The following is a 44,186-nucleotide window of genomic DNA, read 5'->3' as shown; positions in this document are numbered from 1 at the left end:
GTAAGTGGTATCGCCTACAGTTTGGGGTTTAACTATCCGCATTATTTCAATCGTTTGTTTAAAAGCAAAACAGGAATGACACCTCAAGAATATAGGAAATTAAATTAAGCCAGCGTATACTCAATTGGTAAAAAGACAGTTGGAGGCTGGCGCGCAAAGAAATTTATTTCAGGGAATACTTTTACCGATAGATTAAGCTAAAAAACAAGTTCAATAAGGATTCCACTAATTGTCCAAATGCTGCATGCAAGCCCAAATAACAAGCAGTACAATACAATATCGATTTCCTTTCTCAGCTTGATCCGAAAGACGGCAACAAACATCAGCGGGCAGGTTGCCATAAAGATGAAAATAATGGTCGCCAGCGTCTCAAAGATATCAGGCCTGTAATCTATGAGCAATATGTTTAATCCCAGATAGGATAGCCAGACAAAAATTGGGGAAATCAGGCACAATAGCCATTTCCAGCCCGTTTTGAGCGCAAGTTGGTTAGGAGAGGTCTCGCGGTAATTCCGCCGTAATACGAGGATAATGCCGGCCATGCAAAGTGCCAGCATTCCGATTTTGATGTAGATATTCCTGATGCTGTCTGCCCGGGTGTTGATGCCGCTTGAGGAAAGGAGCTTACCATCCCGGAACTGCTCAACTTTGATTCGCTCCCCATTCACAATGGTCTGCTTAATCACCGTATTGCTGCTATCTTTTAAGGTCCAAACAGAGTCTTCAATGCCCATCTTATAGAATCCTTCAATAACCATCCTACCGTTTTTTGTCCGGGTGAATCTGCCGTCCAGTCGCCCGCCCTTAAACCTTAAAGCATCGCTGCCCTGTGGGGTCTCTATGGTCAGGGCAGTGATTTTTCCCGGTGGCATCAGGCTCGTACTGTCAACTATCTGCCCCCGCGCATGGATATCAAGATCATTTAGAGAATTGTTCTTGTTATAATCGTCGTCCATAACAGGCCGGCTGACGTACGTATGGTTGACCTTAACAACGAGCAACGAATCTTTTCTGTAAAATTCAAATTCATCATAAAGCTTCACGTCCGGAGTTACAGAAGATCGTAAAAGCACATACTGGGGATGGTCAAAAGATTGGAGATATGGCCTCTGGCTGGTGGCGCAGAAGGAGAAAATGGTAACGATGGCGATAAACGCAGTGGCCAGCCGCGGCAATAGAGAGTTACTGATTACTATCTGTTTTCTACCTTTGACATGCAACCAGCCCACTAGCAACACCGGTAAGGCCAGCAAATCGGTAGGGTCAACAGTCCGCTGGAGGAGAAAGAAGGTATTCACCAATTCAATCAATCCGGAAGCATATTCACTTTTCCAGAAAACGAACAGTATGCCGCTTAGGATAAAGATCCAGGATTTAAATTTGGGAAAGAGTGCCGACCAAAAAACAGGAAAAATGAACAGTCCACAAAAATCAGACAGCTTACCGGTAAGCACATTATGAAAAGTAGCTTTCAGCAGGAAGTCGTTGAGAATCAAGAGTACAAGGCAAAAGATGAAGATCGGCGATAGGAGATTTTTTAAACGGTCATACATACTTACTGAAGTTGGTATATTTGTTAATACGAATTACACCGTTTGGTAACCTATAAACGGCAAATTTATCCACCTATAATTTTATCCTCACGTCAACATTCAAGTAGCCTTTTTTTGCTTAAAAACGACAACAATTACCAAACATATAAAAATCGTTATTAGTAGAGATAACAGAATTGTAGATATAAATTCTTTATCATATTTATTAGTATCGGGAACGCCGTCTCCGTAAAGTTCATCGTTGTTATAAAAAGAATAAATGGCACATGCTCTTATAAGAAAGATTACCTCTAGAAATGTTATTAGCCCAATGGCTATTTTAGTTTTTTTATTCATTATTCCCATGAATACTTTGGCTCAATTTGAGATGACCTTTTTGTAATTCTCTAAAGAATCAATCCGTTAAGCGTGTTTCAAAATAAATTATGTATCTCCATTTAAATTTTATGAAAAGTTCGCCCATTTCCGCTGCACTTTTCTTTCAGGTTATTCATGTAGGCAAACCTAAAATACCGAAAATTACTTAGTCCAGATGTACTTGGTAGGACGGATACTGCCATAGTCTAATGTATCTAAAATTTTTTGTCAGGTATTCCAACGATACCAATTTAATATATTTTAAACTCAGTCTCGCCTTGCGGAATATAGAATAGATGTTTTAGTTCAAAAAGTCCTTTTCCGTAGCCGGATTTCATATTACAGATCAGCGCATTGTCCCCTCTGGTTTTCGGGTCAGAACCATCTGCATAAAGTGCAACCAATCTTCCGTCCGCAAAGAAACGCATTTGATATTTTTCAACAGGTAGCATTTCGAAGTCGCTTTTGAATAGTATTTCCCCTGCCTCGTTCCAGGCGGCTTTTACTTTTTCAGGTGAAGCGTACTCTGCCACCATCTGATTTTTTAATTTATCAAATAAAAGGCGGGCAACTTTATCTTTGTCTTTACCCTGGTAAATATTGCGGACCTTATTATATTCATTCACCAATTTTTCTTCCAGCTTTTTCTGATCTATTTTACGCAAATCCTGTGCTTTTTCAAATGGAAGTTGACTGGTATACGGAACTTCTACATTAATCTCAAAGCTACCTTCATAAAACGCCTTTCCTACACCCGCAAATGTATGTTTAGTATAATTCTCTGTTACCTTTATTTCATTTTTTGGAATGCGGTATTCCATATAGGTTATGTCATCTGCATTCTTATCTTTCTGATCATAGGAACTTAATATCAATTTTAGATCTGTATTCTCTGGAAGCACTTCTGAGCCAGCAGGATAGATTTTAAAGCTAATCTTTTGTTTACCAGTTTTAAAAATGGCATCATTTATTGGAAATGCAGAACCGGTTTGATCCTCTTCATATTCTTTGAATGAGGGCATATCATTGACCAGGATTTCGAAATAGCACCTTTGATTGTTATAGGTAAAAGTATATTGTTTTTCGGAAGGGTAATGTTTAATGTGTTTTGTAATCTCTTCGACTATATTGTTTGCATTGATGTTCTTGTTCTGCGCCATCTCATCTTTGACCTGAGAGCATGCCGTCAAACTTGTAATAACTGCTAAACTTAAAAGCATTTTTTTCATATCTTGATATGATTTAAATAATTCCCCTTAAAAGGGTTCAAGTGAAATTAAAAGATGTATACTTTGTGGTTATGGCGTGTTTTCCTTCGGAAAAAACTTTCGGAAGATAATTTAAAAATCTGTGGGAATGAAATAAAATAAACATTACCGACAGATCCTAAATGCGCAGAAGCCGCTTAATTGATAGATATTATAGAAAAACGAATGAGTAAACTCAAAAAAAAGCAACTCCTTTTCGAAGAAACGTTTGCTTCAATGCAATGGTCATTTTAGGATTGTTATTTGTTTCAGGCTGTAATTCAGGCAGCCATGATAATCGGAAGGTCAGTCCAGTCGATAAGGCTGAGAACAGGGAAGATTCCAGCCTGCAAAAGGTTTAAAATTTACCCGACACCACAAAAAGCAGCACGTATGTTCCGCCTGAAATCAGCGAGGAAGCCATGCAAAGAGCTGTGATTTCAAAACGTGACAGTATTTTTCAGGTGTACAGCAATATCCGCGCTGACTATCGGATCATAGGGTACGAATCTCCTGATACCAATGCCAGAAAGATGGTTTTGTTTTCTGTTTTCACTTCAGATGTTGAAGACAATCCTTTTAAATGTCCTTACGGATCTTATTATGATTCTGCGCAGCGGGACGGACTGGTCATTAAATATAAAGAGGAGCATGGATCTTTTATCCAGGCGGACATCAGTGGGAACGGGAAGAAACCTGCGACCGTTTATTTCGAGAAGAAATGGGTGGAGTTTGATAAATAAATGGAACCTTTATTCAAAGCATCTTGGGTGTGATGAACCGCGCTGCGATACGCATGATTAAGTTATTTTTAGCCGGAATTGATTATAATCGGATCATAAAACCGAACCATGTTAGTTCATATGTGCCTGTTATTGATCAACCTTAGTTTTTAAGTTGGGCTGAAGTACCCGGCGTCTACAATAAACATTTTTACGATAGAAACGTTTATATTCGCATAACTATAACCGTTCAGTAGGATGCCTAAGACTATCTCTTTTACCTGTGAATCTTTTAAAAATTGCGAACCGACAAGTCTGTGGTCATCGAATCATTGGTTGTTTCACCTGTTAAGTGGAATGCTCTGTTTACTGATCGTTTCTTGTAGTGGCGATCCTAAACAATCCTCTAAGGCGGTAGCACAAAAAGGAAGTAGGCCGGAGCAGGTTATCCAAAACCCAAAACCGCAGATTTTGAGGGTTTCAGGAAACAAAGCAATAAGGGATACTGCCATAGAAGTGCTGGATCAAAAAGAGATCCGCTTTAACGGCAGATTAAAACGCTTTTTTTCTTTTAGTGAATTCCGGTCAGTGCTGGGCGAACCGGACAGTACCAAACTATTGAGCGAGGAAGAACCTTGCACTAACATTTTTCAGGAAGCCGATGGTTCAATCGATCCTGAAGCCCAATATTTATATAAAAATGGATCGCGCTTTGAGTGTTCCCGGGGCAAGGTAGCTATCGATGAGATAAAGTTCAGCTACGGCGATTTCATTGTTTTTCACAACATAACCCTCAACAAGCACACCACATTGGTTGAACTCACAAGGTTGTTTCCAAATGCGACTGAACACATCGGTACTATGCATGTAGCTGGTGAAGGCGTGCTACAGGTAATACAGTTAAGAGAGGATAAGGGTAATATTTCTGACGGCCACGTAAACATTTTCATCAAGAATGGAAAATTATATTCGCTGCACTGGTGGTTCCCATGTTAGTAATAAAGCGGGGTAAGGTGATGGTAGAATATCATATCCGATTTACATGATGCTGCTACTTATTGGAATCAGACAGGACGTATTTAGGTGCGGAGTTCAAAGAGGCTCGAAAATGGATGCTTGACAGTAATTATGTATTTGAATATTTTAGCACAAATAGAAGCAAGGGGCAATTTTGGGGAAATCTGCTACTGATTTACCTGATGCACCAAAAAAAATGTATAAAATAAAATAAAATCATGGCGGCATTAGAGCAAGATTTATTTCAGCATGTTATTAGCTTAGGGAAGCAAGCTGTAGATAGTTTGAAGGCAGGAAATATGGATGATTTTTACAGATTGTCAGAAGAGGCATGGCGAAAATTCCCTGAACCTCGAAGTTCCTGGAACCAGGAGTATAATTTTTGCAAAATGTGTTTTAAGCATTGTATGAACAATAAAAACTATACGATAGCGAAGGTTTGGTTGAATAGAATGATTGAAAATAATAATCATCTGCATCTTTCGGAGTATGAGGTACAACATAATCAAGCACGTTACTTCTTTGAAACTGGAAACTATGGTGACGCGTATGAAAAGTGGCAGTATGTCACAAAAGATGCAGGATTTAGATATTTTGAAAATGAAGATCCTAAATATCTGGATTTCTACAAAAACCCAGATAAATTTATTCACTAAGTAATGGAAGAAATACCTAACCATATTTATCAGGAAATCATCAGCAAGCTTGATCAGGGTGATGTTTTATTTGAAAGCTCTGATTTTAAGCAAGCAATAACTTTATATGATTTAGCACTTGAAAAGATTCCCGAACCAAAAGAAGAATGGCAAATCAGTGTAAACGTTTTTGTTGCGTTGGGAGATGCGTATCATAAAAGTAATGATTTTGGTATCGCTGATTACTATTACAATAAAGCTTTACAAAGTGAGTCGGCACTTGAAAATACTTATGTTTGGTATGTTTTAGGAAGAAATTATTTTGTGATGGGACATTCTGAAAAATCAAAAGAATGTTTCATAAGTGCATATATGTTGGGAGGGAAAGAAATATTTAAAGTCGATGATTATAAATATCTGGAATTAATAGAAAATATAGTTTCATTATAATAATCTTCTGAATAAACATCAAAAATTTGTTGATTTTTTTTGTAAGCTTTCTCTTAATTTTTCTGATCTTTTTTTAGTAAAATCATCCCTGAAGGATAGTTCGCAAAGAAAAGAAATAAAAAAGCCACCCAGTTATGAGCAGCTTAATCGGCATTTGCGGTTGCCTAAAATATCCCCAGTGCACTACCTTTCATTCATGCATTTGCCTCCACGGACGGGCGACCTTCTTTCATTGAATTAACCGGGGTTATTGCTGTATTTCCTTTAAAGTTATTGCCTTCATCAAATTAGGCCTCATTTCATTTATCCAATCATATAATTTTTGCCTCACGTCATCTGAAACATCAAAAGATTTAACTTGACCAATCATTTCTTCCAGTTTCGTTTCAGCATCAAATAACTTAAACTGAAGCCTTGCAGTTGATTCGACCTGATCGACAAATTTTTTGTTCATATCACAATAATCTTGATGCTTTTAAAATTTCTGGAAGGATTGATCCATTTTTCATGCTTTAAAGATATTAAAATGATTTCTTTTTTAACTTCTTACATGTCGTTCTTTTTAGTTGCAACAGGCACTCATTTTATATCCAGGTTTGAAATTGATTGAACCTTTCTTTTTCCCAGGGTAAATTCAAAAAAATGCTTTTTGCCGTCTATTTGGAACGTCGTAGGTGATGACCAAGGCTTAACAATAAACCTTTCTGTGATAGAAAAGTTTTATATTAGCATACTCTGCGGTAGGAGCTGGTCAATTGGTCAATGGTGTTGCCGATAATGTTGTTAATATAAATGGTAAAACCGTAGCTATTGAAGCAAAATTTGTGGAAGATTGGAACAAAACTTTGAGAAATCCCCTTGATACAAAGCCTTGGGCAATTACAGAGCAAAACAAAATGCTTAAAAAATATAATGCATCTGACGAAGTAATACATCTTATAAATAGCCAGGATTTAGCTTGCCTTTATTCACAAGTTTTTAGTCAAAATGGCATCAGTAATGTAAAATTCGAAATAACACCTTAAATTATGAAAGTAGAGAAAGTATATCTTCCTGGAAAAGAAGAATTTGAATTTAGAGAATATAGATATATTCGCATTAGAAGCAATATGGGAGGAATTGATAAAGATAATTTTGTCAGTGCAATAACAGATGCTAATAAACCATTGATTCCTAAAAGCGGAGGTGTTATAAATGAAAATTTTATCATCATTACCCCTGATGAAAAACGATTTTATGGATTATCATATTCAAAAGATATAATTGGATGGAGACAGCAGATTGAAACAGGAGCAGCTTTGTTCAGTGTGGAAAGTGCAGAAATAAAAAACGGGGAACATTTTGTAATCAGTAATGGAGAAAATTATGAATTAAAAGATTGTCAATTTGAGCGATATAACTATTATGACGATATGGGGAATATCGTAAAATCGAACACTCCTGTAGAAAGCAGTGAAATTCTTTAAAAACATGCGCTCACATTTTTAGTTCTTCTTCCGCGATTCCTGTCCAAATGGATAAATTTTCAGTGATATCAGGTCCATTGCAACATCATTACCCATATTAGCCTTGTGTACTAGCCGGCAAAATAGCGGAAGAAACCCTATGGATTAATCTCCCGCTTATTAACGCTCTCAACATAAAAGTAAATAAAATTTACCATCAATGATCTCATTTTTTATTTAATAATCTGCATCTGTTAATGTCTCACAAAAAATAGCATTTCACCTATGGCATCCCATAAGGCCGGGCTTTCCCCTGTATCTCCTTTGCAGGAGGATGCCGTTGCAATCCCTGATGCAATAAATACTGGATGGTGGTGAACTAATTGGTTCTGATTATATGACGGGTTGAGTATGCCTTTGTTTACTTTAGCGACCTTTCTCTTCAAAACATACCTGACTGGTGTTGGTATTCCCACAAATAATTTTACCCTCAAATCTATATTCAAGAAGCCTTTTCTTGATTAAAAATGAAAAAACTTACCAAACATAGAAAAATCGTTATGAGTAGCGATAGTATAAGTGTTAACATAAATTCTTTATCATATTTATTAGTGGCGGGACGCCGTCTCCGTAAAGTTCATCGTTGTTATAAAATGAATAAATGGCACATGCTCTGATAAGAGAGATTACTTCTTAAAATATGATCAGCCCAATTATTATTCTAGTTCTTTTATTCATTATTCCCATAAAATACTTTGGATCAAATTCCCTCATAATTTTCAATCTTCAAGGGTTTCTGACCCGAGGAAATTAATTTATTCAATTTTTAAAAAACGCTGATGGTTCCAGTAACCCAAATGTGACCATTCTGATGCCGTTGGAATTCTAATTAAGTACAATTCTATTTCCTGAGCTGGGTCATCAGTCCAATCCTTAACCTGAACCTTGATTTGGTAATTTCCTAATCCAGTTAATTGAATATCGGCAACATTGCACGAACTATACCTGTCATTTGCCCAGTCCTCTAATGCTATCAAAAAGTCATCATGATTAGTTACAATAAACAGATGCTTTAACGACCTTCCGTTAAAATATTCATCCGGTCCTTCTTCATCATTAAGAAGATATAATCCTTGATCTATTTTCATTATTCAATGTTTGTTTTTATCTAAAGATATACCATGGAAATCACATATCGCACTATTACTATAGTTCATTGATCATTTCGGGATTTACGATAAAAGATTTGATGAAGTGCTCTAATGAATCCGCGATTAGTGAATCCATATAATAAATCTTATTCTTGCCATTTTCATCAGCTTTATCAATGGCGAGATATACACCTTCATTTATTTCAAAAAATAACAATTTTTCGCCGTTATACAAATCATCGTAAACTTCCAAATCAGGGTCATTCTCAAATTCATCCTGTTTCAAATTTATTTGATAAAGCGATGTTGTATCCATCAATCTATTAACTTCCCCCAGAGATTTGTGAAAAAAGCCATAACCAATCTGTAAATAGAAATCTTTTAGTTCTGATGGTAATTCATATCCAAACTCGTCTTCTGCTTTTTTTATTTCATATTTTGAAAGAGGATAGAAAACATGCTCTAAGTCGTTGTTTTGGGAGTCTTCCTGGCCCCTATAATCATCTAAAAATAAAAAATCACTCATATCCCTAATTTACAAAATTTATTTAAACAAATCTCTTGAGGGTGCACCCTTTCCATGAATGCGATATGGACGTTCATCCGGGAACTTTGGAGGATATATATATATTCCACAAGTCACCATCCCCGCTGTAATTATTTCAACCACATGATAGGCATCATAATAATCTCCTTTCCTATAGCTTGAAGTTATTCCAACCTATGGACAGGCAGATCGATGAGTTAAAATTTAAAATCTTGATGATGCTATGGGAATTGGAGTGAAAAAGTTTTTCAAAGAAATGAATAAAAAGGCAGCCAAGGTACTGCGGCCACCCACTACACTCTTCCAATCAAAAGGGACGGCATAAACGGTTTCCTCCCCATAAATGGGTCCCCTCCAGTTATTCCGTTTCCTTTTGCTTTTACGCTTTGACCGCAGTTATTGTCTGCTTTCTTTTTTTCCATTTTTTCTTTTGAAAAAATTTACGGGAAGGGGGGCTGGAAAGGGAGAAAAGCAAAAGTAACAGATTGTAAAACCTTTAAAAACCAAAATTATGAACATTATCGGAAGACTGACAAGGGATGCGGAAGTACGCACCATAGCAGAAGACAGACAAGTCGTGAATTTCTCAGTGGCTACCAACGACAGTTACAAAAACAAACAAGGCGAACGAATCGAACAGACCACCTATTTCGACTGTGCGTACTGGATCAGCACCAAAGTAGCGAAGGTACTCACCAAAGGTACTTTGGTAGGACTTGCAGGGAGAGCCTATGCAAGAGCGTGGCAAGGAAGTGACGGGGAAGCCCATGCAGGATTGAATTTCCACACCTCGGAAATCAAAATCTACGGAGGCGGTAAGAAATCAACTGCTGAAGAACCTGCGACAAACGCAAAAGACAGCAAATCTTCAAAGCAGGGAGGAGATGACGACCTGCCATTCTAAGCATTGAACTACTCTACTCTATCAAATTCAACAAATCAAATTTCAACAACAATTTAAAATTCAATATAATGGCACATAACCTTAATTTCAACAACAGGACAGGAAAATATTCATTTTTCAGCGTACAGCAAAAAGCTTGGCACAACTTAGGGCAGATCGTGGAAGACTACCCGACCTCGGAAGAAGCCATCAAACACGCAGGTTTAGACTACGAAGTTCTCAAAAAACCTGTATTTATAGAGGGTGAAGGCTTATCAATGGGTGAAAATGGTGAAATCATCGAAGGCAGTAATATGATGATACCCGACCGCTTTGGAACATACAGAAGCGACACTAATCAAGCATTTGATGTAGTGGGCAAAGACTACCAGATTGTACAGAACCGTGAAGCCTTTTCATTCTTTGATGCCATTGTAGGCGGTGGGGATGGTATTCTGTACGAGACGGCAGGAGCATTGGGAAACGGGGAACGCATATTTATTACCGCCAAACTACCCGATTATATTCGGGTGGGTAACGGGGATGATGCAACCGAAAAGTATATTTTCCTGACCACTTCCCACGATGGTACAGGAAGCATAACGGCAGCCTTTACACCCATTAGAATCGTATGTCAGAACACCCTCAATGCTTCATTGCGCAATATGAGCAATGTCGTTCGTATCCGTCACACGTCAGGAGCAAAGCAACGGTTAGAGGATGCTCATAAAGTTATGGGGCTTGCCAATCAGTTAAGCCACGAAATGGAAGGCATTTTTAACCAGTGGGCAAAAGTCAAAGTCAATGACCATGAAGTTAAAAAACTCATTCAGTTAGCCCTTTGCCCGAATAAAGAAACCCTGCAACACCTGCAAAAAGGCAACGAAGACGAAATCTCTACAGTATTCAAAAATAACGTTGATGATGCTTTTGCCTACGCCATGATCAGCGATACCCAACAGATGGAAACGACCAAAGGTACTTTGTTCGGGGCTTACAATGCAGTCACAGGGTATTATCAGAACGTCCGCAACTATAAAGACGGAGAAGCCAAACTGCAATCCATTGTCATGGGTGGAACAGCACAGATGAAGTCGCAAAAAGCATTTGAACTGTGTACAGCATTTGCCATTGACGGTGCTGAAATATTTAACCTCAATTAATTCACCACAGGCTACCACCTGAAAAGGTGGTGGCTTTTTAAAAAAAATTATTATGAAACCTTTAAATAAAATGGACAACGTGGATAGGGGCAGGCTGTTGGCAGATTTATTTCCGCTTGAACTTCCGAAAATGATCCAATATATAGAAACCGAAGCAGGGCAAATGCGCAAACAAGAGCAGTTCATCAGAACCCATTGGGCAGGAAGCCTTTGTACGGAGGATTTTTGGTTCAGTTTGGTGCAAAACACAGAGAAAAAAATCAAGAAGTGCGGGAGCAGACTTCACCGTAACCACCGTTGGTTTGCCGATCAGCTATTTGACGGCTACGATGCCCTGTTTACCCTCTACTGCCTTCAGGAGTTTGCCACGAAAACCGAATGTAGCGACCAACTGACACAGGCGATCCACCTGATTTTCGGGAATGCCCGATTGATTTTGACCACACAGGATAAAACCAAAAGCAATTGAGGTCATGAAAATAACCGATCTCAACGGAAAAAGAAATAGAGGTCACCGACCTCGAAAAAGCGATTGCACAGGCAGAGGATTTCAAAGACCGTCACCACCGCTTTCGGGAGATAGGGAGCGTCAGGCGTATTGGAGCGATTTACATCGCAAGTTATTAGACCTCAAAAGCAAAAAAGAATGAGCAAACGGTAAACGCTTTTAAAATAGCAGATCATGAACAACGACACAGATAACAAATTTACAGACTGGATTTATAACAGGTATGTAGAATCGATACGAAACGAGGATTTCACACGCATGACCCTATTTTTTGATGTCCTGAGTAAGTACATCAATACCTCCCTCACACAGCGAAGGCAGAGTAAACAGAGACGTTATGCAGATAGGCTTTTAAAAGCCATTCACAAAGCCCATAAAAGCGGAACTGCCAAAAAACTACAGTTGGCAGGAGCAGAATGGCAACAGGAGTTTGAAAAGGCAATAGCAGAGTACGAAACGATGCTCACCGACATGAATTTAAGTAAGGAAACTATACAGGAAATGGTCATTGAAAAAAGATTTAATTATGGAAACCACTAATTTTTTTAATCAGATCGCCCGAATGCAGGTCACAGGCACACTGCAAATTGCAATCAAGCAGGGCGTAGAAAACAACTGGATTGTATCGGTATTGCTTCAAAATGAAAGCTGTGGCGATAATGCAAAAAACCTGATCGTACCCTGTACCCTGAAAGGAACAGCAGAGGAACTGGATGCTGATTTTTTTGCCACCATTACCTCACCGTTGGAAATGGCATCAGGGCTCATGGTCAACATGGAAGCTTTTATGAAGCAGTTGGAGGAATCTAAAAAGCAGTCGGCTATGGAAAAGGAAAAAACCGACAGGGAGAAAAAGGAAAAAGAAGCGAAAGCGAAAAAATATACGGATGCCCTGCAAAAAGCGGAGGAACTCGAAAAGGAGGGGAAATTTAGGGAAGCGTGGACGGCAATGCCAAAAGTCGCAGAATATCCCGAGCACGCAGAAGAAATCCGTAAAAGACAGTCGGTGTATGAACGTCATTTTGCGCCAAGTCTTTTTAATGAGTAAATCAATTTTTAATCCTAAAACAACGATCATGTTATTAGCAACACATTTAGAACGGGTTTTCATACTCAAAGACAAAGGTCAGGACATTACACTCAATGACCCTGAGCCAAAATGGAGCGCAGAAGCGGTACTGAATTTTTATGCCAATACCTATCCGATACTCACAACCGCCAAAATATCCGCTCCCAAAATCAACAATGATAAAGTGGAATATCAGTTTGAGAGTGTCATGGGAACCAAAGGCTAACCTAAAACTTAAAACAATGAATTATGCAACGCAATATCCAGTCAGGAACAATCAACGTTCCCTCAGACAAAAAACAAAGGCAACTGCACCGCCAGTTATCGGAGTTCGTACAGTGGATGGAAAGACCCAAAGATGCAGGAGAGATACAGAAGGACAGGCGAAAGTCAGTACCGATCAGCAGTCTGCCAATGATTTTCTGAAAAGCCGTTTTCTGCCGAAAATCAGCGGTCAGGCAAATAGACCACCTGAAATAAAAACAGATAAAGTAGTCAGGGATTTTTATAAATCCCTGACCCAACTGGCAGGACACTACTCCATCAATCTGATGCCGACTGCTGAATTTGGCTATCCCTACAATATCGCCCTTGCTTTGTCAGACGTAAAGGCTAAACTAAAAGATCATGTAGCCAACTGGAATGCTATTCAGGTCGTACAGAAAAACACGAAAACGTACCTGATCTGTGAAGAAAGGTTCGTTACGGGTACTACGCTCTATTTTGTTCCGGTGATTCCGCTTTTTTTAATGGTGAAGGACAAACACAAAAGAAGAGCAGGAGCATTGTTATTATCCGTTTGCGCCTACCTGTATCACATGGCTGAGATTCCTTATTACAGGCAGGAATATACGACGCTCTTTTGGCAGTACGAAATGCACGCAGAATGGATTGAGCAGGAGGACGAAACGAACGAAACCTTTTCATACAGAAATGATCTTCAGCACGCAGAATGGATAGGGGATGTGATGGAGCAAAAATTAATCAACCCGAAAAACCTTGTAGTCTTTGAGCATCGTATCAGCCATTTCACAGGCAAAGATGGTTTTGAAAAAAAATGTTTGCAGGTTGCTGAAAAGGCGTATGAGCTGTACAAACACTACCCTGACGAAAAGTTTTTCAGGAACGCCAATGCGCACAACTGGCAAGATGAAGATTTTGACAATGACAGTATTCTTTCCATAGAAAAATATATTTCGTTTTCAGCCCGTAATGACGGTTGGCTTTCAGATTCCATCGTCAGCAGCCTTAATGAAGAGTTCGGTAACTATGGGGAAACAGAAGAACCGACCATCAGCAAATATTTCAACGGCAAAGCGATCACCACAGCAAGCCTGGATTTCGAGAACAAGCTCTTTGCCCTGCTTGATGACTTAGCCTATCTTTTAAACACCTATCAATTTCAAGATCATGGATAACCTGAGAGATATAACCGAGCGTTTTGGAACATTGTATTTTCCAAAATCAGCCCTTGTGTTCTATGCGAACAACGATTCAAACCGTGATTGTTATGTCGAACATTTTGATTTGGACAGAAACGGAAACCTGATCAATGCGCACCCTCTTACAGTAAGGGAAAGTAATCAATTAGCAAAATCCTTGAAAATTAATGAGGAGAAACAGTCTTTCCTCAAACCGCAAGGGATTATTGGTACAAACATCCTGCAAATTGACCCGATTCATAATGGTGTAGTAATTTGGTTTACCAAAGCAATGCGCAGGGAAATGTTCTTTGTGGAAAAACTGGAGATCCCAAACGGAAAAGCCAGTGTTCCTGCTATGCTTTGGGTAGCGAACCGAAACAAATTATATGTCTATGCCCTGAAAAACAATACAAGACCAACAGAGAGGACACTACTCTACCATGCGCCTTTCTTTAATGTATATAGTGACGGTGGCGTTTGTATGGGAACGGTGAATATCAGTATTAAAAAATCATCCACTCTCGAAGAATTTACAGAGGCGTGGGAGAACTACTTTTTTAATTCTTATTTCAGCCACCTGATGGAAAACCACAATCCTGTAAAAGGAAATTGTGTGAATCTTTGGAAAAAACTGTTGGCAACAGCAGCACTTTTTCCAAAAGACGTATTGCTTGCATCTAACCGAAAACTTAAAGATATATTAAGATGAAAACTGCAAAGAACAAAATCCATTTTACGGATAATTCCCTGATCAATGCAACTAATCCGATTGAGGTTAACCTGATCGGGGCAGGGGGAACAGGTTCAAAAGTGCTGACCGCCCTGATGGAAATGAATTACAGCCTTAATGAGTTGGGGCATGCTGGACTAGCCGTTCGGTTATGGGATGATGATATTATTTCGGATGCCAATTTAGGCAGACAGCGTTTTGCTGAATGTGAGGTAGGACTGTGCAAATCCGTTGCATTGATTAATCGGGCTAACCGTTGGTCAGGAACCAACTGGAAAGCGGAATGCAGAAAGTTTGCAAAAAGTAGTTCAGGTAAATTACCTGAACATGCCTCTGCAAACATTTATATTTCGTGTGTAGATACAGTTTCAGCACGCTTTGAGATTGCCGAGATCATACAGGAAATTTCCTATAGCAGGTTCTACCACAATCAATCAAAATACTGGATGGATTTTGGCAACAGCAAAACTACAGGGCAGGTAGTCCTGTCAACCGTAGGAGAAATTAAACAGCCAAAGTCTGAAAAATATGATACCGTAGCTCAGCTTCCATTGGTAACCGAAGAGTTTGGCGACCTGCTCAGAAAGTCGGAAACAACTGATGATACGCCAAGTTGTTCATTAGCTGAAGCTTTGGAAAAGCAGGGTTTGTTTATCAATTCCACACTGGCACAGATGGGTTGTTCTTTACTCATGGACATGTTTCGTGATGGAATGACACAGAACAGGGGGTTTTTTCTTAACCTGAAGAACTTTCATTCTCAGCCGTTGGCGGTTTGATCTGCCAAGCCCGAGAAATCGGGCGGCACAAAGACAACCACTCACGACCGTTCGTGGACGTCTTTGTGCAGAAAATCGGTGCAACACCATTCGTTAAAATTCTATCATTCCCTACTGTCATTTCTGAACCTTACCGAATACAGTTGCGTTTTTTTTTGCGGGGATATTTCTTATATCCCATTATTTTCTGGAATCTTACAGATCAAATCATCTATTGTTCAGTCTCGATTTAATTAGTAAAACTGCTTTTAAAAATTCAGGTAAGCTCACAGGCTTATTGAGAAAAATGGAGTTTTGAAGATCTATCTGTGGATGTGAAAAACGCATATCAGAACTGATAAATACCACTAAACCGATGTGCTCAACTTGGGTAGCCAAATCAATACCCGAAATATGAGGCATGTTGATATCCGTAAATATAACATCTGGTTTAAGCTCCTTAATCTCGGCTATTGCTTCTCGTGGATCGGTTGAAGTACCGATGATTGTGAATGTCTTTGTTTCCTTAATAAGATCAGAGGTGTAAGAGATGCAATATTGTTCGTCATCAACAATGTAACAGGTCATTTCAATAGTTAAATATGGGTAAAGGAATATAGTTTAAATTTAATGCCTTGACGGATTATTATATAATCTGCTTTTTCCTGATTGTTTCTATAAAATGTTGCTTATAGGTTTCACCAATTAGAATTTCTGATGAAACATTTTTGAGAATGACCCGGTTTCCATCAAGAGCAGTAATCTTGTTTATTGCAATGATGAAGGACTTTTGAACCCGGATAAAATATTGTTCTGGTAATTTTCCTTCAATCTCTTTCATGGTGTTCAGGGCAACGGTACGGATGCCGTTGTGATGAAACGCAACATAGTTTTTCATGCCCTCGATGTAATCAATATCAATGAGGTTGATTTTAATCACCTTGCCTTTAATCTGCCCTTTTACCATGAAATATTCACTTTCTACTGGATTTTTGATCCAATCTGTTTTTGACTGGCTGATTGCCTTTTGTGCTTTTGTAACCGCCTGCAAAAACCTGGTCAGGGGGATGGGTTTAATAAGGTAATCAATAACATCCAGGTCAAATCCATCCGGAGCAAATTCACGATACGCCGTTGTCAGGATAAAATGGTAATTTTCATGGCGGACGGTTTGAATGAATTCTATTCCAGATATTTCCGGCATATGGATATCCAGAAATATGAGGTCTACCTGCTGTCCGTTCAGAAAGGTAATCGCTTCAGTGGGCTTTGTAAAACTAGCGATCAGGTTAAGCCGGGCAATAGATTTGATATGATGTTGTAAAACTTCAATAGCATGTGCTTCATCGTCAACAATAATACAGTTTATCATGGTAAAGGGTATTTTGGTTTGGTATTTATTGCCTGAAATAAATTGGAATGGGTACTTATATTATGTTTTGCTGCGTTGTTATTATAGTTTTGATACAAGATCATTGCAAGTGAATAATCAGTTGCTGTTTCGTGTATAGAGAGTATACAGTCTTTTGCATAGTGATGGGTTAGCCGCTTTCTTATATTTTCCAAACCTATGCCGCTGGATAGTTCCTTGGGCCCCTTTTTCTTTTTATTATTGGTTTTCAGATGTACAAGGCCATTTTCTGCATTAATGTCCAGAATAATTCTGGCGGGGTTTGAAACGTCGCTACAATCGCCATGTTTCAATACATTCTCTACGATGGTAATCAAAATCAGGGGTATAATACGTGCATTCGCAGTACGGCCATTTACCTCAAAACTTACTTGCAATTCATGATTAAAACGGAGCTGGTTAATGTTGATCACATTCCTGATGTGTGCAATCTCTTCTTCGATCAATATGGTCTCGTCCTCCCTGTCCTGTTTTAAAGAGTAGTGCATGATCTCACTCAGCGTCATAATTCCGTCGGCCAGTTCAGAAGACAGCGGCAGCGATTTAGCGTAGAAAAAATTGAGCGTATTGTTCAGAAAATGAGGATTGATCTGGGCACGCAGAAAGGCATACTCCGCCTGATGCTTTTCTTTTTCGATAATTCGAAGCCTTTTTTGATGTTTAATGGTTTCGTTGGCGTAATAATACCCGAATGCAAAAAATGAATATTTAATATATAACCAAAGAACGGCAACTGCAAACTTCCAAACGTGAAATGTTGCGGTTGGCCCGCCATTGGCTTTTATCAAAGGCCGGATATGGTACGCCGTTACATACCAGTGTAAATATGAAAACAGGTAAACAGCAATTATCGCAATGATTAGGGGAATGATTTTTAACGGACTGACAAATTTAGCGTAAACAAAAATGCATAGGTAGAAGGTGCATACATTAGGAAACTGGCTAAAGAAAAAATCTCCAATACTAAATACATAGTCTTTCGGATTAAGGGCAAACTCAATAAGCGTACTTATCAGCATATATACTAGCCAAAAAATGACATGGAATAGTATTATTCTCTGATTTTTTTTCATGTTTTCTATTTTGTCCTGTGCGTTCTTACAAAATCGATCCAGTCTGAAACTTCCTGTGGAATTTCTATATCAGGCTTAATCCCGATGTTATCCAGCGGGTGGACAGGCAATCTTAAAGATTTACATGCCGGATAACCCAGGCGATAAAAGCCACAAGGTAATTCGGCCCTCACCACTTCCAAATAATCTATCGCCCCGGAAGAGTTAGTGCCGTAAAGCTTTACTTTGGAGCTTTGTTTTGCCTGTAAGATAAATAGTTCCGCAGCACTCGCTGTGCTCTTGTTGACGATAATAGATACATGTTTTGGATGACTTGATACTTTAGGCATTCTTATCGTATCAACTGGATATAAAGGATAAAGCTCACCAACGTGAGCTTTGAGGAGAGTGAGATTTCTCTCCAGTACTTTTTTTCTAGTGTCGGAAGCATTTGATGGGATCTTGCCATAATAATCCCGTATATTTTCTTCGGTGGCCAGCACGCTTGCCCCTTCAGTTAAAATAGGATTTGTATAGATGTACGGAATTAATTTGTCATAAACGAGTACTGAGCCCCCATAGTTATTTCTAAGGTCTATTATTAAATGATCGCGTTTGCCTAATTCCCTATCATTTTTTTTAATCAGGCTATCCATCACTTTTACATTATCTAATGATGCAAATGATGGCATCTCAAATAGACAGGTTTTATCATCCAAAATTTTAAACACAGCAGAAACGCCAGTGTTCTGGTCTTTTTGAGATGGCTGAGGAATAACTACAGCATTTTTATACCATTTTGCAGTGATATCACCATCGCCAAGTGTTAATGTATCTTTACTTTTAGTAAATGAAAGGTAATTCAAAGAATGATCAATAGCTCTGTAATACTTAAGGGAATACTTGCCATCTTTTTTGGTAATCTTTAGTTTAACCTGCCCAGATGTCCATCGAGCGCCGTCAGCTTTAATTATAAAACCAATAAAGTCATTTTTGTTTCCTTTGTCTTTTACTATACCTATCTGGTAAGCTCCGGTTTTATCTTTCCAGAAGCCCTCCAGGCTGTCCAAACTAATTTGGCTTTCTTGCAGATAAGAACTGAATGATGGTTCTGTCCAATCCGTTTTCTCGTCATTGGCATAATAACGTCTTATTTGTTCTTTACTGTAATTACTATCGTCATAACTGATTCCAAGATGCTTATCGTTGAAGAAAGAAAGCCATTTTCTAAGAATTGGCAGGCATTGATAAGAGGGAGCTGCAGAAGATTCTTGTAAGAGACTATCAGTAAATATTTCAAAGCTATTTTTGTTTGAACTATTTACTTTGTCACTGTAGCCTACATAGTTTTTTTTCACTCTTTCGATCATGAATTTTAGATTATCCCTACAATTGCAGTTTTGAGCCTTTGAAGAAAAAAAAGCGAAAACAAAAAGTAATGGAATAAAATTCCTTAAGTATTTAAGCATATTGAATTTAATCAGTTTTCAGTTTAAGAGTTAATAATGCTAGCCTGACCTTACTAGTTGCTTATCGTTTCAAGCGTCGGTTTGTTTTCGACACATCCAGGGTCAGTAGAAGGACCTCCGGGGTTTGTTATAGTACCATCCCCGCCTCTAACGTTTCGCATCTGCTCTTTTGTAAGGTTCATGATTGCCTTTTTTTTAAAGATAAATTGTACTCTTTTTACTAGTTTTTTGTTGTTCATATTGATGTAGTAAGTATGTTTTAAATTATTTAAAAATATAATTTATTAGCATAGCCTCCAAGTATAATCAACCAACCTGCTTTTTTTCAGGACGAAATAGCTGTTTGGTCGGTACATTTTTGAAATTGCAATTCACTGTTTACAGAAATAACGTATGAATAAGCTCAAATTTGGCTGAAGATCTTCCCTGATTTCAAGTAGGTTTTATGAGTCGAACACGTCTTTTAGGATTTTTTTCGAAATTTCTGCCGGATGAAGGAAGATTTATGGCTGAGATTTCCCGTTAAAAAAAGCTTTTCTTTTCAGTTTTTTTTCCTGTTCGTCAATCAACAGTAAGGATGTCGTCCACCTGAAATGGAGTTTGGTGTAATTGTGGTTTTGGTCGCTTTGATTAAAGCGAAAAAGTGAGAAACTTAGTAAAAACAAAGACGGGGGCCAGCATGGCACAGTCTACAAATATTTTACTTGGGAAGCTACTTATAAATTACCATAACAATATGTGATTGATTTAATACAATCGGGTATTACAACTTTAACATGAATCTCTTTAAAACACATAAGCAAAATCTGGAAAGTATTGTTACTGACCTTCTAAATCATTTGCATGTTAGGGTGACCAACCTGACGGCGGAGAATTGTGTACAGGAACATCCTGAGTATCCAAGTATTTTATCATTGAGTGACTGTTTAGATAAGTGGAATGTAAAAAACGACGCCTATAAAATTGACAAAACGGATTATGACCGTGATGATCTATTATTTCCTTTTACAGCGCATTTCCCGGAGCAGGGCGGAAGATTTATCCTTGTACATGGTATTGAAGGAGAGCATGTCCATTATAGCGATGAATATCAAAAACATGCTTTAATGAATGAAAATATTTTTCTTGAAAGATGGGATGGGGTTGCACTTTATGCGGAAAAAGTTGGGCAAAGCGGTGAGGTAGGTTATCTGGGACAGTATATATTTAGTCTTCTACAAAAAATGCTTTATCCTGTCACTCTTATTTTAGCACTTTCAATCCTTGGATTAACAATTATTTCTCATTCTTTTTCGGGAGGTTATCTCGCTGTATTTCTGATCAAATGTATTGGCTGCGCAATTAGCATGTTATTGCTTATCCAAAGTGTAAACCCTAAAAATTCCCTTGTACAAAACCTATGTAGCCTAGGTGGTAAGGGCGGTTGTGACACCATCTTAAAATCAAAGCACGCACAATTGTCTACCTGGTTGAGCTGGAGTGAGATCGGGTTGTATTATTTTATGGGCTCGTTTCTACTATTGCTGATATATCCTTCTTCAATCGGTTTACTGTCTTGGCTGAATGCGCTCGCGTTACCTTATACCATCTGGTCACTAAGCTACCAGTTTTTGAAAAAGCAGTGGTGTATTTTATGTTCTCTTATCCAAATTGTGCTTTGGGCTGAATTCCTGATGAATGTGAGTTTTCATTCTTTTGGTAAAACATTTGACTTAGCGCTCTTATATATGCTGCCCATTTCTTTTTTGACGCCCATTGTCGTATGGTCATTGTTGAAAAATTCATTTAAACGTGCAGTGCAGCCCTTCAAGCAACAATTGAATAAGTTTAAATATAATACTTCCCTATTCCGACAGGTTTTAACCAGCCAGCCAAGATATGCAGTCAGTGATGAGCTTTTTCCTATTTTATTGGGAAATCCAGCCGCTTCAACAGTAATTACTATGGTCAGCAATCCATACTGTGATCCATGTGCTAAAGCACACACCCTTATAGAAGACTTATTGAAAACTAAAAAGGACATACTGGTAAAAGTTCTTTTTTCAACACCCGACAGAGATGATGATTTTCGCACAAAAGCGGCGCGGCATTTATCGGCACTGACCTTATCAGAAAATAAGGAGCTTGCTGCGCAGGCATTAGCACACTGGTATACAAATAAAGAAACCTACGAAAACTGGTGTGTTAAATATCCTATAGCAAAAAATGATAACTATCATAATATAACGAAAATACAGAAAGAATGGTGTGAAATGGCTGATATTACTTTTACGCCAACCATTCTCATAAACGGTTATAAGCTGCCGAGTGTATATAGTCCTGAAGATTTAAGATATCTTCTGAACTGAAGTATCCGGTGGAGATATATCTCAGAGAAGCTGAACGAAATTTTTGCGCAAAAAAGGGCAGCCGGTTGCAACGAAGCTGTCCGAAAACGAATGCCGGCGTTTACCGGCATCGCTTAAGTTACTCCTGCGTGAAGGACGACAAAAAATATTTACAACAATTAGACCTTTAAAAATGAAAAAAGTAAAGTTACTCAGCAAAGCTGAGATGAAAAATGTAACCGGTGGGAATGTATGTTCAACAGGTAATTGGGCCAGTTATGATATCTGCTATAATTGCAGCATTGCGTATGGTCTTTCAGTAGAGCATGCAGCGAATTCCTGCTCGCGTTATCAACAGACAACTTAAATTAAAAGTAAAATAACAGGTCACGCGACCTGTTATTTTACTTACCTTAATCAATAATTTTAAAGTAATATGAAATATACTAAAACCTTATTCTTGTTGCTCTTGCCTATTGTGACCTGTGGCCAAGCGATGAACTATCAAATCAAGACAAGCGTCGGTACTAATGTTAAAGCTAAGTATGCCTATTTAGCGATGCCCAAAAATCTGAGCTCCACCCAGGATACGGGAAAGTTCCTGATTGTCCCGATCAACGATGGGATCGCCGAATTCAAGGGCACAGTCGACTTAGGAGATGATATTTTAAAGACTGCGTATATTTTTGTTGACGATAGGGCTAACATTACAATGCCTGAAACAATTTCCAAGGTAAAAGAAGGTATCTGGTCTGCTAAGGCAAGGCATATTGTTGTGGAAGATTTGACAATGGAAATAAAAAATAAGGATTCTTTGGCATCAGCGGGTATCACAAAAGGTGGCAAGCTGACCAAAGAAATGGAAGAATACTATCAGATGTTGGATAATGATCAAGAGATTGGATTTTTTAAAAAATATCCTGATTCACCAATGAGTCTTCTTCAATTGCATTATGTTGTAATGATGTACGAACTTCCACTGCGTTCCCGGCTTGAAGCTCAGGGTAGAGATCCCCGGGTATATTATCAATTGCTGTCCGAGCGGCTAAGGTCAACCAAGCAGGGCGTTGCATTAAAGAAAAGAATGGACCTTCTTTTTGTAAAATAAGTAATTAGCATGCGATTATTAACGTTATGTTTCCTGATCTGTTTTCAATCACAGTTTTTATATGCTCAGCCAAGTAATCAAGGTTCTTTGAGCGTTACGGCAGATTTAAGGGATTTGCAGGACTCTGTTCAAAAGATTGCTGTTGTAATCAATTCCATTAACGGCTCGCCCACTAAATATAATACTGTCGAGATCAGCGGTGGTAAATTGTCTTTTGTCATGGCCCTGGAGGAACCGATGCTGTTCAGTTTTGTTTTTTATTGGAAAAAATCGAAGTCAACGGCGATAAGTTTTTGGACGGGACCGTCCACGCAGGAGCTCTATTTTAAAGATGGATTGCGGCCCGAAATCAGGAGCAAAACAGCTATCAACCAGCAATTTTTAGAAATGGACAGGCAGGAGCGTTCCATCAAATTCAAAAGAGATTCCTTACTCAAAAGCGTTAGCTATGAAAACAAGTCAATTGAACAGGTCGAAGGTGAAATATCCCGATTAAAAGATTCCCTTGCTACTGTTATTGAAGAAAATGTTTATAAAAAATATGCCGTTAATTATAACTCATCCCCGGTAGGATTATATGCCCTTTGGAAATACGCAATGGCGCCATTAGCCTCTCCCAGAATCAAGTCTAAGCCGGATTATATCAGGTCAATTTATCAATCACTTGGTACAGGAATAAAAAGTCTCCCTTCTGCGAAGATATTGTCTGCTAAAATAGATGAATCGAAAGCAATCGTAAAAGTACGGAAATATGTTCCCGAACTTGTCCTGCAGGACACAACGGGGCAAAACGGCATTACGCTTTCAAGCTATAAGGGGAAGTATCTATTGCTTGATTTTTGGGCAAGCTGGTGCGGGCCTTGCAGGGATGAAAACCCTGCTCTGATTAAAGCTTTCCAAAAATTTAAATCAAAAGGCTTTGATATTGTAAGCGTGACACTTGATAACGAGCCGGCAAAGGATAAGTGGCTTGAAGCAATGCATAAAGATGGTATAGATTTATGGGCAAATGTCAGTGACTTTAATGAAAAGGCTAAATCGCTTTTCGGTGTCACAGCCATTCCCTCGAATTTTCTCATAGACCCTACAGGCAAGGTCATTGCCCAGGACTTGCGTGGTGACATGCTGGAAAAGAAACTCCAGGAGCTTTTTCCTAAATGATGATCACACTTCTCTAAACCGTTTATTTTAACTGTTATTTATCTGTAAACTAACCCTATCTTGAAGTCCTTCGTCTACTACCAGCAGCCCGATCAAATGGACTGTGGCCCAACGTGTCTGCGCATGATAGCGAAGCATTATGGCAAAAACTTTAGCCTGCAAAAACTGAGAGATCTCTCTGGTATCAACCGGGCAGGTGTTTCGCTGTTAGGCATCAGTGAAGCGGCGGAGAAGATCGGCTTCAGGGCTAACGGTGCGCGTCTGGACATTGAACTTTTAAATGAAGTTGAGCTCCCGCTGATATTGCATTGGAATAAAAACCATTTTGTGGTGCTTTATAAGATAAAGAATGGCCGGTATTATGTTGCCGACCCAGGAAACGGGCTAATAACCTACTCTGAAAGTGAACTGATGCAATACTGGATTGGAAAAGCTTATGATGGCAGTCTCGATGGGCTTGGGCTAATGATTACCCCGACACCAGAGTTCTATGAACAACAGGGCGATGGTGGGAAACCATTAGACCTTTCTTATCTGCTGGGGTACCTAAAACCGCACAGATCATTAGTGGTCCAGATCTTAGTAGGTCTTGGGGTCGGGAGCCTCTTACAGTTGATCTTACCTTTTCTTACCCAGTCTGTTGTGGACATAGGAATAAATACAAGAAACCTGAATTTTATCTATATTATTCTAATCGCCCAGACAATGCTTTTCGTTGGCCGGATGAGTGTAGACTTTATCAGGTCCTGGATACTGCTGCATATAAGTACACGCGTCAATATTTCTATCTTGACGGACTTTCTTATAAAATTGATGAAATTACCAATCAGCTTCTTTGATACAAAGATGACCGGTGATATCATGCAACGCATGAACGATCAGAAGCGGATAGAATCTTTTTTGACCGGTTCCACATTAAGTGTTGTATTCTCGATGTTCAACCTGGTTATATTCAGTTTCGTACTTGCTTACTATAACATGACCATTTTCTTTATTTTTTTGGTTAGTACCATTTTATATAGTTTATGGGTTGTAGTTTTTCTTAAGAGAAGGCGTAAGCTTGACTTGAAGCGATTTGATCTCTCTGCCAAAAATCAAAGTTCAATAGTTCAACTCATCACTGGGATGCAGGAGATTAAGCTTAATAATTGTGAACAACAAAAACGCTGGGAATGGGAACATCTGCAAGCCGGCCTTTTTCGTTTTAGTATTTCCAGCCTGAAACTCGGACAGTACCAACAGGCCGGGACTTTTTTTATCAACGAAGGTAAAAACATCCTTATCACCTTCCTGGTCGCCAAGTCGGTTATCGACGGGCAATTGACGTTGGGGGCTATGATGGCAGTCCAATATATTATCGGCCAGCTTAACAGCCCTATTGAACAGATGTTGGGCTTTATACAGCAGCTACAGGATGCAAAGATTTCCCTGGAACGTTTGAATGAAGTGAGAGAACTTGCAGACGAGGAGCCGGTTGAAAAGAGTTTTGTCAAAGAGCTTCCAGATGATATGAGCTTATCGCTGCGAGATATTACATTTACCTACCCAGGAGCGGGAAACGAAGCTGTCCTTTCAAAAATTAACCTCAATATACCACAGGGTAAGACCACGGCAATAGTCGGCATGAGCGGAAGCGGTAAAACAACAATATTAAAATTATTGCTGCGTTTTTACGAACCGCAGAAAGGTGATATTAAAGTTGGTAGCGGCTACCTTAGCCAGATCAGCTTTCGTTATTGGCGCGGCATATGTGGCGTGGTAATGCAGGACGGCTTTATTTTTTCAGATACCATCGCTAAGAATATCGCTGTTGGAGATGAATATCCCGACATGGTCAAACTCAGACACGCCGTTCATATGGCGAATATTACAGATTTTATAGAAAGCCTGCCTCTTGGTCTAAACACGAAGATTGGTACCGAGGGAAACGGCATCAGCCAGGGGCAACGTCAAAGGATACTGATTGCCAGGGCAGTGTATAAAGATCCCGAATATATCTTTTTTGATGAGGCAACAAATGCTCTGGATTCCAATAATGAAAAGATAATTATGCAGAATCTGGAGAACTTTTTCAAGGGACGGACAGTCGTCGTTGTTGCGCACCGGCTGAGCACAGTTAAAAACGCCGACAATATCGTTGTGCTGGACAAGGGAATCATTATAGAACAGGGAACACATGCTGAATTGACCAGCTTGAAGGGCGAATATTATGAACTGGTGAAAAACCAATTGGAGTTAGGTGATTAATTTTTATTGTTATGCCAGAGATTAGATTACAACCGCAGGTCAATAGCGAGGAAGTTCACGAAATTATTACAGCAGTACCTTCATGGATATTGAAATGGGGAATTACATTGGTCTTTGCCATTTTGGGATCTATTATTTTACTTTCTGCATTTATTAATTATCCCGATGTTGTTAAAACGAGCCTGAAAATCAACTGCCTTAATGCCCCAAAGACAGTACTTGCTAAACAGACAGGAAAGCTGACTGCTTTGCTTGTTTCAGAAGGACATAACGTAAAATCAGGGCAAGCGTTAGCCTATTTGGAAAGTACTGCAAATGCTAAGGATGTGCTAAGGCTGAATCAAGAGTTGAAAAAAGTGCAGTTACGGATTTCAAGACGCCAATTTGAAGCAATTTTGCTGCCGGAAGGCCTAAATATCGGTGAAATGCAGGGCAGTTATCAGAACTTCTACGGGCAGTACCTGCAATATCAGGCAACCACTAAAAACGGATATTATCTTAAGCGCATGGCGTTTCTTGAAAAGGACCTGAGAGATATCAAGGCGCTGAACAGCCAGATCGTAAAGCAGCAGAAAATTCAACAGCTGGAATATAAGAACCAGGAAGAGGAGTACGGGGCCTATAAGAAATTATATAAGAATAAGGTTATTTCTCGGAGTGAATTTGCACAGCAGGAAAACAAATATTTAGCTTCCAAATACCCGCTACAGCAAAGTGAAACGGCTATCCTTAATAACTCGGGAACTTATAGCGCTAAAGAAAAAGAGCTTTTAGATTTGCGGCATACAATATCAGAAGAGCAGGCAAAATTTGTTCAGGCCTTAAACCAATGTATTACTGAGAGTGATACCTGGATAATGCAGCACATCTTATTTGCTCCTGTTGACGGCAAGGTTAGTTTTGCCGGCATTGTTCAACAAGACCAAAATATACAAGCAGGTCAAGAGATTTTTATTATCAATCCGGGCAATACAGACTTCTTCGGCGAAATACAGATTCCACAATACAATATGGGGAAAATAAAAAAAGGAGCAAGAACATTGGTCAAAATGCATAGCTATCCCTATGAACAATACGGTATCATCAAGGGAAGACTAACCTATATTTCTGATGTGGCTTTTCGTGACAGCGTATTTGTAGCAAAAGTAAGCTTTGAACATTTTGAGAATAAAGATCCGGATCGGAAGATCGTCCTGAAGAACGGCATGCAGGCCGATGCTGAAATAATTACAGAAGAAAGCTCTTTGCTGCAACGTTTTTTTAGGAACATAACGAAAATGTTGAATAATGGCTAGGTTTTCAAACTATACTAAATCTTCCTACCTGCGAGGGAGACTTAGTTTTGGACTAGCATAATCTTAGTTTGTTTTGTATTTTCTTTTACAATAGTTTTCTAATTGAAGTCAAATGCCCAAATAAAATCACAGGAACGATAAAAGTGGGCAGCCAACTAAAGGGAAAATGCAATATGGCTATATTCGGTTGATCGAAACCGAATTTTTGTACTGGCGAGGGCGCAGATAAAAAAGCATTTATAACAATATTTAGCAAAAGTCCGAGGCAAATAAAATTCCAGATCAATATTGTTCTTTTGCTAATTTTTCTTTCAGTCAGTCCGAAGTATGCAACTATGGGTGCTGTTATTCCGGCAATGATGTCGAAGTTTCGTCCATCGAACGTCATTAGTTCAGGTACTGCTTTGTTTAAGAAAAGCCAAAACAATACAACCTCCACAGGTAATCTTACTATATTTAGATAAGTTAGATTAATTAAAGGTAAACTGTCTATGAACCGCCGTCCTTTTTGCGTTGAAAACAAAACTACTATTGTAAGTATTGCAGGTAAAATCCCAAATAATAAGATAGTAGGAGGAAAGAAATCAGTATTGTAACTATAAAGATTTTGAAGTGTTAAAAATGTCTGAAGAATTAGCCAAAATATTAAGCCTATTAATATTTTAGTTGAGAGTTGTTTTACACTTTGGGAATTTGAATTCCTAATGGTCCAGTAGAATAATATAAGCGTTAAGACTGTTGTCAGTCCGAAAACAAACGGAATATATAAAGGTAGGTTTTCTAACATTTTGATTTCATGATTGCAATTTATGAAGATTTTTTATTAGTCAGCTTTTCATCAGGCAAGAAACTGTATAGACAAATTATTTGCTTAATCTTGAGTTCATTTTCCCTCCTTTCTTACATTGTCCTTATTAATATCTTCCCGCCTTTTTTTAATAAAATCCGATGGACGTATGCCATTGATCTCAAAGAAAAGGTCGGAAAAGTTATTGCGGGATGCGATACCGCATTCCTCTGCAAGCGTTTCAATTGTATAACGAAGATATTTTTTGTCGTTGTACAGCTTGTCGGTAATATAAGCAATGCGCAGTTCACTTAAATACCTGTTGAAATTAAGACCCTTATATTCATTGATTACAGCTGAGAGATAAGTCTGATTCTTTTCAAACCTTGAAGCAAGTTTATTTAATGTTAAACCACTTTCTGTAAATCCATTCCTGTCTTCAAATGCTTTCAGCTTACCTAAAAGTTCATCTACAATCTTTTGATCAATATCGGTTTTGTGATGAACTTTTAATTTTTCGGGTTCTTTTGTTTGCATCAAATCCGAAGCGGCAAGGATCTTCTGTTCTAACAGTTTGTATTGTTCCTTAATTTTACGCTCTTTACTAAACTTTATATATAAAACCAGTAACAAAAGGAGAGCAATAACCACAAGGGTTAGATTTAGCATATAGCTTCTTGAAAATTTGGTTTCTAGTTTGGCTTTTTGGTCAAGCAGTTTCCGCTGATCGTATTCTCGGTGAATTTTAGAAGACAGATATGGAAAATCTTGTGTTATAATACTATCAGCTTTTAAGAGTTGCTTGGTATAATACAGTTCCTTTAATGGATTCTTTTCAATCTGATAATGGGCAATCAGTTCTTCATAATTGTTCCTTAGTTCAGGGAGTATAAAATGATGACGCTGAAAAACGGAATCCACTTTCTGGAAATACGGCATTGCATGCTTCATTTCACCAAGAGCCATATATGATTTTCCAATATATGAGTTGCACACGGTCATCCATGCAAAATCATCTACATTTGCTATGTACTTTTTGGAACGTTGCAAAGTAGTTATTGAGCTTATATAGTCATGTTTATAAAACTCACTAATCCCTTTTTCTTTTAAAAAATATCCATATTCCTGCTGGTACTCATGATCACCAGTGGTAAGCGAAAGTCCGATCAGCGTAAGTGAATCTGCTTTTTTTTGCTGCCCCAAATTACGGTAACATATACTCATTTGGTGAAGGCTGTTATAATATCCACGCTTATTTCCATACTGCAAATTGGCATGTATATTTTTTTCAGATTCTTTCTTGAAAAAATCCCTAGTCTGTTTAAATAAGATTAGTGCTTCATCATAGTACCCGATGTAGCTTTTAACAACAGCAAGTCTGTAAACTACCTTATTGTGATAATACTTATCATCGCTTTTTTTAGAATATTCATAGGCCTTCAAAAATTCCTCCAGCGCCAGCTTGTATTTCTTGAAATTAAAATAATATACGGTACCTCGGCTTAAATGTGCCCTGCCGATGATGTTCTTATCTTTAGTTAGCTGTGCAGCAAATACGGCACTGTCTGCATATTTCAGTTTATTAGAAACTGCTGAATAAAAAATCCCATCCTGATAGCCTTCTACAAGCCGTATGTAATTTTTTTCATTTCGGGCTTTATCAATGTATTGCTTTACTATGGGTAGCGCAGTTGAATCATTTTCTGCTCGATTTTCATATTGCTTTTTAATTAAATAGTAGGAGCTGAACACCTCTTTCTGTCCAGAAAGGGGCTGTCCTAGAAATATTGCTATAATAACAAAGCAAAAATGGGATCTTAAATCCATTTAAGGTGAGCGGTTTACTATCAAATTTAAGGATTTTCAGCCGATTATAACTGTACTAGACGTGATTTATACAAAACACACAATATTGTATTTATATTATTGTGTATCAAATATTTATTGATGCACTAATTGTTAAATTGGTGCGCACTGATTGTTGAATCGGTGCATAGAACACTTTTCACATACCGTAAAGTGCTATACCTTCGATCCAACAAATTCAAATAAAACCGGCCGGGATAATTTCAAAAGTAATTAGCAATGAACAAAATTATCTCAACAACTTTAATTTTAATAGGAATTATTTCTATCCAATCATGCAGGCAACTGGATGAAGAAGAAATAATAAATGTACAAATGAAAACCGAATCCTCGAAGAGCGAGTATAGTAAAGGCGCTGACAGCACCCAGACTACTCCTCCAGCTTGGTCTCCGATCGAGCCAAAAACCGATCCACCGCCTAAAGATCGCGATCAGTGGAGACAGAGATTGTAATATATCTACCAGATGTTTCCTACCACAATTGAAATTGAAACCTATTGAGAAGCAGTAAGCGAAGCACTATCCTAACATTAAAAACTAATGAATATGCGAAATAAACAAATCATTATCGAGATAGTCGTCATATTGCTGGTGATACTGTTTTTATATACGGGGATAAGTAAGCTTGTAGATTTTAAGGGGTTTACTTCTGATCTGAACAACCAGCCTTTTCCAAATAGCTTAACACCCGTTCTTAGTTGGGCATTGCCGATCGCTGAAATTGCTATTGTGGTGGCATTATCGTTTGAGCGTAATCGATTAATTGGCTTGTATGCGGCGCTGTTATTAATGAGCTTGTTTACAATGTATAATGCTTTGGTACTACTCCACGTGTTTGATTATGTACCATGCAGTTGTGGAGGTGTGATTAGCAAGTTGACCTGGCCACAACATTTGGTTTTCAATATTTTTTTTGTAATCATAATTTTTATAGCCATAAAAAAACACAAATCTACAATAAGCTATAACATACAATAACCATGAAAACTCTTTCTGGCCAGAGAGTAAAAAGGCGAAGCCGAAAACCTTAACAAAGAGTAGGCAACAAATCCAAAAATTTTATTATCATGAAAAATTTTAAATTACTATTAGCTACAGCTGTATTGTTTGCTGTAGGGAGTGCTTTTGCATCCAGTACAAAAGCAGAAGATCTTTATGTAAGAAACAGCAATGGAACTTATCAGCTAAAAACTGGTCATTGCGAAGTACAAGATAACAGTACTTGCTCTTACAACATTATTGACCCTAATGGCCCATTGAATCAAGACAGTAATTTCACAGAAGCTGAACCTGGTGTATATGTTCCTTAAAATTATTGATGAAAGGGCAATTGAATGCCCTTTCATTTTAGTCTTCAGATATAGATCTATCTAATAGGTCAGTAAGTGCTTTTGCCGAACTTGGATTATTTGGTTCTGGTGGACTTCCAGTAATTATCTTGCCCTTCTTGTCAATAATAATTACTGTGGGGTAGGCAAATATCTTGTAATAATTGATAATACGTTTGCCATTTACTATTCCTGTGGAAAGATCTATACTATTGGTATGCGTATATTTTCCAGATTGAATACTATTCTTCCACTTAGAAATATCCTGATCTACATTTATACTAACAAAAGCTATTCGATTATTTGTTTCGTAATGTTTCGCTATTGGTCTCATTTGATCAGCCAATGTACGACAGCCACTACATCCAGTAAACCAAAAATCTATCAAAAGTACTTTTCCCTTAAAATCATTTAATTTAACAATTTTACCTGAACTATCTGGTAGTTCAAAACTATAAGCCAAATTTCCTGACTTTAAAGAATTATTGAATGATTGCAGAATACTTTTACAATAATCAGTCTTAACAAATGTTAGTGCATCTGAAACATTTATATCTGCATTTTCTTTCTCAAAATAATACCTAGTAAAATAAGCTGCGATCAATCTATCTCTTAAAATACCTCTAAAATTACTCTTCAAATAACCGTAATGATCCTTTTTGTCAAAAATCGTATCTGCTGTTCTTTTGATAATATAACTTATATAGTTGCCAGATAATGTTAAATATTGATCGGGTATTTGTTTAAAATCAGGCTTATAGCGATGTCTATAGGTATTTAACAATGAATTTTCTATTTCAGCGAAATATTGAGGTATTAATGACCGATCCTTTACTTGAGTATATGGAAAGATTAAATGACTGATATTTGAATCCTCAAGGCTTCCATAAACTTGAGCTTTAAGCAAATTGTACATAAAGCTTCCAAGTCTATTCTTATATTTTTCCAAAATCGACAAATTAGTTATATACGTCTTTGTTTCAGATTTTATTTGTGATTCAAGGTTAATGAGAAAATATTTATAATATATTGAGTCTTTTACGATAAGTCTATTTCTTATAGTGTAATTAGGTTGTTTATAAAACTGTTTCATCGTCTTTTCTGACGTCTTACTTAAATCATATTGACATTGGTATTTTATGCTCCCTTTTCCACTAAATTTTAATGAATAGCCATTGAACAAGCTAGAATCTTTCAAAATATTAATGGTAACATCATCTCCAGGTTCCGATATAAATCTTGTAATAAAATTTATATATCTAGTTCGCTTACTTGGCTTGCTTAAAGAAATATAGGCGATCTGTTCTTGATTTACCAAATCAAAATAATGGGAATGTTTGGAGCTTTGAGCAGGAATGAATTTGAAGCCAGGCAATCGATCCCAGGAATGCTCAAGATATTCAAGCAGCAAAGTATCAATAGGAGAGGTACTATCATAAACAACACTTATTCGAACACGTTGTGAATTTTTTCTGTCTATCAAGTGTGCTTTACATATAAAAGCAAATAGCAACATTGAGACTATTATGGTAATTTTTTTCATCTTGGATTTTGAATAACAGGATTAATGCTTATTTCAGATGGAGGAATTGGTAAGGTATATTTTGGATCGTTAGGAGCTAGAGTATAAATCTGTCCTAGTATTGTTCTTGATAAGGTCTTGGCAAAACGTGAATCCGAATTTAATCGACGAAGATCTTCCCACCTTAGATTACCAGTAAAAGGCAACTCTTTGCGTCTTTCATTTAAAATGATCTCAAGTGCTTCATTTTCAGAGTTTGCCGTTTGATTTATATAGGTTGTATTCCCAGAAGAGTTCTTTTTCCACCTTTTACTTAATAATAGATTAAGATCCGCCATAGCATCATTTATATGACCCGTTCTAGCCAAACATTCTGCCCTTATGAGAATCAATTCATTCAAACTTAGACCACAAAATGTTTCAGATGATCCGCAATAAGCTCCTCGAAAACTATGTGTTGCATCAGTGTTAGTTCTAAAAAAAATGGTTTTACGTAAATCATTCACATTATAACTATTATACAATTCGCTAGTAATAACCCTATTAGATATAGACCCCAAAGAATAATTTAAAGTCAAATTAAAAAATAGAATTTCGGGATTGTTATCTTTAAAAGTCGGCAACGGATAGGTTAAAGCAGTATTTAATGTGTTAAAATCTAGCAAAGTATTATTATTGTTTAGTACCAAATCTGCAAAAGATTTCGCTTTGTCATAAATCGACATATTTAAATATACTTTTGCTAGCATCATCTGTGCCGCCGGAACTGAGGGTCGTGTTTTGTATACAGGTGTTAACGGAAGAAATGACACTGCTTGAGATAGATCATCAATAATTTGTTCGTAGGTTTTCTGGACTGTAGCTCTATCATACCGTACATTTACATCAGAAGAAATGCGGAGCAATAAACCAGGATCTGATGCTGCTGTCTCTGAATTGTATGGTTTTATATAGATCTGAGCCAAGGCATAAAAGGCTACTGCTCTGTAGAATAATGCCGACCCTTTTATGTTATTGTACTGCACTTCACTTTGGGAAATTTTGTCAATATTTTTAAGGCCATCAAGAACTACATTAGCATACTCGATTGCTTTATAAGGATATATCCAATCAACACCACCACTTAGCCCACCCTCGTAAATATCAGAAGCCCATTTGTATGCATTTCTTTCTTGCAGTGTTCCCCCAGTGGTGGCAATTAGGTCACTAACATTACCATTATCAGCACTTATAATTCCTATTGCAGGAAAATTACTATTCATTACAGTGTTATTATCCAAAATTGCTTGATAATCCTGCAATGTCTTCGGTATAATATCAGCTTTATTAGATTTTACGTTCAACCATTCATCCTGCTTTTTGCATGATACAATGACAAACATTATTAGGAGGTATAAAATATATTTTTTCATTGTCTTGTCTATTTAAAATTTGCCCTCACGCCAAATGCATAAGTTATTGGGTTCGGAAACACATTGTAATTACCGCTTCTGTAATCACTAACATCAGGATCAATCCCATTTTTATTTGCTCGCCATAAAATCCCTACGTTATTGATATAGCTATAAATTTGAAGGGATGAAAATGGCATCTTCCGTAAAAGATTTTGATTTAAATCGTAGCTTAAGCCTATGTCCTGTAACCTAATATGGTCGCCTTTTTCTACCAACACTTCTGAGTTTTGATAAAATGTATTTCTATTTGTATTAACAGCAAATACCATTGAGGGTACTGTGGTTATGTTTTCGTCACCTGCTTTTTGCCAACGCAATGCATAATCGCTGTTAGCATATACGGGCAATATGGTCTCGGTGTAGTTTAAGCTTGTAGATTTTTTACGGATATAGTAATTAAATTTATACGTAACATTTGCCGATAGCGAAAAACCTTTGTAAGAAAAGGTATTGCGAAGCGCACCAAAATGCGTTGGCCTTGATGAACCGTGGTAGATCACATCATCTGGATTGTTGTTGCTTAGGATCGCAGTATAATTTTTTGATTCTATACCATTCAGATAACCTACAGGGTCGCCGCTGCTTGGGTCCAGCCCTGCAGATTTATAACTATAGACCCCAAAAATACTGTTGCCCTCTTTAATGTATAGTCCCTGTCTGGCTGGATCTGCAATATTGCTGGCGTTGCTGGTAAGGTAAGAGGTAGTATATTTCGTATCATAAGATATTACTTTGTCTTTATTATAGCTGAAAAGAAAATTTGTGTACCATTTAAAATCACCATTTAAGTTAATGCTGTTCAATATAATGTCTACTCCTTTTGTATTTACACTTGCAGCATTTCCTTTAAACGAGTTAAAACCTGTAGATGGGGCTAACAAAGCATCTTCTATCAAATCGGTTCCAAGTTTATCATAAATTTCTACCGTACCATTTAGCCTATTTTTCTTCGTTGCAAAGTCAAGCCCTAAATTTTTGTTTCTTATTTTTTCCCATCTCAATTCCGGGTTTGGGGCACTGGTTATTGTTGCTGTTTGCGCCCCCGTCAAAGAGCTTGTGCTGTAAGTTGCTGTTAAATAAGAAGAAGCATTATACACATTGCCATTATAGCCATAAGTAGCCCTTACTTTGAGATAAGGGATTAAAGGTAAATTGTAAAAAGCCTCCTTGCTAATCTCATAACCTAATCCTGCAGACCAAAGGGGTGTTATTTTATCATTTGTGTTGGCTCCAAAAATATTGGCACCGTCTTTTCTTCCGCTTAGCGTGGCTGTATATCTATCCTTAAAAGTATATGAAGCATTTGCGTAATATGATATGAAACGATTGACTGTTCCGTTTACAGTGCCATCCGGCGCAGGTACCGTTCTTGAACCTGTACCAGCAGGACTAAGTGGAAAAAACGTAGTATAGTTCAAATTTGTAACAGCCGTTCCAAAATCATCATTATAGCCATACGATAGTCGATTATAGGATGTAGTTTCTATATCTCTGAGCTCTGCACCAGTAATAGCTGAAATATTATGCTTCCCAGCGAAATTCTGGTTATAATTCAACTGTGTCCTGAAATTTTCCGCCTCCAACTTTCTATCCGTCATGCTTAAAATTCCGCCCTTTGGTACTGGATAGGTAAAAACTCCTGTAGTCGTATTTCGCTGAGAATATATGTTTATCGTATTCCTCACATTATAACTGTCAATACTTTGTAGATAACGGGTGTTCCCATTTTCGTTTTGGTATTGGTACTGAACTTCTGCACTTAAAAATGGCAGAAACTGATATCTGACCGATGTTCTTAAAAGTAGATTGTTAATTTTTGCGACATTATCAAACAGATCGCGTTCCTGTAACGGTCGCAATTTCCAATCCATGTAACCTAGTGCTTGGGCGCTTTCTAAATACGTATTATTAAAGCCGACAGGAACAGACAATGGATTGCCGTCAGCGTCAGCAAGCTTTAAATAGGGGTAAAGAGGATTATAGATATAAGCTGAACTTTGGTTGCTTTTATTGTATACAACCGCTGCACTTACCTCCAGGTTTTTTATCGGTCTGTAGGTATTCGAAGTATTTATGGTAAGCCTGTCAAAACCCGCTCCAATGTTGTTATACCTGTTTTTATCGTATCCCAAAGACAGCAAATGGGTGCTCTTTGCCGATCCTCCTCTTAAGCTTAAATTATATTGTTGGCTTAACGATTTTTGATAAAGATGTTTGGACGCTTCATCACGAACATCTATACTGCGCAAAGCATCTATCTGTTGGTTTGCTTCTGCTGTGTTCCTTGCAAGCAGGGCTACTACTGGCGATATTACTGGATAAGTAGTGGTGTTAGCTAAGTCCTGATTATAGTAATTTTGACTGTACAGATACTTTTCTATATCAATATAATCTGAAGAGTTTAAAAAATTTCTCGAATATTTGAGATTGGGGCTTTCACCAATAGTTATGTTTGTATTTAGGTCGATCTTTAAAGCTTCGTTTAACTTTCCTTTTTTAGTGGTGATTACAATAACGCCGTTACCTGATCTTGCTCCCCAGATAGAGGCAGCGGCAGCATCTTTAAGAATAGTAATGCTTTCAATATCATTAGGATTAATACTGTTGATATCGCCCTCGTACGGAAAATTATCTAGTACCACCAATGGATCAGCACTAACTTTACTATCAATAGTAACGCGTCCTCTTATATTAATCCCCAGTTTTTCATTGGTGGGCGCTATACCTACTGGCCCTGCAACTTTATTGAAAATTAAACCGCTTGTTATTCCATCCAAACGATCCAGTATATTGGTACTTATTCTGCGGTTGAGCAATGTGTTGTCTATTTGTACGAAAGAACCTGTAGCACGTTCTTTTGGTATATTTTGATAACCTGTAGATACGACTGAAATATCGTCAAGCTTCCCGCTAATTAGGTTTAATGTTACAGATATACTTTTATTGTTTTGGGCTTTTATTTCTACTGATTTATATCCAACATATGATATAACTAAGAGACTGTTGTCTGATACATTATCAATGGCAAATTTCCCTTCACTGTCTGTCATCGTAGTTTGGGTTGTTCCTTTGATGGTAACGCTTGCCCCAACTAAAGGCTGTCCATTTTCATCATTAACCACTCCGGTTATGCCTTGTTTATTTTGCTTTTCTTTACTTTTTTGCGGGAGCAGTTTTTCTGTTACCACAATCGTTTCGTCTACAATTTCATAAGAAAAGGGAATGTTGGCAAAAATCTTATCCAATGCTGGTTTAAGTTGTAAATTATTGATGCTTGCTGTTATGGGCGTGTTTTTCCCAAGCATTTTCCCTTTGTACCAAAAAAGATAACCGGTTTGTTTTTCGATCTGTTTGAAAACCTGGTACATCGGTGTAGCTTTCGCTTCGAGCGTTATGCTCTGTGCTTTGACATCATCTGCTAAGGCAACAATAACTGTAAAGAGTAACAACAATAAAATAAAATGTAGCCTCATCAGTATCTTTTTTAAATGAGTAGTTTGTTCTCTATGCGGAACAGGAGACCAATAAACTGCAGGGCTATACCCGTTGGGATAGCGGCAGTTTGATGAAAAAATCATAAGTTTGTTTTGGTTATGCAAGGCAATCGCATTTTAAGGTGGAATGGATACCTTGCTGTTAGTTGATAAATCGGTTTTAGCACTGGTTATTAACAAGACCCAATTTACCGGAGCATCCTCGAACGATGGCTCCGGTTTTTTTATGGGTATCATTAACTATTCTAATTTTTCTGAAAAAGCTACCTCATAGGCACGTACAATTAAAAGGTGAAATATTAAACAATTATTACTTCTATAGGATGATTAGGGTTGTGATATTATTTCTTTTAGTTAAGGTAGAGTATACCTTACTCAGTTCTAGTATCCGTAGAACGCTAGAAAGGTTTGCCGTTCTTTTAATACCACCACTAAATAATTCTTTGGTGGGCGTTCCCCTATATTCAACCTCAATATTGTACCAACGGCTAACCTGTCTGAGTACCTCCTGAATAGAAGCGTCTTTAAAATAGAGCTTTCCATCTTTCCAAGCCAGTGTAGTCTGCAAGTCTGCTTCTTGTACTTCAATTTTGCTACCTTCCGCAATAGATTGCTGGCCAGGTTTTAATGTTTTTTTATCTGGTTCGCTACTACGCTTAACAGTTGAAACTTCTACAACACCCTCAGCAAGTGTTGTGATCGTTTTTTCTTCATCTAAATAACTGTTTATATTGAAATGGGTACCCAATACCTTAACCCTTTGGGTGGCACTTTCTACAATAAAAGGATGCCTTTTATCTTTAGCAACTTCAAAGTAGGCTTCGCCGTCTACCCGCACTACCCGCTCATTGCTACCTCTCATATTTGCAGGGTACGTTAATGTGGTAGCGGCATTCAGCCATACTTTGGTGCCATCTAGTAGCACAATTTGGTAAGTTTCTCCTTTTGCGGTTGATAAGGTGTTAAGATTTGTATTAGAACCTGCGTTCGATCCTTTAATAGTGTAGACTACTTTCCCATCTTTTGTTTTTGAAACCTCAATACCTTTTTCAGAGGCTATAGCACCGACAGACGCATCGTTGAGCAAAATTTTCTTCCCAGTGGCAAGTGTAAGTGTTGCAGCGGTATGGCCAGGTTTTACATCTGCTATACTTTGGGTTTCATTTACTTTTTTATCAGCGTTAAGGAAATATAGGTAGGAGACACCTGCGATAATTAAAATCATTGCCGCGCCCACCATTCTTGCCCAGAGTTGCCTGGTTCTTTTAGGTCTGGATACACCAGAATACGCTATTTCCTTCCTGATATTAAGATATGCCTGATCTATGGTGTTTTGAATATTATTGCTTTTTAACTCTTGCGCGCTCGGCTCTTGCTGAAGTTCCGCTAATACAAGTTCCATGATCTGTTCCTGCTCAGGGCTATCTTTATGGAAATAAGCTAAAAGCTGTTCCACCTCTTCGGGAGAGCACTTATTGTCACGATACTTTTCAATTAGCTGCAGTGGGTCTGTATTTTCCAAAACGTATGGTCTTTTCTATTAATACGTTTGGCATGATCATTCCCCCCATCGGGATGAAAAACATTTTTAAATCGTGTGGATTTTCTCTTTTAATGGCACAATATCTTTACTTATAACAGCACACTTGAGCGATTATTTGTAAAATTGTACTATGGGACATTCTATCATCGCATTCAAAAATGATACTCCGATTGCACGTCTCCGATTCGGTGCAACAAATTATGCCATGTCAAGTTATTTGTATAAGGTTTTAAATGCTGAAGATTATAATAATGGCATGTCTGGCAATGGAAAAAGTAGGATTTATAATTATGAAAATATTTTAAATGCCAAGGCAGCTATAGCTTATTATGAGAAAGAACCCTTTGAAATGGTCAGGAATATTGAAAACGAGCAACGGGCTGAGCTTTTCTTAGGCAGTTTTTTAGGATTTGGCGATACACGTCAGGAACATTTTTCAACAAGTGAAATTTCGGAGGCAATTTCAAACATCAAAGAGTTTCTTTCTTCGATCTTAAATTCCGAACCATTTGCCGAAATCAAAATTAGTTTCGGATAATATAAAAACGCCTTCAATCTTGCATCCCCTTATCATTGCGATAGCCATTAGTTGGAACATTAAAAGTGAAAATAGTGTGTTAATGAAAAAGGAAGTCGTCAAATCGTTGCAGTCATCAATATTGTAAGTAAAGCAATGTAGGTTTTTGAAGCATGAAAATATGACCTTACACTTTGTGTAGCCTTGACCAGTTGATTGTCAACCGTGGAGGCAGAAATGCCCAAAATTTCTGCCACTTCCTTATAACTTTTTCCTTCAACCTTACATAAAGTATAGATTTTTTTGCGTTGTAGGGGCAGGGCATCAATAGCATTTTGTAGTAGCGCACTACTCTCTTTAAAATAGATACTGCTTTCAATATGCTCGTAAAGCTCGGTGCTTTGTGCAATAACTGCCGCCTGCATTTTTCTGTCGAGAGCCGCCTTGCGAAAAAAATCGCGGATAAGATTTTGAGCAATTGAAAACAGGTAGGATGAAAACGGTTTTTCAGTATCTATGTTTTCTCTTTTGTTCCATATCCTGATAAATACATCCTGTAAAATTTCCTGTGCTTCATCCTCATCTTTTACAAGTTTAACCGTATTTATGAAAATTCGCTTGCTGTACATGCGGTACAGTTGTTCAAAAGCATACTGATCTCCCTTCTGCAACCGAAGTAGCAGATCCTTTTCGTCGGTTAGGGGGAAAGATCTCATGATTTGGAAATGATATTAATTTAAAGTTAAGAATTTACTTTAATTATTTAATACGATTTAATTAAACGTTAGTTAAATCACATTGATAAAATGCTTAAATTCATATACTTAAAAACTAAAACAAATTAACCATCTAAAACTCAAAAAAATGAAACGTATTCTCTTAACTATGCTTGTTACAGTATTTACAGCAACAAGTGCCTTTTCGCAGGGCAAAATAACCATCTTTAACACAACATTAAAGGTTGATGAAATCGTCGGAGTTGATAATATAGACCACCAAAAATGGAATAGAAAACTAAAAGAGGCTTTATTGGAACACAAAGACTTTTATATTAAAACAATAGGTAGTTATCGTGATGAATATACAAGTGAGCAACCATACGGTCTATTCAACATGATTGACAAAGGCTCATATCCTTTGCTTGATAAGATCAATATGCAGTATTATGATGAACTTATTTTACCAAACCTCAAATCAGATACATCAGTAAAAGGACGTGCAGATTTTATAAAATTCTGTACTGAATGGGATAAACTGTCAGGCTTCGCAGAGCGGAAACTATTACTATTTAAGGATGAATTTATTGATATTGGGAAAATTATTCAGTCAAAGAGAATATCAATTACTTCATCAAGTTTTGACTTGGCTAAATCGGTTACCAAAAAATTTGATTCGAAAGTAACGGCTGATATCAAAGCTAACTTACAGGCTAATAATATTGATGCAAATGCAAATTTAGTCAACTACCTTAGCTCAGCGGTGACATCTCAAACGGTATATAAGGGCACGATGTTAATTGTTGCATTTGAGGATGATTATATGCATAGATTGTTTTTGGCTTTAAATGGGATCTCTGAAAGTGAAATAGGCAATGACAATTTCTCAAAGGCATTAATGGACTTTGCTGCTCCAGGCAGTGTTCGCGCTGCAACAACCGGCTTGGTAGTTTTAAAACTTGATGGAAAAATTAACAAGTCAAGGTTAACGGAAGAATCACTTAAAGCTGATTTAGCAGCAAAGTTTAAGTCTTTTGATCAAGGCAAAATCGCAGATATCGCTGCTGCTATCAGTATAGGTTTTGTTAGTAAGGTGGAAAGTAAATTCACAGCGCAGATTGATAATATCTATATTACTAATTTTTTAACTTCAAAGCTAGTTGATGACATCCAGGTAAGCTCATTGCGCAAAAAGATCGAAACACAGTTGAAATAATCTTACCTATTTTCGATCTCTGCACGGAAGAAACTTTGAATGCGTCATCAGGTTGTAAAGTCTTAGAAGTGAATAGATATTTGATCTGATGGATCAGCATTTATATTTTGAATACCCTATAGCAGTAACCATTAAAAGTTACTGCTATTTTGATTTTTACATATTAAATCCCAACTCGTCTACAATCCTTGGTAAAATACTCTCATGTGCCTGCGGATAGAGCTTTCGATTGATAAACATATCCTCTTTGATTCTTAGGTAAGTCCAGTAGGATTGAGTAGATGACATCTTTATTGCTAAGACTTAAAAAGCCTTTTATTACACTGCATCCGATCAGGAAATCATCCTTCTGATTTATAGCACTCTTTATTATCAATCTATGAAATGTAAAAGCTAAAATCGAAAAACAACATATACTATCAATTATTAAATAATTTAGATTAATTTTAATCTCTACAAACGATTTTATTCTAAAGACAACGCGAAATATCAGTAACAATATGGAAATAAGCGAAATATTTGAAAATTACATAAAAATTGAACCAAAGGTTATGTCGATTGAGAGCCTTTTCAACAATGAAGAGAGGGTTAGCAAAACGAATTATAAACCTTTTTATCAAAGAAATTATGTATGGGATGATGAGAAAGCTACTTATTTCATTGAAAGTATTTTACTTGGAACAGAAATTCCGCCACTAATTTATTTCAGAAATTCAGAAGGAACTGAAATCGTTGATGGTAGGCAACGGTATGAAACGATTTTGAGATTTAAAGAAAATGACTTTAAACTTCGAAAAAACGGTTTACAAAAACTTGAAAATATAGGGATCGCTAACAAATATTTTAAAAATCTTGACGATAAGCTCCAAGAACTTTTTTGGGATACCAAACTTAGAATCATAGAATTTAGCTTTCATTCAAAGTCTTTAATAAACGACGAATATGAAGACATAGTTAAAAAAGAAATTTTTAAACGATATAATTCTGGAATTACTCCTTTAAAACCAACTGATATAGATAAAGCAGCATATATAGAAGATGATTTAAATAGTTATTTCAAAAGAAAATTAAATAGTGATGCAGTACTATATGGAGATGTTTCTAGCTTATTATATTTTGAAAAAAGTAACATCGAAGTTATACTAAAAAAAATACGACAACTTCTTGTATTACATAACATTCCTATCAAGTATTTTTCAATAAAGAAAGATGCAATAATTGCAAAGTATTTTGATTTTTTATTTAACAGCCTAAATGAATTAGAAATTGAAAATGTTTTTGATGGTTTCGTAGCAAAGATAAACCAGCTTAAAAAACTTAGAAACTATTTAAAAGAAAGCAATACCACATACAATAGGTTGATTTTTGAGTGCGTTTATTGGGCACTATCAGTTCTGGAAGTGGAGACCGGATCAAAAATGGTTCTGAGCGATTTCGAACTTAAAAATTTGGCAAACTATATTTCCTTAAATAAGGATGCATATAAAATGGAGCGAAGTTCATTTTCAAAGGAGCTCCACCATAGGTTTCAGGTTACATCTAAATTTTTCCATGAAAAATTTCAAATTGACTTTACTGCTTATTTACAAAACAATGCCGATTTTAAACTGAAAACTCAAGAATTAGAGCCAAAAAACTCCGAAATGGCAGGATTCGAAGAGCTGAGAATCAATAAGCCTGAACCTTCTTCGATAGCAATCGATGATATTTGTCGACAGATGGAAAAACAAAGATTCTTAATCCGTCCGCCATATCAGCGAAATGAAGTAATCAATAAGAAAAAGTCATCATCAATCATCGAAAGTATTTTGATGGGTATCAAATTGCCGCCAATTTTTGTATTTAAACGAAAAGATGATATATCAGAAGTTTTGGACGGTCAACAACGTCTCTTATCAATTTTGGGATTTATCCGCAAACCTTATTTAGATGAAAATAATATTAAGCAGTATTCTGGAAAGGATGGATATTCGCTAAATCTAAAAAATGGTGTTCTAAAAACACTCAATGGAAA

Annotated in this window: 44 protein-coding genes (1 of these 44 running past the window's edge); 27 read left to right on the top strand and 17 right to left on the bottom strand. The window is 37.4% G+C overall.

Going from position 1 to position 44,186, the window contains the following annotated elements; all coding sequences use genetic code 11:
* Positions 1-9: 9 nt before the first annotated feature.
* Positions 10-108, top strand: a complete 99-nt coding sequence (locus tag BCL90_RS16810) for a helix-turn-helix domain-containing protein (RefSeq protein WP_394341710.1) — start codon at positions 10-12, stop codon at positions 106-108.
* A gap of 89 nt (positions 109-197) precedes the next feature.
* Here the strand turns inward: BCL90_RS16810 and BCL90_RS16805 are convergent, their stop codons facing one another.
* On the bottom strand, positions 198-1,553 hold the full coding sequence (locus BCL90_RS16805) for a toxin-antitoxin system YwqK family antitoxin (protein WP_121285147.1): 1,356 nt from the start codon (positions 1,551-1,553) through the stop codon (positions 198-200).
* Between the two features lie 608 nt (positions 1,554-2,161).
* Positions 2,162-3,139: a hypothetical protein gene (locus BCL90_RS16795; protein WP_121285145.1), complete on the bottom strand. Its 978-nt coding sequence runs from the start codon at positions 3,137-3,139 to the stop codon at positions 2,162-2,164.
* Between the two features lie 440 nt (positions 3,140-3,579).
* Here BCL90_RS16795 and BCL90_RS16790 point away from each other — a divergent pair, with 440 nt between their 5' ends.
* The 4 genes from BCL90_RS16790 to BCL90_RS16775 all read left to right on the top strand — a co-directional run bounded on the left by BCL90_RS16790 (position 3,580) and on the right by BCL90_RS16775 (position 5,981).
* Positions 3,580-3,900, top strand: coding sequence for a hypothetical protein (locus BCL90_RS16790; RefSeq protein ID WP_121285144.1), 321 nt, complete (start codon positions 3,580-3,582; stop codon positions 3,898-3,900).
* Between the two features lie 237 nt (positions 3,901-4,137).
* On the top strand, positions 4,138-4,875 hold the full coding sequence (locus tag BCL90_RS16785) for a hypothetical protein (RefSeq protein ID WP_134380694.1): 738 nt from the start codon (positions 4,138-4,140) through the stop codon (positions 4,873-4,875).
* Positions 4,876-5,114: 239 nt separating this feature from the next.
* Positions 5,115-5,552 (top strand): hypothetical protein, encoded by a 438-nt coding sequence (locus tag BCL90_RS16780; RefSeq protein ID WP_121285142.1) that lies wholly within the window; start codon positions 5,115-5,117, stop codon positions 5,550-5,552.
* A gap of 3 nt (positions 5,553-5,555) precedes the next feature.
* Positions 5,556-5,981, top strand: a complete 426-nt coding sequence (locus BCL90_RS16775; protein ID WP_121285141.1) for a tetratricopeptide repeat protein — start codon at positions 5,556-5,558, stop codon at positions 5,979-5,981.
* A 247-nt stretch (positions 5,982-6,228) separates the two neighbouring features.
* Here BCL90_RS16775 and BCL90_RS16770 read toward each other — a convergent pair whose 3' ends face one another.
* Positions 6,229-6,435 carry a hypothetical protein gene (locus BCL90_RS16770; protein WP_121285140.1) on the bottom strand — a complete coding sequence of 69 codons (207 nt, stop codon included), beginning with the start codon at positions 6,433-6,435 and terminating at the stop codon, positions 6,229-6,231.
* 301 nt (positions 6,436-6,736) lie between these two features.
* Between BCL90_RS16770 and BCL90_RS16765 the strand changes: the two genes are divergently transcribed.
* Complete coding sequence (locus BCL90_RS16765; protein ID WP_121285139.1) at positions 6,737-7,006, top strand: hypothetical protein; 270 nt, start codon at positions 6,737-6,739, stop codon at positions 7,004-7,006.
* A gap of 3 nt (positions 7,007-7,009) precedes the next feature.
* Positions 7,010-7,447: a hypothetical protein gene (locus BCL90_RS16760; RefSeq protein WP_121285138.1), complete on the top strand. Its 438-nt coding sequence runs from the start codon at positions 7,010-7,012 to the stop codon at positions 7,445-7,447.
* 233 nt (positions 7,448-7,680) lie between these two features.
* Here the strand turns inward: BCL90_RS16760 and BCL90_RS25435 are convergent, their stop codons facing one another.
* From BCL90_RS25435 to BCL90_RS16750, 3 genes are all read right to left on the bottom strand, one after another.
* Complete coding sequence (locus BCL90_RS25435) at positions 7,681-7,932, bottom strand: hypothetical protein (protein ID WP_134380691.1); 252 nt, start codon at positions 7,930-7,932, stop codon at positions 7,681-7,683.
* Positions 7,933-8,241: 309 nt separating this feature from the next.
* Positions 8,242-8,574 (bottom strand): hypothetical protein, encoded by a 333-nt coding sequence (locus tag BCL90_RS16755; RefSeq protein ID WP_121285137.1) that lies wholly within the window; start codon positions 8,572-8,574, stop codon positions 8,242-8,244.
* Between the two features lie 58 nt (positions 8,575-8,632).
* Positions 8,633-9,103, bottom strand: coding sequence for an SMI1/KNR4 family protein (locus tag BCL90_RS16750; protein WP_121285136.1), 471 nt, complete (start codon positions 9,101-9,103; stop codon positions 8,633-8,635).
* A gap of 532 nt (positions 9,104-9,635) precedes the next feature.
* Here BCL90_RS16750 and BCL90_RS16745 point away from each other — a divergent pair.
* The 9 genes from BCL90_RS16745 to BCL90_RS16700 all read left to right on the top strand — a co-directional run bounded on the left by BCL90_RS16745 (position 9,636) and on the right by BCL90_RS16700 (position 15,680).
* Positions 9,636-10,028 (top strand): single-stranded DNA-binding protein, encoded by a 393-nt coding sequence (locus BCL90_RS16745; RefSeq protein ID WP_121285135.1) that lies wholly within the window; start codon positions 9,636-9,638, stop codon positions 10,026-10,028.
* A gap of 68 nt (positions 10,029-10,096) precedes the next feature.
* On the top strand, positions 10,097-11,170 hold the full coding sequence (locus BCL90_RS16740) for a DUF932 domain-containing protein (protein WP_121285134.1): 1,074 nt from the start codon (positions 10,097-10,099) through the stop codon (positions 11,168-11,170).
* Positions 11,171-11,222: 52 nt separating this feature from the next.
* Positions 11,223-11,639, top strand: coding sequence for a hypothetical protein (locus BCL90_RS16735; RefSeq protein ID WP_121285133.1), 417 nt, complete (start codon positions 11,223-11,225; stop codon positions 11,637-11,639).
* Between the two features lie 213 nt (positions 11,640-11,852).
* The gene (locus tag BCL90_RS16725; protein WP_121285132.1) at positions 11,853-12,218 is read left to right on the top strand and encodes a hypothetical protein; all 366 of its coding nucleotides are present in this window, start codon (positions 11,853-11,855) and stop codon (positions 12,216-12,218) included.
* Entirely contained in the window at positions 12,205-12,726 is a 522-nt protein-coding gene (locus tag BCL90_RS16720; RefSeq protein ID WP_121285178.1) for a PRTRC system protein E, read from the top strand. Before BCL90_RS16725 ends, BCL90_RS16720 begins: the two co-directional genes overlap by 14 nt.
* Before the next feature lie 28 nt (positions 12,727-12,754).
* Positions 12,755-12,973 (top strand): PRTRC system protein C, encoded by a 219-nt coding sequence (locus BCL90_RS16715; RefSeq protein ID WP_121285177.1) that lies wholly within the window; start codon positions 12,755-12,757, stop codon positions 12,971-12,973.
* A gap of 16 nt (positions 12,974-12,989) precedes the next feature.
* Positions 12,990-14,165 carry a hypothetical protein gene (locus BCL90_RS16710; RefSeq protein WP_121285131.1) on the top strand — a complete coding sequence of 392 codons (1,176 nt, stop codon included), beginning with the start codon at positions 12,990-12,992 and terminating at the stop codon, positions 14,163-14,165.
* Positions 14,158-14,880, top strand: a complete 723-nt coding sequence (locus tag BCL90_RS16705; RefSeq protein WP_244095101.1) for a prokaryotic E2 ligase family D protein — start codon at positions 14,158-14,160, stop codon at positions 14,878-14,880. Before BCL90_RS16710 ends, BCL90_RS16705 begins: the two co-directional genes overlap by 8 nt.
* A complete protein-coding gene (locus BCL90_RS16700) occupies positions 14,877-15,680 on the top strand; it encodes a PRTRC system ThiF family protein (protein WP_121285130.1) in 804 nt (267 codons plus the stop codon). The genes BCL90_RS16705 and BCL90_RS16700 overlap by 4 nt, the downstream gene beginning before the upstream one ends.
* A 207-nt stretch (positions 15,681-15,887) precedes the next feature.
* Here the strand turns inward: BCL90_RS16700 and BCL90_RS16695 are convergent, their stop codons facing one another.
* Genes BCL90_RS16695 through BCL90_RS16680 form a run of 4 tightly spaced genes read right to left on the bottom strand, consistent with a single transcriptional unit; the run spans position 15,888 to position 19,492 of the window.
* A complete protein-coding gene (locus tag BCL90_RS16695) occupies positions 15,888-16,247 on the bottom strand; it encodes a LytR/AlgR family response regulator transcription factor (protein ID WP_121285129.1) in 360 nt (119 codons plus the stop codon).
* 58 nt (positions 16,248-16,305) lie between these two features.
* Complete coding sequence (locus BCL90_RS16690) at positions 16,306-17,031, bottom strand: LytR/AlgR family response regulator transcription factor (protein WP_121285128.1); 726 nt, start codon at positions 17,029-17,031, stop codon at positions 16,306-16,308.
* Entirely contained in the window at positions 17,028-18,143 is a 1,116-nt protein-coding gene (locus tag BCL90_RS16685; RefSeq protein WP_121285127.1) for a sensor histidine kinase, read from the bottom strand. Before BCL90_RS16685 ends, BCL90_RS16690 begins: the two co-directional genes overlap by 4 nt.
* A 5-nt stretch (positions 18,144-18,148) precedes the next feature.
* Positions 18,149-19,492, bottom strand: a complete 1,344-nt coding sequence (locus BCL90_RS16680) for a S41 family peptidase (protein ID WP_166792231.1) — start codon at positions 19,490-19,492, stop codon at positions 18,149-18,151.
* 875 nt (positions 19,493-20,367) lie between these two features.
* On the opposite strand from BCL90_RS16680, the gene BCL90_RS16670 reads away from it, so the two are divergent.
* The 5 genes from BCL90_RS16670 to BCL90_RS16650 all read left to right on the top strand — a co-directional run bounded on the left by BCL90_RS16670 (position 20,368) and on the right by BCL90_RS16650 (position 27,729).
* Complete coding sequence (locus tag BCL90_RS16670) at positions 20,368-21,939, top strand: thioredoxin domain-containing protein (protein WP_121285124.1); 1,572 nt, start codon at positions 20,368-20,370, stop codon at positions 21,937-21,939.
* 415 nt (positions 21,940-22,354) lie between these two features.
* Positions 22,355-23,026, top strand: a complete 672-nt coding sequence (locus tag BCL90_RS16665; RefSeq protein ID WP_121285123.1) for a hypothetical protein — start codon at positions 22,355-22,357, stop codon at positions 23,024-23,026.
* Between the two features lie 9 nt (positions 23,027-23,035).
* On the top strand, positions 23,036-24,187 hold the full coding sequence (locus BCL90_RS16660) for a TlpA family protein disulfide reductase (RefSeq protein WP_121285122.1): 1,152 nt from the start codon (positions 23,036-23,038) through the stop codon (positions 24,185-24,187).
* Between the two features lie 60 nt (positions 24,188-24,247).
* Positions 24,248-26,434 (top strand): peptidase domain-containing ABC transporter, encoded by a 2,187-nt coding sequence (locus BCL90_RS16655; RefSeq protein WP_208529889.1) that lies wholly within the window; start codon positions 24,248-24,250, stop codon positions 26,432-26,434.
* An 11-nt stretch (positions 26,435-26,445) separates the two neighbouring features.
* Positions 26,446-27,729, top strand: coding sequence for an HlyD family efflux transporter periplasmic adaptor subunit (locus BCL90_RS16650; protein WP_121285120.1), 1,284 nt, complete (start codon positions 26,446-26,448; stop codon positions 27,727-27,729).
* An 85-nt stretch (positions 27,730-27,814) separates the two neighbouring features.
* On the opposite strand, the gene BCL90_RS16645 is transcribed toward BCL90_RS16650, so the two are convergent.
* Positions 27,815-28,516 (bottom strand): hypothetical protein, encoded by a 702-nt coding sequence (locus BCL90_RS16645; RefSeq protein ID WP_121285119.1) that lies wholly within the window; start codon positions 28,514-28,516, stop codon positions 27,815-27,817.
* A 96-nt stretch (positions 28,517-28,612) separates the two neighbouring features.
* Positions 28,613-30,343, bottom strand: coding sequence for a helix-turn-helix domain-containing protein (locus BCL90_RS16640; RefSeq protein ID WP_121285118.1), 1,731 nt, complete (start codon positions 30,341-30,343; stop codon positions 28,613-28,615).
* 258 nt (positions 30,344-30,601) lie between these two features.
* Here BCL90_RS16640 and BCL90_RS16635 point away from each other — a divergent pair, with 258 nt between their 5' ends.
* The 3 genes from BCL90_RS16635 to BCL90_RS16625 all read left to right on the top strand — a co-directional run bounded on the left by BCL90_RS16635 (position 30,602) and on the right by BCL90_RS16625 (position 31,692).
* Positions 30,602-30,835, top strand: a complete 234-nt coding sequence (locus BCL90_RS16635) for a hypothetical protein (protein WP_121285117.1) — start codon at positions 30,602-30,604, stop codon at positions 30,833-30,835.
* A 93-nt stretch (positions 30,836-30,928) separates the two neighbouring features.
* On the top strand, positions 30,929-31,360 hold the full coding sequence (locus BCL90_RS16630; protein WP_134380688.1) for a MauE/DoxX family redox-associated membrane protein: 432 nt from the start codon (positions 30,929-30,931) through the stop codon (positions 31,358-31,360).
* Between the two features lie 89 nt (positions 31,361-31,449).
* Positions 31,450-31,692 carry a DUF6520 family protein gene (locus tag BCL90_RS16625; RefSeq protein ID WP_121285115.1) on the top strand — a complete coding sequence of 81 codons (243 nt, stop codon included), beginning with the start codon at positions 31,450-31,452 and terminating at the stop codon, positions 31,690-31,692.
* A gap of 37 nt (positions 31,693-31,729) precedes the next feature.
* Here the strand turns inward: BCL90_RS16625 and BCL90_RS16620 are convergent, their stop codons facing one another.
* The 4 genes from BCL90_RS16620 to BCL90_RS16605 form a co-directional block, all read right to left on the bottom strand.
* Complete coding sequence (locus BCL90_RS16620; RefSeq protein WP_121285114.1) at positions 31,730-33,253, bottom strand: TlpA family protein disulfide reductase; 1,524 nt, start codon at positions 33,251-33,253, stop codon at positions 31,730-31,732.
* The gene (locus BCL90_RS16615; protein ID WP_121285113.1) at positions 33,250-34,644 is read right to left on the bottom strand and encodes a RagB/SusD family nutrient uptake outer membrane protein; all 1,395 of its coding nucleotides are present in this window, start codon (positions 34,642-34,644) and stop codon (positions 33,250-33,252) included. Before BCL90_RS16615 ends, BCL90_RS16620 begins: the two co-directional genes overlap by 4 nt.
* 8 nt (positions 34,645-34,652) lie before the next feature.
* Positions 34,653-38,264: a SusC/RagA family TonB-linked outer membrane protein gene (locus tag BCL90_RS16610; protein WP_121285112.1), complete on the bottom strand. Its 3,612-nt coding sequence runs from the start codon at positions 38,262-38,264 to the stop codon at positions 34,653-34,655.
* A gap of 232 nt (positions 38,265-38,496) precedes the next feature.
* Complete coding sequence (locus BCL90_RS16605; RefSeq protein ID WP_121285111.1) at positions 38,497-39,702, bottom strand: FecR family protein; 1,206 nt, start codon at positions 39,700-39,702, stop codon at positions 38,497-38,499.
* 151 nt (positions 39,703-39,853) lie between these two features.
* Between BCL90_RS16605 and BCL90_RS16600 the strand changes: the two genes are divergently transcribed.
* Positions 39,854-40,261, top strand: coding sequence for a hypothetical protein (locus BCL90_RS16600; RefSeq protein WP_121285110.1), 408 nt, complete (start codon positions 39,854-39,856; stop codon positions 40,259-40,261).
* 98 nt (positions 40,262-40,359) lie between these two features.
* Here the strand turns inward: BCL90_RS16600 and BCL90_RS16595 are convergent, their stop codons facing one another.
* A complete protein-coding gene (locus BCL90_RS16595) occupies positions 40,360-40,956 on the bottom strand; it encodes an RNA polymerase sigma factor (protein ID WP_121285109.1) in 597 nt (198 codons plus the stop codon).
* 148 nt (positions 40,957-41,104) lie between these two features.
* Here BCL90_RS16595 and BCL90_RS16590 point away from each other — a divergent pair, with 148 nt between their 5' ends.
* Complete coding sequence (locus BCL90_RS16590) at positions 41,105-42,172, top strand: hypothetical protein (protein WP_121285108.1); 1,068 nt, start codon at positions 41,105-41,107, stop codon at positions 42,170-42,172.
* 500 nt (positions 42,173-42,672) lie between these two features.
* Positions 42,673-44,186: the beginning of a DUF262 domain-containing protein gene (locus BCL90_RS16580; RefSeq protein ID WP_121285106.1), read on the top strand. 1,585 nt of this gene lie beyond the right edge of the window; the window shows 1,514 of its 3,099 coding nt (coding positions 1-1,514); its start codon is at positions 42,673-42,675; its stop codon lies beyond the right edge, outside the window.

This window comes from Pedobacter alluvionis (genome assembly GCF_003664035.1).
GTDB classification, from domain to species: Bacteria; Bacteroidota; Bacteroidia; order Sphingobacteriales; family Sphingobacteriaceae; genus Pedobacter; species Pedobacter alluvionis.
The sequence above is the reverse complement of the archived record's forward strand: the minus strand, read 5'-3'. Positions and strand labels throughout refer to the sequence as shown.

Coding starts and splice junctions, on each gene's coding strand:
- BCL90_RS16615 (WP_121285113.1), bottom strand. CDS start 34,644: ATGAAAAAATATATTTTATACCTCCTAATAATGTTTGTCATTGTATCA.
- BCL90_RS16720 (WP_121285178.1), top strand. CDS start 12,205: ATGGAAACCACTAATTTTTTTAATCAGATCGCCCGAATGCAGGTCACA.
- BCL90_RS16705 (WP_244095101.1), top strand. CDS start 14,158: ATGGATAACCTGAGAGATATAACCGAGCGTTTTGGAACATTGTATTTT.
- BCL90_RS16775 (WP_121285141.1), top strand. CDS start 5,556: ATGGAAGAAATACCTAACCATATTTATCAGGAAATCATCAGCAAGCTT.
- BCL90_RS16795 (WP_121285145.1), bottom strand. CDS start 3,139: ATGAAAAAAATGCTTTTAAGTTTAGCAGTTATTACAAGTTTGACGGCA.
- BCL90_RS16625 (WP_121285115.1), top strand. CDS start 31,450: ATGAAAAATTTTAAATTACTATTAGCTACAGCTGTATTGTTTGCTGTA.
- BCL90_RS16595 (WP_121285109.1), bottom strand. CDS start 40,956: ATGAGATCTTTCCCCCTAACCGACGAAAAGGATCTGCTACTTCGGTTG.
- BCL90_RS16740 (WP_121285134.1), top strand. CDS start 10,097: ATGGCACATAACCTTAATTTCAACAACAGGACAGGAAAATATTCATTT.
- BCL90_RS16600 (WP_121285110.1), top strand. CDS start 39,854: ATGGGACATTCTATCATCGCATTCAAAAATGATACTCCGATTGCACGT.
- BCL90_RS16590 (WP_121285108.1), top strand. CDS start 41,105: ATGAAACGTATTCTCTTAACTATGCTTGTTACAGTATTTACAGCAACA.
- BCL90_RS16770 (WP_121285140.1), bottom strand. CDS start 6,435: ATGAACAAAAAATTTGTCGATCAGGTCGAATCAACTGCAAGGCTTCAG.
- BCL90_RS16745 (WP_121285135.1), top strand. CDS start 9,636: ATGAACATTATCGGAAGACTGACAAGGGATGCGGAAGTACGCACCATA.
- BCL90_RS16690 (WP_121285128.1), bottom strand. CDS start 17,031: ATGATAAACTGTATTATTGTTGACGATGAAGCACATGCTATTGAAGTT.
- BCL90_RS16695 (WP_121285129.1), bottom strand. CDS start 16,247: ATGACCTGTTACATTGTTGATGACGAACAATATTGCATCTCTTACACC.
- BCL90_RS16635 (WP_121285117.1), top strand. CDS start 30,602: ATGAACAAAATTATCTCAACAACTTTAATTTTAATAGGAATTATTTCT.
- BCL90_RS16715 (WP_121285177.1), top strand. CDS start 12,755: ATGTTATTAGCAACACATTTAGAACGGGTTTTCATACTCAAAGACAAA.
- BCL90_RS16660 (WP_121285122.1), top strand. CDS start 23,036: ATGCGATTATTAACGTTATGTTTCCTGATCTGTTTTCAATCACAGTTT.
- BCL90_RS16665 (WP_121285123.1), top strand. CDS start 22,355: ATGAAATATACTAAAACCTTATTCTTGTTGCTCTTGCCTATTGTGACC.
- BCL90_RS16805 (WP_121285147.1), bottom strand. CDS start 1,553: ATGTATGACCGTTTAAAAAATCTCCTATCGCCGATCTTCATCTTTTGC.
- BCL90_RS16685 (WP_121285127.1), bottom strand. CDS start 18,143: ATGAAAAAAAATCAGAGAATAATACTATTCCATGTCATTTTTTGGCTA.
- BCL90_RS16790 (WP_121285144.1), top strand. CDS start 3,580: ATGCAAAGAGCTGTGATTTCAAAACGTGACAGTATTTTTCAGGTGTAC.
- BCL90_RS16650 (WP_121285120.1), top strand. CDS start 26,446: ATGCCAGAGATTAGATTACAACCGCAGGTCAATAGCGAGGAAGTTCAC.
- BCL90_RS16630 (WP_134380688.1), top strand. CDS start 30,929: ATGCGAAATAAACAAATCATTATCGAGATAGTCGTCATATTGCTGGTG.
- BCL90_RS16755 (WP_121285137.1), bottom strand. CDS start 8,574: ATGAAAATAGATCAAGGATTATATCTTCTTAATGATGAAGAAGGACCG.
- BCL90_RS16760 (WP_121285138.1), top strand. CDS start 7,010: ATGAAAGTAGAGAAAGTATATCTTCCTGGAAAAGAAGAATTTGAATTT.
- BCL90_RS16610 (WP_121285112.1), bottom strand. CDS start 38,264: ATGATTTTTTCATCAAACTGCCGCTATCCCAACGGGTATAGCCCTGCA.
- BCL90_RS16735 (WP_121285133.1), top strand. CDS start 11,223: ATGAAACCTTTAAATAAAATGGACAACGTGGATAGGGGCAGGCTGTTG.
- BCL90_RS16645 (WP_121285119.1), bottom strand. CDS start 28,516: ATGTTAGAAAACCTACCTTTATATATTCCGTTTGTTTTCGGACTGACA.
- BCL90_RS16780 (WP_121285142.1), top strand. CDS start 5,115: ATGGCGGCATTAGAGCAAGATTTATTTCAGCATGTTATTAGCTTAGGG.
- BCL90_RS16725 (WP_121285132.1), top strand. CDS start 11,853: ATGAACAACGACACAGATAACAAATTTACAGACTGGATTTATAACAGG.
- BCL90_RS16700 (WP_121285130.1), top strand. CDS start 14,877: ATGAAAACTGCAAAGAACAAAATCCATTTTACGGATAATTCCCTGATC.
- BCL90_RS16670 (WP_121285124.1), top strand. CDS start 20,368: ATGAATCTCTTTAAAACACATAAGCAAAATCTGGAAAGTATTGTTACT.
- BCL90_RS16785 (WP_134380694.1), top strand. CDS start 4,138: ATGCCTAAGACTATCTCTTTTACCTGTGAATCTTTTAAAAATTGCGAA.
- BCL90_RS16710 (WP_121285131.1), top strand. CDS start 12,990: ATGAATTATGCAACGCAATATCCAGTCAGGAACAATCAACGTTCCCTC.
- BCL90_RS16680 (WP_166792231.1), bottom strand. CDS start 19,492: ATGATCGAAAGAGTGAAAAAAAACTATGTAGGCTACAGTGACAAAGTA.
- BCL90_RS16750 (WP_121285136.1), bottom strand. CDS start 9,103: ATGAGTGATTTTTTATTTTTAGATGATTATAGGGGCCAGGAAGACTCC.
- BCL90_RS16620 (WP_121285114.1), bottom strand. CDS start 33,253: ATGAAAAAAATTACCATAATAGTCTCAATGTTGCTATTTGCTTTTATA.
- BCL90_RS16640 (WP_121285118.1), bottom strand. CDS start 30,343: ATGGATTTAAGATCCCATTTTTGCTTTGTTATTATAGCAATATTTCTA.